The organism is Vreelandella boliviensis LC1 (genome assembly GCF_000236035.1).
GTDB lineage: Bacteria > Pseudomonadota > Gammaproteobacteria > Pseudomonadales > Halomonadaceae > Vreelandella > Vreelandella boliviensis.
Genome location: NZ_JH393259.1, coordinates 57,672 through 115,089, shown reverse-complemented (window position 1 = coordinate 115,089; position 57,418 = coordinate 57,672). Strand labels below are relative to the sequence as shown.

The 57,418-nt window shown below is 52.9% G+C and carries 55 protein-coding genes, 1 tRNA gene, 1 other RNA gene and 2 pseudogenes (1 of these 59 running past the window's edge); 42 read left to right on the top strand and 17 right to left on the bottom strand.

Annotation, left to right across the window (positions count from 1 at the left end):
* Positions 1-83 precede the first annotated feature (83 nt).
* The 4 genes from KUC_RS15030 (at position 84) to KUC_RS15015 (ending at position 3,945) form a co-directional block, all read left to right on the top strand.
* On the top strand, positions 84-569 hold the full coding sequence (locus tag KUC_RS15030) for an FxsA family protein (RefSeq protein ID WP_040481370.1): 486 nt from the start codon (positions 84-86) through the stop codon (positions 567-569).
* A gap of 374 nt (positions 570-943) precedes the next feature.
* On the top strand, positions 944-1,237 hold the full coding sequence (locus KUC_RS15025; RefSeq protein ID WP_007114076.1) for a co-chaperone GroES: 294 nt from the start codon (positions 944-946) through the stop codon (positions 1,235-1,237).
* 85 nt (positions 1,238-1,322) lie between these two features.
* A complete protein-coding gene (gene groL, locus KUC_RS15020) occupies positions 1,323-2,966 on the top strand; it encodes a chaperonin GroEL (RefSeq protein WP_007114075.1) in 1,644 nt (547 codons plus the stop codon).
* A gap of 247 nt (positions 2,967-3,213) precedes the next feature.
* Entirely contained in the window at positions 3,214-3,945 is a 732-nt protein-coding gene (locus KUC_RS15015; RefSeq protein ID WP_007114073.1) for an RNA methyltransferase, read from the top strand.
* An 81-nt stretch (positions 3,946-4,026) separates the two neighbouring features.
* Here the strand turns inward: KUC_RS15015 and KUC_RS15010 are convergent, their stop codons facing one another.
* Positions 4,027-5,376: a Na+/H+ antiporter family protein gene (locus tag KUC_RS15010; protein WP_007114072.1), complete on the bottom strand. Its 1,350-nt coding sequence runs from the start codon at positions 5,374-5,376 to the stop codon at positions 4,027-4,029.
* Positions 5,377-5,582: 206 nt separating this feature from the next.
* On the opposite strand from KUC_RS15010, the gene KUC_RS15005 reads away from it, so the two are divergent.
* The 4 genes from KUC_RS15005 to KUC_RS14990 all read left to right on the top strand — a co-directional run bounded on the left by KUC_RS15005 (position 5,583) and on the right by KUC_RS14990 (position 9,098).
* Positions 5,583-6,983: a GntP family permease gene (locus tag KUC_RS15005; protein WP_007114071.1), complete on the top strand. Its 1,401-nt coding sequence runs from the start codon at positions 5,583-5,585 to the stop codon at positions 6,981-6,983.
* A 204-nt stretch (positions 6,984-7,187) separates the two neighbouring features.
* Positions 7,188-7,955 (top strand): DUF1538 domain-containing protein, encoded by a 768-nt coding sequence (locus tag KUC_RS15000; RefSeq protein WP_007114070.1) that lies wholly within the window; start codon positions 7,188-7,190, stop codon positions 7,953-7,955.
* A complete protein-coding gene (gene umpB / locus KUC_RS14995; protein ID WP_007114069.1) occupies positions 7,952-8,728 on the top strand; it encodes a Na,Li,K/H(+) antiporter subunit UmpB in 777 nt (258 codons plus the stop codon). The genes KUC_RS15000 and umpB overlap by 4 nt, the downstream gene beginning before the upstream one ends.
* A 28-nt stretch (positions 8,729-8,756) precedes the next feature.
* Positions 8,757-9,098: a P-II family nitrogen regulator gene (locus tag KUC_RS14990; RefSeq protein WP_007114068.1), complete on the top strand. Its 342-nt coding sequence runs from the start codon at positions 8,757-8,759 to the stop codon at positions 9,096-9,098.
* Between the two features lie 31 nt (positions 9,099-9,129).
* On the opposite strand, the gene KUC_RS14985 is transcribed toward KUC_RS14990, so the two are convergent.
* Genes KUC_RS14985 through KUC_RS14975 form a run of 3 tightly spaced genes read right to left on the bottom strand, consistent with a single transcriptional unit; the run spans position 9,130 to position 11,825 of the window.
* Entirely contained in the window at positions 9,130-10,053 is a 924-nt protein-coding gene (locus KUC_RS14985; protein ID WP_040481195.1) for a metal ABC transporter permease, read from the bottom strand.
* Between the two features lie 17 nt (positions 10,054-10,070).
* Complete coding sequence (locus KUC_RS14980; RefSeq protein WP_007114066.1) at positions 10,071-10,898, bottom strand: metal ABC transporter ATP-binding protein; 828 nt, start codon at positions 10,896-10,898, stop codon at positions 10,071-10,073.
* A 6-nt stretch (positions 10,899-10,904) separates the two neighbouring features.
* On the bottom strand, positions 10,905-11,825 hold the full coding sequence (locus KUC_RS14975; RefSeq protein WP_007114065.1) for a metal ABC transporter substrate-binding protein: 921 nt from the start codon (positions 11,823-11,825) through the stop codon (positions 10,905-10,907).
* 160 nt (positions 11,826-11,985) lie between these two features.
* On the opposite strand from KUC_RS14975, the gene mntR reads away from it, so the two are divergent.
* Positions 11,986-12,462, top strand: a complete 477-nt coding sequence (gene mntR, locus KUC_RS14970; RefSeq protein ID WP_007114064.1) for a manganese-binding transcriptional regulator MntR — start codon at positions 11,986-11,988, stop codon at positions 12,460-12,462.
* Positions 12,463-12,579: 117 nt separating this feature from the next.
* Here the strand turns inward: mntR and KUC_RS14965 are convergent, their stop codons facing one another.
* From KUC_RS14965 to KUC_RS14955, 3 genes are all read right to left on the bottom strand, one after another.
* Positions 12,580-13,275 carry an RES family NAD+ phosphorylase gene (locus KUC_RS14965; protein WP_007114063.1) on the bottom strand — a complete coding sequence of 232 codons (696 nt, stop codon included), beginning with the start codon at positions 13,273-13,275 and terminating at the stop codon, positions 12,580-12,582.
* Positions 13,269-13,667: an antitoxin Xre-like helix-turn-helix domain-containing protein gene (locus tag KUC_RS14960; RefSeq protein ID WP_007114062.1), complete on the bottom strand. Its 399-nt coding sequence runs from the start codon at positions 13,665-13,667 to the stop codon at positions 13,269-13,271. Before KUC_RS14960 ends, KUC_RS14965 begins: the two co-directional genes overlap by 7 nt.
* Before the next feature lie 106 nt (positions 13,668-13,773).
* Positions 13,774-14,532 (bottom strand): DUF3750 domain-containing protein, encoded by a 759-nt coding sequence (locus KUC_RS14955; RefSeq protein WP_007114061.1) that lies wholly within the window; start codon positions 14,530-14,532, stop codon positions 13,774-13,776.
* A 400-nt stretch (positions 14,533-14,932) separates the two neighbouring features.
* On the opposite strand from KUC_RS14955, the gene KUC_RS14950 reads away from it, so the two are divergent.
* Positions 14,933-15,865 (top strand): TIGR01777 family oxidoreductase, encoded by a 933-nt coding sequence (locus KUC_RS14950; RefSeq protein ID WP_007114060.1) that lies wholly within the window; start codon positions 14,933-14,935, stop codon positions 15,863-15,865.
* A gap of 160 nt (positions 15,866-16,025) precedes the next feature.
* On the opposite strand, the gene KUC_RS14945 is transcribed toward KUC_RS14950, so the two are convergent.
* Positions 16,026-17,438: an ATP-binding protein gene (locus KUC_RS14945; protein WP_040481193.1), complete on the bottom strand. Its 1,413-nt coding sequence runs from the start codon at positions 17,436-17,438 to the stop codon at positions 16,026-16,028.
* Positions 17,435-18,097 (bottom strand): response regulator, encoded by a 663-nt coding sequence (locus KUC_RS14940; protein ID WP_007114058.1) that lies wholly within the window; start codon positions 18,095-18,097, stop codon positions 17,435-17,437. The genes KUC_RS14945 and KUC_RS14940 overlap by 4 nt, the downstream gene beginning before the upstream one ends.
* A 291-nt stretch (positions 18,098-18,388) precedes the next feature.
* Here KUC_RS14940 and KUC_RS14935 point away from each other — a divergent pair, with 291 nt between their 5' ends.
* The 5 genes from KUC_RS14935 to KUC_RS14915 all read left to right on the top strand — a co-directional run bounded on the left by KUC_RS14935 (position 18,389) and on the right by KUC_RS14915 (position 22,807).
* Positions 18,389-19,579 carry a glycosyltransferase family 9 protein gene (locus tag KUC_RS14935; protein WP_007114056.1) on the top strand — a complete coding sequence of 397 codons (1,191 nt, stop codon included), beginning with the start codon at positions 18,389-18,391 and terminating at the stop codon, positions 19,577-19,579.
* Positions 19,580-19,653: 74 nt separating this feature from the next.
* Positions 19,654-20,031, top strand: coding sequence for a diacylglycerol kinase (locus KUC_RS14930; protein ID WP_244264819.1), 378 nt, complete (start codon positions 19,654-19,656; stop codon positions 20,029-20,031).
* Entirely contained in the window at positions 20,013-20,699 is a 687-nt protein-coding gene (locus KUC_RS14925) for a phosphatase PAP2 family protein (protein ID WP_040481191.1), read from the top strand. Before KUC_RS14930 ends, KUC_RS14925 begins: the two co-directional genes overlap by 19 nt.
* Before the next feature lie 22 nt (positions 20,700-20,721).
* A complete protein-coding gene (locus KUC_RS14920) occupies positions 20,722-22,392 on the top strand; it encodes a phosphoethanolamine transferase (RefSeq protein WP_040481189.1) in 1,671 nt (556 codons plus the stop codon).
* Positions 22,393-22,462: 70 nt separating this feature from the next.
* Complete coding sequence (locus tag KUC_RS14915; protein ID WP_040481187.1) at positions 22,463-22,807, top strand: hypothetical protein; 345 nt, start codon at positions 22,463-22,465, stop codon at positions 22,805-22,807.
* Positions 22,808-22,945: 138 nt separating this feature from the next.
* On the opposite strand, the pseudogene KUC_RS14910 reads toward KUC_RS14915, so the two are convergent.
* Positions 22,946-23,227, bottom strand: a pseudogene (locus tag KUC_RS14910) (transposase); the annotation flags it as partial.
* A 208-nt stretch (positions 23,228-23,435) separates the two neighbouring features.
* On the opposite strand from KUC_RS14910, the gene atpD reads away from it, so the two are divergent.
* The 9 genes from atpD to KUC_RS14865 are packed head-to-tail and all read left to right on the top strand — an operon-like array spanning position 23,436 to position 30,003.
* Positions 23,436-24,902 (top strand): F0F1 ATP synthase subunit beta, encoded by a 1,467-nt coding sequence (atpD, locus tag KUC_RS14905; protein ID WP_007114052.1) that lies wholly within the window; start codon positions 23,436-23,438, stop codon positions 24,900-24,902.
* The gene (locus KUC_RS14900; RefSeq protein ID WP_007114051.1) at positions 24,899-25,309 is read left to right on the top strand and encodes a F0F1 ATP synthase subunit epsilon; all 411 of its coding nucleotides are present in this window, start codon (positions 24,899-24,901) and stop codon (positions 25,307-25,309) included. The genes atpD and KUC_RS14900 overlap by 4 nt, the downstream gene beginning before the upstream one ends.
* The gene (locus KUC_RS14895; RefSeq protein ID WP_083825785.1) at positions 25,306-25,614 is read left to right on the top strand and encodes an AtpZ/AtpI family protein; all 309 of its coding nucleotides are present in this window, start codon (positions 25,306-25,308) and stop codon (positions 25,612-25,614) included. The genes KUC_RS14900 and KUC_RS14895 overlap by 4 nt, the downstream gene beginning before the upstream one ends.
* On the top strand, positions 25,596-25,937 hold the full coding sequence (locus tag KUC_RS14890; RefSeq protein WP_167537996.1) for an ATP synthase subunit I: 342 nt from the start codon (positions 25,596-25,598) through the stop codon (positions 25,935-25,937). The genes KUC_RS14895 and KUC_RS14890 overlap by 19 nt, the downstream gene beginning before the upstream one ends.
* Positions 25,934-26,647, top strand: coding sequence for a F0F1 ATP synthase subunit A (locus KUC_RS14885; RefSeq protein WP_040481183.1), 714 nt, complete (start codon positions 25,934-25,936; stop codon positions 26,645-26,647). Before KUC_RS14890 ends, KUC_RS14885 begins: the two co-directional genes overlap by 4 nt.
* The gene (locus KUC_RS14880) at positions 26,647-26,892 is read left to right on the top strand and encodes a F0F1 ATP synthase subunit C (protein ID WP_007114046.1); all 246 of its coding nucleotides are present in this window, start codon (positions 26,647-26,649) and stop codon (positions 26,890-26,892) included. Before KUC_RS14885 ends, KUC_RS14880 begins: the two co-directional genes overlap by 1 nt.
* Positions 26,893-26,896: 4 nt before the next feature.
* The gene (atpF, locus tag KUC_RS14875) at positions 26,897-27,634 is read left to right on the top strand and encodes a F0F1 ATP synthase subunit B (RefSeq protein WP_007114045.1); all 738 of its coding nucleotides are present in this window, start codon (positions 26,897-26,899) and stop codon (positions 27,632-27,634) included.
* Positions 27,624-29,141, top strand: coding sequence for a F0F1 ATP synthase subunit alpha (locus KUC_RS14870; protein WP_007114044.1), 1,518 nt, complete (start codon positions 27,624-27,626; stop codon positions 29,139-29,141). The genes atpF and KUC_RS14870 overlap by 11 nt, the downstream gene beginning before the upstream one ends.
* A gap of 16 nt (positions 29,142-29,157) precedes the next feature.
* Positions 29,158-30,003 carry a F0F1 ATP synthase subunit gamma gene (locus KUC_RS14865; RefSeq protein WP_040481181.1) on the top strand — a complete coding sequence of 282 codons (846 nt, stop codon included), beginning with the start codon at positions 29,158-29,160 and terminating at the stop codon, positions 30,001-30,003.
* A gap of 45 nt (positions 30,004-30,048) precedes the next feature.
* On the opposite strand, the gene KUC_RS14860 is transcribed toward KUC_RS14865, so the two are convergent.
* Positions 30,049-30,777, bottom strand: coding sequence for a Crp/Fnr family transcriptional regulator (locus KUC_RS14860; protein WP_244264833.1), 729 nt, complete (start codon positions 30,775-30,777; stop codon positions 30,049-30,051).
* Positions 30,778-30,932: 155 nt separating this feature from the next.
* Between KUC_RS14860 and KUC_RS14855 the strand changes: the two genes are divergently transcribed.
* The 7 genes and pseudogenes from KUC_RS14855 to KUC_RS20105 all read left to right on the top strand — a co-directional run.
* On the top strand, positions 30,933-31,169 hold the full coding sequence (locus KUC_RS14855) for a hypothetical protein (protein ID WP_040481180.1): 237 nt from the start codon (positions 30,933-30,935) through the stop codon (positions 31,167-31,169).
* A 125-nt stretch (positions 31,170-31,294) separates the two neighbouring features.
* Entirely contained in the window at positions 31,295-33,079 is a 1,785-nt protein-coding gene (locus KUC_RS14850) for a PHA/PHB synthase family protein (protein ID WP_007114040.1), read from the top strand.
* 30 nt (positions 33,080-33,109) lie between these two features.
* Positions 33,110-34,540, top strand: coding sequence for a bifunctional enoyl-CoA hydratase/phosphate acetyltransferase (locus KUC_RS14845; protein ID WP_050804870.1), 1,431 nt, complete (start codon positions 33,110-33,112; stop codon positions 34,538-34,540).
* On the top strand, positions 34,537-35,751 hold the full coding sequence (locus KUC_RS14840) for an acetate/propionate family kinase (RefSeq protein ID WP_007114038.1): 1,215 nt from the start codon (positions 34,537-34,539) through the stop codon (positions 35,749-35,751). The genes KUC_RS14845 and KUC_RS14840 overlap by 4 nt, the downstream gene beginning before the upstream one ends.
* Positions 35,752-35,876: 125 nt before the next feature.
* Positions 35,877-36,890, top strand: coding sequence for a permease (locus tag KUC_RS14835; protein WP_007114037.1), 1,014 nt, complete (start codon positions 35,877-35,879; stop codon positions 36,888-36,890).
* 12 nt (positions 36,891-36,902) lie between these two features.
* A complete protein-coding gene (locus tag KUC_RS14830) occupies positions 36,903-37,139 on the top strand; it encodes a thioredoxin family protein (protein ID WP_007114036.1) in 237 nt (78 codons plus the stop codon).
* A gap of 71 nt (positions 37,140-37,210) precedes the next feature.
* Positions 37,211-37,513 (top strand): annotated as a pseudogene (locus tag KUC_RS20105) (cation diffusion facilitator family transporter); the annotation flags it as partial.
* A gap of 340 nt (positions 37,514-37,853) precedes the next feature.
* On the opposite strand, the gene ffs reads toward KUC_RS20105, so the two are convergent.
* From ffs to KUC_RS14815, 3 genes are all read right to left on the bottom strand, one after another.
* Positions 37,854-37,950: signal recognition particle sRNA small type (gene ffs, locus KUC_RS19455), an RNA gene on the bottom strand.
* A gap of 73 nt (positions 37,951-38,023) precedes the next feature.
* Positions 38,024-38,100: transfer RNA gene (locus tag KUC_RS14820), tRNA-Met, on the bottom strand.
* Between the two features lie 100 nt (positions 38,101-38,200).
* On the bottom strand, positions 38,201-39,136 hold the full coding sequence (locus KUC_RS14815) for a choline ABC transporter substrate-binding protein (RefSeq protein ID WP_040481359.1): 936 nt from the start codon (positions 39,134-39,136) through the stop codon (positions 38,201-38,203).
* A 169-nt stretch (positions 39,137-39,305) separates the two neighbouring features.
* Between KUC_RS14815 and betI the strand changes: the two genes are divergently transcribed.
* From betI to KUC_RS14760, 11 genes are all read left to right on the top strand, one after another.
* The gene (betI, locus tag KUC_RS14810; protein WP_176459015.1) at positions 39,306-39,926 is read left to right on the top strand and encodes a transcriptional regulator BetI; all 621 of its coding nucleotides are present in this window, start codon (positions 39,306-39,308) and stop codon (positions 39,924-39,926) included.
* Positions 39,927-39,953: 27 nt separating this feature from the next.
* Complete coding sequence (gene betB / locus KUC_RS14805) at positions 39,954-41,423, top strand: betaine-aldehyde dehydrogenase (RefSeq protein ID WP_007114032.1); 1,470 nt, start codon at positions 39,954-39,956, stop codon at positions 41,421-41,423.
* 9 nt (positions 41,424-41,432) lie between these two features.
* The gene (gene betA / locus KUC_RS14800; protein ID WP_007114031.1) at positions 41,433-43,106 is read left to right on the top strand and encodes a choline dehydrogenase; all 1,674 of its coding nucleotides are present in this window, start codon (positions 41,433-41,435) and stop codon (positions 43,104-43,106) included.
* 243 nt (positions 43,107-43,349) lie between these two features.
* The gene (locus KUC_RS14795; RefSeq protein ID WP_007114030.1) at positions 43,350-45,836 is read left to right on the top strand and encodes an acyl-CoA dehydrogenase; all 2,487 of its coding nucleotides are present in this window, start codon (positions 43,350-43,352) and stop codon (positions 45,834-45,836) included.
* A gap of 292 nt (positions 45,837-46,128) precedes the next feature.
* The gene (locus tag KUC_RS14790; protein ID WP_007114029.1) at positions 46,129-47,226 is read left to right on the top strand and encodes an ABC transporter ATP-binding protein; all 1,098 of its coding nucleotides are present in this window, start codon (positions 46,129-46,131) and stop codon (positions 47,224-47,226) included.
* Positions 47,219-48,334, top strand: a complete 1,116-nt coding sequence (locus KUC_RS14785; protein WP_007114028.1) for an ABC transporter ATP-binding protein — start codon at positions 47,219-47,221, stop codon at positions 48,332-48,334. Before KUC_RS14790 ends, KUC_RS14785 begins: the two co-directional genes overlap by 8 nt.
* A complete protein-coding gene (locus KUC_RS14780; RefSeq protein WP_007114027.1) occupies positions 48,327-49,214 on the top strand; it encodes a carbohydrate ABC transporter permease in 888 nt (295 codons plus the stop codon). Before KUC_RS14785 ends, KUC_RS14780 begins: the two co-directional genes overlap by 8 nt.
* Before the next feature lies 1 nt (position 49,215).
* Positions 49,216-50,112 (top strand): carbohydrate ABC transporter permease, encoded by an 897-nt coding sequence (locus KUC_RS14775; protein WP_007114026.1) that lies wholly within the window; start codon positions 49,216-49,218, stop codon positions 50,110-50,112.
* Positions 50,113-50,124: 12 nt separating this feature from the next.
* The gene (locus KUC_RS14770; protein WP_040481179.1) at positions 50,125-50,397 is read left to right on the top strand and encodes a DUF2160 domain-containing protein; all 273 of its coding nucleotides are present in this window, start codon (positions 50,125-50,127) and stop codon (positions 50,395-50,397) included.
* Positions 50,398-50,465: 68 nt separating this feature from the next.
* Positions 50,466-52,229 (top strand): ABC transporter substrate-binding protein, encoded by a 1,764-nt coding sequence (locus KUC_RS14765; RefSeq protein WP_007114024.1) that lies wholly within the window; start codon positions 50,466-50,468, stop codon positions 52,227-52,229.
* Positions 52,230-52,356: 127 nt separating this feature from the next.
* Positions 52,357-54,000, top strand: a complete 1,644-nt coding sequence (locus tag KUC_RS14760; RefSeq protein WP_007114023.1) for a glycerol-3-phosphate dehydrogenase/oxidase — start codon at positions 52,357-52,359, stop codon at positions 53,998-54,000.
* A gap of 104 nt (positions 54,001-54,104) precedes the next feature.
* Here the strand turns inward: KUC_RS14760 and glpK are convergent, their stop codons facing one another.
* The 3 genes from glpK to KUC_RS14745 all read right to left on the bottom strand — a co-directional run.
* A complete protein-coding gene (glpK, locus tag KUC_RS14755; RefSeq protein WP_007114022.1) occupies positions 54,105-55,589 on the bottom strand; it encodes a glycerol kinase GlpK in 1,485 nt (494 codons plus the stop codon).
* Positions 55,590-55,751: 162 nt separating this feature from the next.
* Positions 55,752-56,510, bottom strand: coding sequence for a DeoR/GlpR family transcriptional regulator (locus KUC_RS14750; protein ID WP_007114021.1), 759 nt, complete (start codon positions 56,508-56,510; stop codon positions 55,752-55,754).
* A 125-nt stretch (positions 56,511-56,635) separates the two neighbouring features.
* Positions 56,636-57,418, bottom strand: partial view of an SLC13 family permease gene (locus KUC_RS14745; protein WP_007114020.1) — the end only. Its footprint extends 1,176 nt past the window's final position; the window shows 783 of its 1,959 coding nt (coding positions 1,177-1,959); its start codon lies beyond the right edge, outside the window; it ends in the stop codon at positions 56,636-56,638.

The window sequence follows — 57,418 nt, the reverse complement described above, 5'->3', positions numbered from 1 at the left end:
ATGATGGCTGCTTGCTATTTATATTTATGTCACCATATTACGCAATTAAGACTGTTATCGAGCTGCTTTTTCTGGAGTTATCCATGCCTATACTTATTTTTATATCACTCTTCACTTTACTTGATTTTGTGGTTCTGTTTTCGATTGGCAGCCAGATTGGCCTACTCACGACCCTACTCTTAGTGCTCGGTACAGGTGTTGTAGGGCTACACCTGATTCGCAAAGAGGGTGTATCCACATTTGCACGGGCACGCCAGCGCATGGAGGCCGGAGAAATCCCCTCAAGAGAGCTATTAACCGGTGCTGCACTTATCTTCGGCGGCGCCTTATTAATGGCCCCAGGCTTTTTATCTGACGCTCTCGGCCTAGCGTGTTTGATTCCCAGCGCACGCCAGCTGATGTTCAAGGCCCTGACCTGGCTGGGGCTTAAAACGGTGGTCGGGCAGCAGCAAGGCCCAAGCACTTCAGCAGACGAATCTAATGAATATCAAAACAGTCAGTCGTCACAACAGGATGGCCCGATAGAGGGGGATTTTATTAGTAGAGATGAGCCCCCGCGCCGTCGCTAGGTTTTGCACGAAAACTGCCGGTGCTCGGCCATACGGCGTTAAAAAACATCTCAAAATGCTCATTTACACCCCGTAAACTCCGCTTTTTCATTGTTTTGCCTTTTCTAGCCTTCACTCGCCGACTTTTCGTACAAACCTAAGGCTCTACTTGGAAGAAAAGCAGCGGAAATGCAATTTTTTATTACCCGCCCCCTTGAAAGGTCATCCGCAGCCCCCACTTTTCATTCAGCATACAAATTCGGCAGTGATCTAAACGGTTGCTGCCATTAACAATGAAGACCGTGAGGTCTTCACTTCTCGCGGATCACTCCCTCGAGAACACTTTTAAACTAACCGCCCTCATCAGGGCTTCAACCATACTCAGGAGAACGTGAATGAATATCCGTCCTTTGCATGATCGTGTCATCGTCCGTCGCGTTGAAGAAGAGCAGAAAACCGCAGGCGGCATCGTGCTTCCGGGCAATGCACAAGAAAAGCCGACACGCGGTGAAGTACTCGCCGTCGGTAATGGTCGCATTCTGGAAAATGGCGATGTCCGTCCGCTAGACGTTAAGGTTGGCGATAACGTGATCTTTAAAGATGGCTATGGCGTCGAAAAGCAAAAAATCGACGGCGAAGAAGTCTTGATCATGAGCGAAGCCGATATTCTTGCCGTTGTTGAAGGCTAAGCATCGTTGCAGCTGGTACTTATTTAACCAGCACTTCGACTATTTACTTTCACGTTTTTGCATTCAATATTAGGAAGTTGCAGATATGTCAGCTAAACAAGTTAAGTTCTCCGATGATGCTCGTAAACGTATGGCACGCGGTGTCGACGTTCTTGCCAACGCGGTAAAAGTTACCCTCGGCCCGAAAGGCCGTAACGTAGTACTGGAAAAATCCTTCGGCTCCCCCACCGTGACTAAAGACGGTGTTTCTGTCGCCAAAGAGATCGAACTGAAAGACAAGTTCGAAAACATGGGCGCTCAGATGGTCAAAGAAGTCGCTTCACAGACTTCTGACGCCGCAGGTGACGGTACGACTACCGCTACTGTTCTGGCCCAGGCGATTATCGCAGAAGGTCTGAAAGGCGTAACAGCGGGCATGAACCCGATGGATCTTAAGCGCGGCATCGACCAAGCCGTGGCTGCTGCGGTTAAAGAAATCCAAGCCATGTCTGTACCCTGCACCGACACCAAGTCGATTGCCCAGGTAGGTACTATTTCTGCTAACGGTGACAAGCGCATCGGTGAAATCATCGCTGAAGCGATGGAAAAAGTCGGCAAAGAAGGCGTCATCACCGTTGATGAAGGCCGTGGTTTTGAAGACGAGCTGGAAGTCGTTGAAGGTATGCAGTTCGATCGCGGCTACCTGTCTCCTTACTTCGTTACCAACCAGGACACCATGACGGTTGAACTGGAAGATCCTTACATCCTGTTAGTGGATAAAAAGATCTCCAACATCCGTGAACTGCTGCCGGTATTAGAAGCTGTTGCTAAGCAAGGCAAACCGCTGGCTATCATCGCTGAAGATATCGAAGGCGAAGCTCTGGCAACCTTGGTTGTGAACAACATGCGCGGCATCGTTAAAGTAGCCGCTGCTAAAGCACCGGGCTTCGGCGACCGTCGTAAATCCATGCTGCAGGATATCGCTATCCTGACCAACGGCACGGTTATCTCTGAAGAAGTCGGCCTAACGCTTGAGCAGGCAAACCTAGACCACCTGGGTACCGCTAAGCGTATGACTATGTCTAAAGAGAACACCACCATCATCGACGGTGCTGGTGCAGAAGGTGATATCGAAGCACGCGTTAGCCAGATTCGCGCCCAGATCGAAGACACCTCTTCTGACTACGACAAAGAGAAGCTGCAAGAGCGTGTTGCCAAACTGGCAGGCGGTGTTGCCGTTATCCGTGTCGGTGCAGCTACCGAAGTGGAAATGAAAGAGAAGAAAGCCCGCGTTGAAGACGCCCTGCACTCTACTCGTGCAGCCGTTGAAGAAGGCGTAGTGCCTGGTGGCGGTACTGCACTGGTTCGCGTAATGGCAAAAGTACAAGGCCTGACCGGCGAAAACGAAGACCAGAACCACGGTATCAACATGGCGCTACGCGCTATGCAGTCACCGCTGCGTCAAATCGTTGCTAACGCTGGTGAAGAGCCTGCCGTTGTTATCAATCGTGTTAAAGATGAAACAGGTAACTTCGGCTACAACGCACAGACCGGCGAGTACGGCGATCTGTTCGAAATGGGTGTTCTAGATCCGGCGAAAGTAACCCGTACTGCACTGCAGTCTGCTGGTTCTGTTGCTGGTCTGATGGTCACCACTGAGTGCATGATTGCAGAAGATCCGGAAGAGAAAGACGCTGCACCTGATATGGGTGGCATGGGCGGAATGGGTGGTATGGGCGGCATGATGTAATGCGCCCCTGAGCCCTTTGCTCTTTTGACAGCTAGTGATTAGCTGTCACCAAGAACCCCGCCTTGTGCGGGGTTCTTGCGTTTTGAGGCGTGTACAGCCGTGGGGTTGTCGATACCGTTTTTGAAACTGTTTTTGAAGCTGATGTTGAAACTGATGCCACAACACTTGTCAGCCATTCCCGAGGCCGAACGTGCTACTATCTGCGCGATTTTTTACGCTATATTTTTTAACTACTGGGCACCAGCGCATGTTGCAGCATATCCGTATCGTACTCGTTCAGACCTTCCACCCCGGCAACATCGGCGCTGCGGCACGGGCCATGAAGACCATGGGCCTAACCGAGCTGGTGCTGGTTAATCCGCGTCTATTCCCCGATGAAGAAGCGACTCGGCTAGCAGCGGGCGCCACCGATGTGCTGGAGAGTGCGCGTGTGGTTAACTCGCTGGAGGAAGCCGTTAACGATTGCGTCCAGGTCGTCGGTGCCAGTGCGCGCTTACGCAGCCTGCCCTTGCCCCACTTTGACGAACCCGATGAGATGGCGGCAGACGTCATCCAGAACGCGCAAACGGCGCCGGTGGCGCTAGTGTTCGGGCGCGAGCGCTCCGGACTCACTAACGATGAAATTCGCTGCTGCACGCATCAGGTGAGTATTCCGGCTAATCCTGATTACGGCATCCTGAATTTATCCCAGGCTGTACAGATCCTGGCTTATGAAGTGCACCGCGCTTGGCGCAAAGGTGAGGATAGCGGCTTTGCTTATCAACGCCCGCTGGAGGCAACGCCGCCCAGCCGCGAACAGTTTTTACACTTTCAAGCACACCTGGGCCGTTTAATGCAGGAGAGCGGCTTTTTAACCCAGCCCCACGCCCGCACTGAAGAGCAACTTCAAGCCCTCTTCGCCCGCGCACAACCCAGCCGCAAAGAACTTTCGCTTTTGCGGGGGCTATTAAGCGCACTTGAAAGCCATCTGCCTAAATAGTGATCATTAAAACGAGGAAAGGGACAACCCACCGAAGTTGTCCCTTTTTATTTTTAAAGCAGTAGTTTCCGTACAGCGCCCTTAGAGCATCATCGCCGCTAGCCAGCCAAAGCCCACTAACGGAATGTTGTAGTGCAAAAACGTCGGCACGACGCTATCCCACATATGGTCGTGCTGACGGTCAACGTTAAGGCCTGAAGTGGGCCCCAAGGTTGAATCAGATGCTGGCGAACCCGCATCGCCCAGTGCTGCCGCCGTGCCCACCAATACAACGGTGGCCATAGGCGAAAAGCCAAACTGTACCGCCAAAGGCACAAAGATGGCGGCAATAATCGGAATCGTTGAGAACGACGAGCCGATACCCAGGGTAATAAATAGCCCTACCAGCAGCATTACCAGCGCTGCTAAGCCGCGATTATCGCCAAATAGCGCAAAGGCTCCCGATACCAGTGCATCAATTTCACCAGTGGTTTTCATTACTTCAGCAAAGCCCGCTGCTGAAATCATGATAAAACCGATCAGCGCCATCATGCGCATACCGCTGGTAAATAGATCGTCTGCTTCACGCCACTTGAATATTCCGCCCATTGAAAGCAAACCAATCCCTACCAAGCCACCCAGTATCATTGAGCCGCTATAAAGCTGCAGCCCGAGCGCTGCCACAATAGCTACCCCTGACATCACAAGCCCAAGCATATGCGGTTTGGCGGGCGTATGGCCTTCATTAACGTTGGCGTTAGCGATATCTTCGGCTTGGTATTCACGCGGGCGGCGGTAACTCCATAGCAGCGCAACGATTAGTCCTAGCGCCATGCCACCTACCGGTATTGCCATGGCCATTGGCACCATGCCACGGGTAATCTCTAAACCTAGTGGTTCACCAGCGCTATTTAAGTTGGCCAGGAGAATATCGTTTAGAAAGATTGCCCCAAACCCTACTGGCAGCAACATATAAGGCGCTGTTAAACCAAAGGTGAGCGCACATGCCACCGCCCGACGGTCCAGCTTCAAACGGTTCATCACGGTCAACAACGGCGGAATCAGCACCGGTATGAAGGCAATATGTACCGGGATAGCATTCTGAGAAGAGATAGCCACCAACAATACAGCTGTTAGCAACAGCATTTTGACCCGCGCCTGATGTGCGACAGTGGCCTCTTCTTTACCCAACAGCGTAATCAAACGATTAGCCAGCATATCCGGTAACCCAGAGCGGGAAATCGCCACCGCGAAGGCCCCCAGAGTGGCGTAGGCCAGTGCCACCTGGGCACCGCCGCCCACGCCTGTATTAAAGGCATCCAGCGTTTGTTCTAGTGACAACCCGCCCACTAAACCGCCGACCAAAGCACCCACCACTAAAGCAAATACCACAGAGACACGCGCCAGCGATAGCGCCACCATCACCAGCACCGCAAGAATTACTGCATTCATGAAGTTTCCTAGAGCAATTGAAAGGTCATTAACGGCGAAGGGGGCGGATTTTAGCAGATTAAATAGGTAAACCTAAGGCCACGGTTCATGCTTAACGCATTGCTACTTTAGTCGCGACACCATTGCTGCATCGCACCATACTACCTACCATCGCTCTTTCACTGAATTTCAGCGTCGGCTACTTTACTGTTTGCTTAGGAGCTCGTATGAGCATACTCGCGATTGTCATTTCACTGCTTTTATTAATGTTCCTCGCTTATCGCGGCATTTCGGTACTGCTGCTGGCTCCTCTTATGGCATGTTTAGCGGTGCTGCTCTCTGGCGATGCCGCATTTTTATTGCCGATCTACACAGATACCTTTATGAGCGCGCTGGGCAACTACGTGATCCAGTTCTTCCCGCTGTTTCTATTGGGTGCTTTGTTTGGGCAGTTAATGGCCGATTCCGGTGCTGCCCAATCGATTGCCAACGGGATTGTCAAAAAGCTGGGCACCCATCATGTCGTGCTTACCGTCGTCATGGCCTGCGCGGTGCTCACCTATGGCGGCGTATCGCTGTTTGTCGTTGCTTTTGCCATTTATCCGATCAGCCGCGAACTGTTTCGTAGCGCCAATTTGCCCAAACGGCTAATTCCTGCTTCCATTGCGCTTGGCTCTTTCACCTTCACCATGACAGCCCTACCGGGAACACCTTCGATACAGAACGCGATTCCCATTCCTTATTATGAAACCAATAGCTTTGCAGCACCTGGTCTCGGTATGATCGCCGGGCTGATTATGCTTGGGCTGGGGACTTTCTATCTTCAGTCACGGGTAAAAAAAGCGGCATCTAATGGTGAAGGATACGGCCAACATACTGAGCGCGAAGCAGCTGCCAATGAAGAACAAGAACAAGCACCCACCGCAAGCCTTCCTTTGTGGCTGGCACTGATACCAATCATAATGGTGATTGGTTTGAATGCACTGTTTACCTACGGCGTATTTCCCGCCCTTGATTTAACCTTTATCAGCGACGAGTTTGAAAATGTATCCCCATCGGGTCAGAGCGGGCTCTGGGCCATTCTGATCGCCCTACTCAGCGCATCTGCATGGCTGATTATTACCCGCTGGAAGCATTGGATGGATCTTAAAGAGAGCATCAATAAAGGCTGCTTGGGCTCACTACTTCCGATTTTCAACACTGCTTCAGAGGTAGGCTACGGTGCCGTCATTGCCAGTTTGGCAGGTTTTGCGATTATCCGCGATGCAGTGCTTACGGCATCCCCCGGCAATCCTCTGATTTCAGAAGCTATGGCGATGAGCGTGCTGGCTGGGATCACTGGCTCCTCTTCCGGCGGACTCTCCATTGCGCTAGAGACCCTAGGCAGCGAATACCTAGCCATGGCGCAAGAAGCAGGCATTAACCCTGAATTAATGCACCGTGTGGCAACGCTGGCGGCGGGTGGCATGGATACACTCCCCCACTCTGGTGCTGTGATCACTCTGCTCGCTATCTGCGGCCTTACCCATCGCCAATCTTATGGCAACGTTGCCATGGTAACCATTGCATTGCCGGTCATCGCGCTACTCAGCGTCATTACCTTAGGAACACTGTTTGGCAGCTTCTAAAATCGCACAACGCATGCGATAGTGAGCCAACTGACAGTCTGCCAATTTCGTCGCTATTCGCTGCTGCTATTAGGTAGTCGGCTTTGTTAACTCATCTCCATGCGCAGGATCAACTTTTTAGGTACTCTTTCACTCTACACTCTGGCATTAATGAGATAGTGCTTCAGCGCTACTGTTAATCCCCTCTGACTCGCGGAAGATTCAATGGATCTTGTGGTATCGCTTGCCCACCAATTTAAAGATAGCCTGCGCGACCTTGCGCCAGTGGTATTGGTGATGGCGTTTTTCCAGTTAGTGGTTATTCGTCAGCCACTACCCGACTCCCTCGCCTTGATCGATCTGGCTTTTGGCTTGGTGTTTGTTCTCGTGGGCCTGACACTCTTTATTAAAGGACTTGAGCTGGGACTATTCCCATTGGGCGAGAACCTAGCGCGAGCATTTGTAAAAAAAGGCTCGGTATCATGGCTACTGATGTTTGCTTTTGCACTGGGGCTTGGCTCTACCGTCGCCGAGCCTGCCTTGATCGCCATCGCTGCCCGAGCGGCTGAAGTTGTTGCCCTAGGCGGTCTAATCGATAACAGCGTTCGCGCACAAAATAGCTTTGCTTTTGCGCTGCGCATGGTGGTAGCTGCTTCTGTCGGCGTAGCGGTAGTGTTAGGAGTAGTACGTATTTTTAAGGGCTGGCCGCTGCATTTAATGATTATTGCCGGTTACATGCTGGTGCTGTTGTTAACACTGTTTGCCCCCGCCGAGATGATAGGCATCGCTTATGACTCTGGCGGTGTCACAACCTCTACCATCACGGTGCCGCTGGTGACGGCATTGGGCGTAGGTCTGGCGTCTTCTATAAAAGGCCGCAGCCCGATGCTCGACGGTTTTGGACTGATTGCATTGGCATCTGTGATGCCGATTATTTTTGTGCTGTTATTTGGCATTATTGGTATCCACCTGATACCAGGAGTCGTTCCATGACGCTTATCGCCACTTTTTGGGGGACTCTGCTGGATATCCTGCCTATTGCTGCCATCGTTTTCGGCTTCCAATACTTGGTCATTCGTAAGCCCGTAAAGCGTCTTCCGCAGGTCTTGATGGGTTTTTTCATGGTTTGGGTGGGGCTATCATTTTTTTTAGTCGGCCTGGAACAAGCACTGTTTCCAATGGGTGAATTAATGGCGACCCAACTCACCAACCATGAGTTTTTGCCAATCTTAGCCGAGGGTGCCCAGCGCCATTGGAGCGACTATTACTGGGTATATATTTTCGCCTTTGCTATTGGTGCCAGCACTACTATTGCCGAGCCATCGCTCATTGCGGTGTCATTGAAGGCAGGTGAGATTTCCGGTGGCACGATTGATCCATTGATGCTGCGCGTTGCGGTTGCACTTGGTATGGCCTTTGGAATTACGCTGGGCACTTGGCGTATTGTGATGGGCTGGCCGTTACAGTGGTTCGTATTCGCCGCTTACTTGCTGGTCATTGTGCAAACCCTGCGTTCGCCACGCTCCATCATTCCGCTGGCATTCGACTCGGGTGGCGTCACTACGTCGACCATTACCGTACCGATTATTGCCGCGCTGGGGTTAGGCCTTGCAACAGAAATCCCTGGGCGCAGCCCGGTAATGGATGGATTCGGCATGATCGCACTTGCCTGTTTATTCCCCATTATTACCGTGATGGGTTATGCCCAAATTGCTCAATGGCGAGCCACCCGGACGCGCTCCGCTAATGACTTAACACCCATGTAAAACAAGTAGTTAGGAAAAGGAAATCACGATGCGCTTTAAACTGATTGTTGCCATGGTGGAAGACGAATTAACCGATGCTATTCTTGAAGCAGCTCGCCATGCGGGTTCTACCGGCGCCACGGTGATCAATAATGCCCGCGGCGAAGGGCTTAAGAAAGCGCACGGCATTTTTGGCATGGAGATTACCGCACAGCGGGATATGCTGCTTTTCCTGGCAGAGGAGCACCGCAGCCGCCATATTCTCGAGGCGATTGCCCAGGTAGGCGAATTTGATGAAACCCCCGGCACAGGCATTGCCTTTCAGTTGGATGTCGAAGATGCCGTGGGAGTTAAGAGTCAGATTAAATCGCTTTCCGAATCATCGGATTAATCCTCACGCTAGGTCAATTAAGCGTTTAGCGCTAACCCATGCGCCAGCGACGCCACTGGCGCAGTAACAGACCATGCTTGGGTGAAAACAGCAGTGCGATAAAGAACCAGCTGGTGGCAACCAACACAATGGTGCCGCCAGAGGCAACGTCCAGCAACACCGATAGCCATAGTCCGATGATCGCAGAGCTAACCCCAACACCCACGGAAATCAGCATCATGGTTTTAAAACGGTCGGTCAGCAGGTGTGCCGTAGCACCTGGGGTGATCAGCATCGCCACCACTAAAATGATACCCACCGTTTCTAAACTCGCCACGATGGTCAGGGTTAGCAGCAAGATCAAACCGTAATGAATAACGCTGGAATTAAAACCCAGCGCCTGAGCCTGCTGGGGGTCAAAAGCGTATAGCAGCAGTGGCCGATAAGCGAGCCACACGACTAACAGGGCAATCACGCTGGCTACCAACGTCAACAGAAGCGCCGATTGCTGAACACCCAGCACGTTGCCAAACAGAATATGCATTAGATGTGTGCTTGAGGCGATCTTGCTGATAATCACAATGCCCAATGCAAAAGCGCCGGTAAACATCAAACCCATGGCCGCATCGGATTTAATCCGCGTGTGGCGCTCAATAGCGCCAATACCCACTGAGGTCAATGCACCGGTAATAAAAGCACCAATAAAGAATGGCCAACCAAGCAGGTAGGCAATTGCCACCCCCGGCAGTACCGCATGGGAAATCGCATCCCCCAGCAGTGACCAGCGCTTAAGCACCACGTAGCAGGATAAAATGCCGCAAATAGCCCCCACCAGCACCGAGGTTAACAAGGCGCGCTGCATAAAAGCGTACTGGAAGGCATCTGAAATGCTACCGGGTAATAGATTGACAATGACCATCAATGCAGCGATGAGCCAACTCACCAAGGTATCGCCAAACAGGCTCAGTGCCGTCATTAGTTCTGCCACTTTGCTTACCCCCGAGCTGCCATAAAGGAAGATGCTTCAGCGGCTCGCACATCGCTCGCCGCCTGTTCGATAGAACTCACTGCCAGCTCAGCCAATTTAGCATCACTAAGCATTTCATCAGGCGACCCTACACCACGGATAAAGCGGTTAATCAGCACCACATGGTCAACATGACGACGAGCACCGGGCATATCGTGAGTCACCATAATAACCGTTCGCCCTGCCTCTCGCTCCCGAGCAAGTACGTCTAAAATCAATCGTTCACTGGGCGGATCCACCCCCGCCAATGGCTCATCAAGGAGTAAAATATTGGCCTGCTGGGCGAGCGTACGGGCCAGTAATACACGCTTTTTCTGCCCGCCGGAGAGCGCGCCAATCGGTCGCTCCGCCAGTGATAGCATATCGACTGCCAGCAGCGCCTCACGCACAGCCTCGCCGTGGCGGGGATGGTACCAGCGGGAAGGCAACAAACGCCGCCATAACGGATCATTGCGCATATGCCCGTAGCGGCCCCCCATTACGGTCTCCCACACGGAAACAGGAAAATCCCATTCAATGGCTTCGCGCTGGGCCATATAGGCGATATGCCCCGCTTTACGGTGCGTCGCAATCGGCTCATCAAATGCCTGAACACTCCCACGCAGCTCTTTCATACTGCCGGTTAGTACATGAAAAAGCGTGGATTTTCCTGCTCCATTCGGCCCCACAATGGCAGTCCACTTCCCTGCTGGAAACTGCAGGTTAATGTCTTCCAAGACGGGCTGGCGCTGATAGGCTGCGTAGAGGCCTTGTATATTAATCGCTACGGGGACGTCGCCAAGAGTTGTTGCCATGATCGTTTACTCAATTGCCAATGTTTGGCGCAATAACTCAACGTTGTGGCGCATCATAGTGAAATAATCACCTGCATCACCACTGGGTTCACTGAGCGAGTCCACATATAGCGGCCCCGCTACTTTAACGCCCGTATCCCGCGCCAGACTGGTAACGTGGCGGTCAGAAATAGTACTTTCCCAAAACAGCGCCGCTGGCTGGAGTTCATTAATCATATCCACCACGCGCATGAGCTGACGGGGCGAGCCCTCGGTTTCGGCATTGTTACCCCAGATACCATCGTGCTCAAAGTTATATGCGTCTGAGAAATATAAAAAGGCGGCTTCGCTGCTAAGTAGAACACGGTGCTCATCAGGTATTACTTCTAAGCGCTCCTGGAGTTCAACATGCAACGCATGCAGTTCTTCTTTCACCGCCTCTGCACGCTGCTGGAACTCTTCAGCCCGCTGGGGAAGTAAGTGCTCTAGCTCATTAGCAACGACCTGAACATAGGCTGACACTGCACGTGGATCCATCCATAGATGGGGGTCAATATCACCTTCCATATCACCGGTAATGATGTTTTGAGTGGGGTATTCAGAGGCTTCAGCGACCGCCACCAGCGGCGTGCCGTCGACAACCGTTGCCTCAACCTGGGGCATCCACTGCTCTAACTGGTAACCGTTGTAAAACACTACGTCTGCTGTTTCTAACGCAGCGAAATTACTGGGGGTTAATTCCCATTCGTGCACCTCAGCGCCAATCGGCGTTAATACCGAGACGTTGGCATCCTCACCTACCACGCTGGTAACAATATCGCCAAGCACGGAAAAAGTGACTGCCACATTTAGGGGAGACGTCGCACTCTCTTGCGCCTCTGCACTGGCCAGTGCAGCGCTCAACAATAGCGGTAGGCTCAAAGCCATACCCAGGTTGCGCTTACTCATTGTCTCTCCTTTATTGTGCATAACCGATAAGTAGACTGTAGCTCAATAAAAAAGCATTGTGCAAACAGTTTAGCCTTGGCTAACAATATTGTTTAAAAATACGCTACTATCCCAATGACTATCCAATGATTGTTCCCACTGCTTCCGATATAATTTGCCAATGACTGATTCTAATCCGAACGCCTCATTGACCGCCCCAAGCATTCCTGGTGATGCTTTGCCGCCCGTCGAGCAGCATGCGCAGCAGTATGCAACGGTGCGCAATGCCCACGAAACCGAACTGATTGAAGACTACGTGGAGCTAATTGGCGACCTATTGGCACACCGCGGCGAAGCGCGCGCGGCAGACATTGCCAACCGTATGGCGGTCAGCCAGGCAACGGTTTCAAAAATGATTCGGCGTTTAAATGAGCTGGAGTTGGTCACTAGCAAGCCCTATCGCTCGCTGTTTCTAACCGAAGCGGGCCAAAAAATGGCGGAAACGTCACGCGCCCGCCACGATATCGTGCTGCACTTTTTACGCGCCCTTGGGGTGAGAGATGCTACTGCGCGTATTGACGCTGAAGGCATGGAGCACCATGTGAGCGACGAAACCCTCGCCATCATGCAGCGCTTTACTGAGCAGCGGCAAAACTAATAGGGCCTGTTGACGTTTCACTCAGGCCGCGCTGGAGCCCGTTTTTATTCGCGGCAAGGCAGGAGGAGAGATGTTTGGTTATTCCAAATGAACGACGACTAACTAACCTCCTGCTCGTCATCGGTGGGAAAAACGCAGATGATTCACCTGGGTAATGGTGCCGTTCCAGATCATTTCCAGATGAGTGGTTTGGATAATGTCAGCCACACAGCTGGGTGTCATCAGCGCCCAACACTTTGCATTAAACTTGCGAACAGAGTGGTAGCGAAGCCCACCCCTACACCGGCGTATGTCGGCACCAAACGGCTGCGAGGCCGAGTAATCATCGGGCGTGTAAATAGCGTGCGCAATGGGTAAAACGAGCGCATCGTAAAAGCCGCCCTGATCGAAAATGGCTTTTAAACCACGAAAGACAAACCGCTCATAGTGCAATCCTGGCACATTTTGCCAATACACCTGCTGGTGATGCCTTACTTCGGCAATCGCCGTTTCAAGCGTATCGGCAAAATAGAGCACGCCAAAACTGCCATCGCTAAAGCGTGAACCCTGCGGATTCACATGGGTAAAAGGCGCTACGGCATAAGAGCAGCCACGAATTCCAAAAGGAATCTGTTCGTGTGGTAGAAGCGCTAAATTTCCCACTTCATTTTGTAAACGCGGATTGGTTAGTGCCTGAAGTGCGTGGAGAGCGGCAAACTCTTCAGCGCTTGCCACATCATCGAATAGGTCAATCGGCGGAAACTTACTATTGACTAAGCGATAACCGGTGACGTTTTCAGAGGGCAGTATCTGCAAATCAGCGGCCTTTACCACTGGCTTCCCCGCAGGCTATCGATACGCTTAAAGGTTTCATAGAGCGCTGCAAAATCACCGGAGCCGATAATTTCAAGCGGCGTGCGGCCATTAAAGTAGGGATTGTGATTCACTAAATTGACGAACCCATAAAGATTCTCAGGGTTATCAAATATCATCCGCAATGCAGCGTGGATGTTGAGTAAGTAGCTGATCCGAGTCAGCTGGTCGCTATCTAATTTGATCTCGACAAGATCCTCCCGCCGGGCACGCGCGTAAGTGCTATGCGAAACGCGCAGAATCGCTTCACCCTGCTCGCCAGAAGCCCGCCACTTATCCAGAATGCGCACAGCCGCTTTCAAGCCTGCCGCCGCCGCCGCCCTGCTTTGGGAAATGTCGTGTGCCGTTTGCATAGCCACCCTCTTAGCCTTCATCTGACATTTCAAACACGCCATCTCCAGATACTAGTTGAATAAAAAAGTATCTGCAAATACATTGACACAGCTTTTACTCTTATGATCAACCTCCCAATACTTTTGCGGGCATACCCAACCGCCCTATGCCCGGCAGTTTCAAAGCGGGTCGTATAACGTCGATACCAAAGCTCAACCCAAGAAGATTGAATTCAATACCCTCCTCCAGCGCCACCATTAAGCCCACCACCCCACCCAATGACAGTTGATAACCGGTACCGCTGGGCGCAGCCGCAAAAACACCATTGAAAATATAGTCCTTGCCAATAGCAGTGACCGGGAGTGTCACTTCAAAATCTGGTACTTCGCGTATGACCCAAGCGATAAAACTATTACTGTTCGGCCCAGGCCATACACGATATAGCTCGGCTTGGGGGTAGTCAGCGGCTGCGGTCTCAATCTGCGGTATCAACTGCGCAGCGGCATCGCCTCGGTAATCCGCCAGCAGCGTAGGCGAGTTACCAAACCAGGCTCGATCAGGCGTATCTATTGAAGACACCACTGTGGGACGTCGCCAGCTCAATACTTGATGGAGCCGGTAGCTATCGGCGTTTTCCGCCTTGGTCGCAATCCAGATATGTTCGCCAAACGCCCCGCGCCAGTTATAAGCACGCGCGGAATAGACCTGAACCACGGCTTCAATACTCACCGCAGGATCAGGTGCTATACCCGCTGAAGACCGATCTAGCGATGACCAATGGCCGTCAGTCACCACCTGATTACTCGCCAATATCCAAACAGGCCCGGCCAACAGCAGCGCTAAAAGTGCCACAAGACTGAGCAGCCAACGCAGTAACGTTTTCATCGCTTTATCCGTAACTGAAAATTATCTACTTAGTACCGCGACAACTTACTTGGTCATTGGCCGCATTCTAGTGTTACCCACGGCTTTTGGAGAATTGGCTGTAGCGGAAGCCCCATACCGCGCAGAACCGTCCGATGATCACCATATTCAAGCTGTTTTTCAAGGAATTAGAATGTCTACCGATTGGCTATCACAAGCTCTGCTTCCTTGAGTATTGGCCGGTGTGATGATGACAATGGGCCTCAATCTGACCAAAATAGACCTTGTCTAAACTTGTCGCCATACTCGTCGTCTCGTGATCGCCACAAGCCTACAAATATTGGTACTGACGCTGCTGGCCTGAATTGATCTAGGCCAGATCACTCTATACGCTCACTCAAAGGCACAAGATTAATGGCATATGAACCAAAATAAGGTAGTCATTACCGGAGCGACGGGGTTAATTGGCAGTCGCCTCGTGGAAAAGCTTACAGAACGTGGCACCCCCGTTACAGTACTAAGCCGACACCCAAGGGCTGCCAGTACCTGCTTCCCTACCGCGCGGTTTCCATTTGTCTCGGTGGTAGGTTATGACCCTTTTGATCCGAAAACTATCACCCCGGCGCTCTTCGACGCTTCAGCTGTCGTGCATTTGGCGGGGGAGCCTATCGCAGCTCGCTGGACACCAGAGGTGCGTACAGCTATCCGCAACAGCCGCGAAGTAGGCACTCGTGCGCTTGTCACGGCAATCGCTGGGATGAGTGATCGGCCAGCTACGTTAATCTCGGCCTCTGCCTGCCGCTATTATGGGGTGAGCGCCAGCGCACGCTTTGCCGAAGAAAGCCCTCCTGGGCCATCGGGCGACTTTCTAACTGACACCACACACCTGTGGGAAGGCCAGGCTCAGCGCGCATCAGAACACGATGTCCGGGTGGTCATTTTGCGTTTTGGCATCACGCTAGCGGTGACTGAAAACGGACGCGCTGTCCTCAAACAACTGCATCCGTTTCTGGGTGGGCGTATCGGTTCAGGACAACAATGGGTCAGTTGGATTCATCGCGAAGATGCCGTTGCCATACTTTTGCGTGCGCTTGATACGCCCGAGATGCGGGGAGCCTACAACGCTACGTCCCCCTACCCCATGCGAATGTCTCAAGTAACTGACGCTTTTGCCCGCGCCTCGCATAGTTTCTTTCGCGTGCCGGTTCCCTCTATGGTGATTCGGCAACTTCTCGGCGACGGTGCAACAATCATTCTCGACGGTCAGAGGGTGTATCCCGACCGGTTGCTCGCAGAAGGATTTCACTTTCGCTTTCCGCAAATCGGCCCAGCGGTCTACAACATACTCACCTGAGTCGCGGCTCGCGTTAAGCCGTTTAAAAGTGCATGCAGCTCGATTGCATGCACTGGCCAGAACAAAACCATTAGAACAACCCCACACCCTGGCAAGATGCCAGGGTGAGAGGGTGAGAGGGAGGCAATGCGAACGACGCGTTTCGTCGCTACACCAATAATTAACAATCTTGCTGCTGTTTTTGCCCCCACGTCACGCTGGCCACTAGCCCATGGGGCGCACGATTATTAAGCGTAAGGCGTGCATTTTGGCGCTGAGCCAACTCCGAGACAATCGATAACCCCAGCCCGCTGCCGGTGGTACCCTGGCCTGACGCGCGTCTAAAGCGCTCAGTAACTTTATCCAAAAGTGCCTCGGGGAGCCCGGGGCCAGTGTCTCTCACGGTTAGTTGAGGCAAACCCTCCCAAAGCACCAACTCTACCTCCACTTGCCCCCCTTCTGGCGTATAGCGCAAGGCGTTATCCAGTAGGTTACGAAAGAGAATACCCACCTCGACTTCGTCGGCACGAACCTCCAGCCGGGTTAATCCCGTTAGCCTTAAGTGCTGATCTCGCGCTTCAGCGAGTGGCCATAGCTCGGCTACCAATTCAGCAATAATCGGATAGAGGTCGATAGTGGCCGGTGAGGTTGTGGTGACTTGATCCAAACGCGCCAAAATAAGCAGCTGTTCTACCACCCGCTGAAGCCGCTCGACCCCGACATAGGCTTTTTGTAATGATTGCTCGCCCCCTGCCTGCGCATTATCTAAGTGGATTCTCAGCGCTGCCAAGGGCGTGCGTAATTCATGGGCCGCATCTGCAGTGAAGCGCCTCTCGCGCTCTAAGGTTTCTTTCAACCGGGCGATGAAGTCGTTTAGCGATTGGCGTAATCCATTAAGCTCTTGAGGAACCGGATTATCGATTTTACGCAGATCGTGGGCGGAGCGCCCTTGTACCTGGCTGGAAAGCGCTTGGATGGGCGCAATACCCCGCCGGATAATACGGCTCATCAGCCAAAGGAGGAGTGGCAACAAAAAGAGCATCGGCAATAAATTGTTCCAGGTGATGCGCTCCACCACTTTATCATGAAACGAACCTCGCAGCCCCATGCGGATCCAGGTATCGCTGGCAATGTCGAACATGCTGAACACCCGCCAACGATGACCATCGTATCGCTCCCAGCGAAAACCCTCTTCAAAAGGTGCGGGAAAAGGTCCGGACTCACTCCATTTGCCGCCTAATAGCCTGGGGGAGCCATCTGCATTCCAAAAACCCAGTACTAATTTAAGCTCTTCTTCGTGGTAAAGCTTGGGACCTGATTCAGCGCTATTCACGGGCACTGCGTTACCGTGGCGATATAGCTGTGCCGGATGGTCTGGAAGGCCCATGCGCGAAGCCAGGCGAGCATAGTCGTCCATGGTCGCGTTGGGGTCGAGTTGGCCAGCCACAATCCGGCTATGCAGACTGAGCTGAGTATCGAGAATTTCTTCTAGCTCGTGATCGGTAATTAAGTAAGCCGCGGTAACCGCAACGCCCCCGGCAACCACCATGCTTATGGCTAGCGTGCGAAGCAGATAATGCCGTATCGATCTCATTGCGCTTGGCTATCCAGCCGGTAGCCAATCCCGCGCACATTAATGATCAGATGCTTTTCAAGCTTTTTACGCAAATGATGAATGTGAACTTCCACCGCATTGGACTCTACCTCGTCGCCCCAGCCATAAAGCAAATTTTCTAAACGAGGGCGAGATAGCACCCTGTCGGGATGCCTAGCTAGTTCTAACAATAAGGCATACTCCCGTCGGCCCAACTTTACGTCTTTGCCCCGCCAACTCACCGTATGACGAGCCTCATCAATACTCAGCGCTCCCAGCGTCAATATCTTCGAGGCGCGCCCCTCAGCGCGTCGCATTACCACACGCAAACGGGCGAGTAGCTCCTGCAAATTAAAAGGCTTGAGTACATAGTCATCTGCCCCCGCATCTAAACCGCCAATACGGTCTTCCATCGCATCGCGGGCCGTCAAAATCAGAATAGGCAGAGCGGATTGCTGACGCAGTAAATGCAGTACCTGCATACCGTCCATATCGGGCAGTCCAAGATCCAAAATAATCACACTGAACGTTTCGCTACTGACAGCGGTGATTGCTTCACGACCCAACATAAACCAGTCGACCGTGTACCCCTCGCGTTCCAGCGCCGTCTTAATGCCATCCCCCAGCAAGGGGTCATCTTCTATCAGCAGTGCACGCATGCTGCTCCCTCCATCAACAAACCGCTATCTTCGCTACCAAAACTTAAGCTTTTCTTAAATACGGCAACTTATACCCCACAAAGCATACGCATCTGAATTCAACCAGTAAGCCAGCCACCCTATTTTTGCAAACCTCTTACGCAGTTTAACTCTTCTTTAAGTTATTTAGGCTCAAGCTGCCTCTTTCGCCATGGAAAAAGCCAAAGCAGCGCTTTCAAGGCGATCATTTGAAACTGCCCTGTCGCTGCGATGGGCAGATTATTGTCTATTAACTGAACGGAGCGCCAGAGCATGCACTTACTAACGCTTATTAGAACAAACACATATTTAAAAATAATGGCCCGTTTTTTAGAAAAAAGAATGAAGCGGTATTTACTGGGAGGCATACGATATATCCTAAAAGCGCCTGCACCAGAAACCACTGACAGCCTTGTGGGCATAGAAAAAATTCTAATTATTCGTCCTAATTTTCGTCTGGGCAACGCGCTAATAAGTACCCCTGTCATCGATGCTTTTCGTGAACGTTTTCCTTCCGCGCGCATAGACTATTTAGCGACCGATAAAACATGGCCACTGTTGCAGCAACGGCCTGTTGATCATTTCTATCTATTGTCGAGAGCCGCGATCCTTCGTCCTTGGCAGTGTGTGACATTATGTCGACGCCTACGGGCTCAACGTTATGACCTAGCGGTACAAGTGAGCGGAGGATCAACGAGCGGCTATATAGTGACCCGGTTAATAGGGGCGCGGTATAGCATGGGTTCACGTAAAGGTCACCAGCGCTGGTACAGCATTGAGGCGGAAGGTAAGTCATCACATGCCTACGATGCCATTGTTAATTTGACACGTCCGCTCGGAGTGGCCTGCCGTAATCGGCCATTGCTCCAGCTAACGGAGCAGGAACGCTATCAGGCAATGACGAAGATCCAGCAGCTAGTCAGCCTTCATAGCGATCTCTCATCAGATCCTGGCTTTATTGCGATCTTTGTAGGTGGGCATCAAGACAAACGTTGGCCGTTGGCATTTTGGCTAATGCTCATTGATGCCATGGAAGCCCGCAAAATACGCTATGTCGTATTTCTTGGACCGGAGGAGTTTAGGCTTCTAGCACCGATTGAGCAGCGTTTGATGTCATCACTATATGGCAGCTTATGCCCACCGCTTCCCATCCGTCACTTTGCCGCTGTTCTCGAGCGGGCGCGGTTACTCGTGACACCCGATTCAGGGCCTATGCACTTAGCGGCAGCACTCGATGTCGCCACCATTTCCCTGGTACGCCAGAAAAAATCACTCGCCTTCGTACCACGAGAGGCCAATGACACCATTCTGTGGCGCCCGGAGGTCAGCACGGTAATAGAAGCCATACGCGCTAATCTTGACGGACAAAACCCAACAACTCCCGTTCAACCGGCTTCGGTAACAAACCAACCAACACAGTGGGTGACACCACCGAATGCTGACCATTTATATTCTAGTTACTGAATTAAAGCGCATAATTTTTCGTTAAGTTTTGCACTTTATAGTGACCCTACTATTACGTTATCGAGTGTACCGACTTGTCTATCTCAAATACGTCAAAACCTAATGGTACGGGTGTTAAACGCATCTTCCGCGCTTCTATAAATGCAGTATCGGGTTTAAAAGCCTGCTGGATAAATGAATCAGCCTTTAGACAAGAGGTGATGCTCTGTCTTATCCTCTACCCATTTTTATTTTTTGTTAATGTCACTTCCGTAGAAAAAGCGTTGCTGTTTTCTTCACTCACCCTTGTAGTGATAGTGGAACTCATCAACTCCGCTATCGAAAACACCATTGACCGTATCGGACTAGAACATAACGAACTTAGCGGGCGTGCGAAAGACATGGGAGCTGCCGCCGTCATGATGACCATTTTTATGATGATGGGTGTGTGGTTATGCGTACTGCTCGGCTAAATGTTCTCAAACCCTTGGTATCCGCTTGGCTTTTATTTCTGATCGCCATGTCAGTTTTCAGTATTTTAAATATTGATTTTACGTTAGCCGACTTTTTATATCGCCTTCAGGGTAATACCTGGGCATGGGAAGAGACCTTTATTACTCAGGATATTATTCACAAAGGCGGTAAATGGCTAAGCCTGGCTATGGGGTTAGGCACTCTCTTCCTATTGATAATTAGCATCATAGTGACTCGTCTTAAAGATTATCGCACACCGCTTTTATATCTTTTTTCCGCAACACTACTTTCGGCGTTACTTGTAGCAACTATTAAACACCTGGTGAGCATGGAATGCCCTTGGGATTTAATTCGCTATGGAGGAGATCGAGGCTTTATTGGCCTGCTCGACATACGCCCTTCCTCAATGCCAGCGTCCGCTTGCTTTCCAGCCGGGCATGCCAGCGCAGGATATACGTGGATAGCCCTTTACTTCTTTTTTGCCGCAACACGGCCCCATTGGCGATCGGCAGGGCTTGTGCTGGGTTTAGGGCTTGGCGTTACGTTTGGGTTCACTCAACAGTTGCGCGGGGCGCACTTTCTGACTCACGACCTCTGGACCGTGATGATTTGCTGGACCGTTAGCTTTGTCCTTTCAAGATACTTATTACACCCCCGCGTTCATTAATCAATTCACAGAGAGCCTTTCGATGACTCCTTTGCTGTCCTTGCCTTCAAAAATTGTTGACACCGCTTGGCACTATCGCCCCACATTAAGCACGGAGCAGCTTGTCTTATGGGTCGTGGTCATATTCAGTGTTTTTTACAATCTACCTTTTTGGCAGCAAGCCCTTGCTGGCTATGACCTTTTTGCCGTCAAGACGTGGCTGACCTTTGCCAATATGTTGTTGGTAATGATCAGTCTTAACTTTTTGGTCTTCGTTAGCCTTGCTTTTCGACCGCTGGTAAAGCCCTTATTAACCTTACTGTTTCTGATTGCCGCCTTTGTCAGCTACTTTACCAGTTATTACGGCACTTATTTTGACACTTCCATGTTAGAAAATGTGCTTCAAACGGACACTAACGAAGCACAGGAACTTCTCACCGCTAGTTTACTGATTCATTTGGCCATCTTTTTCGGCTTGCCTACCCTCATGATTTGGCGAGTTAAAATCACGCCTTCAACATGGAAGAAGGCAATACTGCGTCGCTCGGCTTATTGCCTCGCCGGTACAGCTATATTGCTGTTAGCGATCTTCTTATCTTATCAAGAAGTGTCGTCACTGATGCGCAACAATAAACAGCTTCGCTACTTGGTGACCCCCGGTAATTATATTGTTTCGATGGCGCAGGCGCTTTCCAGCCAACACGCTAACGAGAATACGGCGCGATCCCCAGTAGGAGAGGATGCCTACACCAGTTCACAAGAGGGTGACAAACCCACACTGCTCGTCATCGTGGTGGGCGAAACGGTGCGGGCGGCGAATTGGGGATTAAATGGTTATGAGCGCCAAACCACGCCCAAACTTGCCCAGCAGCCTGACGTTATCAATTTTTCGGACGTCTCTTCATGCGGTACAAGCACGGCGGTCTCATTACCCTGCATGTTTTCATTACCAGGGCGTGCCGATTACGCTAAATCCTATGCTCAGCAACATGAGTCCTTGCTGAACGTATTAGCCCACGCAGGGTTAGAGGTCACCTGGCTTGATAACCAGTCAGGGTGTAAAGGCGTCTGCGAGGGAGTGACTACAAAAGTGCTCTCGCCAAAAGACTATGCGCCTTTGTGCCCAGATGGACGATGCATGGACGAAGCACTGGCTCAAGCCTTAACCACGCAAATTAGCAGTACCTCAACTGATCAGGTGGTCGTGCTGCATCAGCTAGGCAACCACGGGCCCAGCTATTACCAACGTTACCCTGCCGCCTACGAACGGTTTGTGCCCGCCTGCACCACCGCTGATTTAGCCAAGTGTTCAAGAGAGGCCATCACCAACAGCTACGACAATGCCATTCTATATACCGACACCGTATTGAATCAGGTGATTGAGACGCTAAAGCGCCAGGATGAATACGTAACCGCGATGATCTATCTCTCGGATCATGGTGAATCGCTGGGCGAAAAAGGGCTTTATCTGCACGGCATTCCCTATGCTATTGCCCCCGACGAACAGACGCATGTGCCTATGGTGTGGTGGCTATCCAACGCATTTTCACAGCAGCAAGGGCTCGATACGGCCTGCTTACGCCAAATCTCTGATCAAGCCGCCTCGCACGATAACTTATTTCACAGCGTGTTGGGCTTGCTTGGCGTAGCAACGGATGTTTACCAGCAGGCAGAAGATATTAGCCAAGCGTGCCGACAACCCTCCAGCAGTTAAACGCGTAAGTGATTGTTAAGTATTCGGTGGCAAGATAGGTTAAACCTCATAACGATTCGGGTGCATCGAAATGTTCATATCGCTCTTATCAATCAAAAAGGCAGCGCCTGATGATTGGATAGCTAGTGATGATACTGTTCTCATTGACGGGCAATGGTTTTATTTTCGGCTATACGTATTTTTAACTATCTTGTTAACCGTTCTCCTGGTGCTATTTGGGGTAGAGTCCATTGAAATCATTATCGCTATTTTTAGCATCGGGGTCAGCAGTACCTCTCAGCTATTGAGGTTAAGCAGTGCAAGCACAACTATGGGTAGCCTTCTTCATCCTTTAGCGAATGAGGTTTTAGATACGCTGGACGCGATAGGTATGGCAGGCGTTGGGACTGTGGTTGTTTTGTTTCTTCTGGCTTAATACCTACCCTTAACTCATGGTGCATCTAGTAAATGTCTTCAAGATATCGCCCCTGCGACGTCACCCCTTTTTCAGTAGCAACCGGGTTTAGAGTCAGAAGTTACTTTATCGTTTTTGACAGCCAGTTGCTTGGCATAATCGGCGTGCAGGGGCGCTCACCACTTTTTTTCTCAGCGCCTCGCGAGTGACCTCCATCTCCAGTAACGATCCGGCGAGCAGCTTCTTTAATCGTGTATTTTCAGTCTCGAGTTCTTTAAGTCGCTTGGCATCCGGTACGCTCATGCCGCCGAACTTGCTACGCCAAAGGTAATAGCTGGCTTCCGAAAAACCATGCCGACGGCAGAGTTCCTTGATGGGGAGCCCCGCTTCGGCTTCACGCAGGAAACCGATGATCTGTTCTTCACTGAAACGCTTCTTCATGTCCAATCTCCTTACCCATAGGATCGGACTCTAAAGTGTAGCGCTACTCAATCAGGGGGTGACGTCGCGTTCTTTTATAAATCGCATTGGTTGGTTATGCATAACGCTAACACAGATCAGGGCGGTGTTTTCCAAACAGCCTTAGCATTCAACAGAGCTATAAAACTGTCTCTAAATAGCCCCGTGGGATCACTTAAGGAATCTCGTCATGCCTCTCGATAGCGTTGAACCAGTAGGCATTAATGCTTGCGGCGTTGTGCATGCGGTGAGAGGCGCGGTGGTTGATGTTATTTTCGAAGATGGCGTCATGCCGCCCATTAATGCCGCCTTGACGGTTGCGTGGGATCAACCCACTTTGCTCCTGCTAGAGGTGCATAGCCACCTTGATAGGAAAACGCTGCGCGCTGTTGCATTTCAATCGACCGCGGGGTTATCCCGTGGCGTATTGGTTCATGCAACAGGTAGCCCTGTCACGGTGCCTGTCGGTGTTGCAGTGTTGGGACGACTACTGGATGTTATCGGCCAACCACAAGATGATAGTATTTCGTTACCCGACGACACGCCCCGCCGATCCATCCATGCGCTTCCCCCTTCACTAAGAACACAATCCACTAGCACAGAGATATTTGAGACAGGCATCAAGGTCATTGACCTGTTGACGCCGATGGCCCAGGGCGGAAAAGCGGCAATGTTTGGCGGTGCAGGGGTCGGCAAAACCGTGCTGGTAATGGAATTAATTCGCGCCATGGTCGAGAAATACCAAGGTATTTCAGTGTTTGCAGGGATTGGGGAGCGCTCACGCGAGGGGCACGAACTGCTGACCGAAATGCAGGCATCAGGCGTCTTGGAACGAACAGTACTGGTCTATGGCCAGATGAATGAGCCCCCCGGGGCCCGTTGGCGGGCACCGTTAACAGCGCTCACCATTGCAGAATATTTTCGTGATCAGAAGCACCAAAACGTGCTTCTGTTGATGGACAATGTGTTTCGTTTTGTCCAAGCAGGTGCCGAAGTATCGAGTTTATTGGGCAGGCTGCCTTCCCGCGTTGGCTATCAACCTACACTGGCCACTGAAGTCGCCCAACTTCAGGAACGTATCGCCTCAGTAGCAGGCGCTGCCGTTACCGCCATTCAGGCAGTCTATGTGCCTGCTGACGATTTTACAGACCCAGCGGTGACGACCATCTCCAGTCATATGGATTGTGTCATTGTGCTATCACGCGCCCAGGCAGCGCAGGGGTTCTACCCTGCGATTGATCCGCTTGCCTCCTCGTCTATGCTGCTTGACCCCTCTGTGGTAGGCGTCGAACACTATCAAACCGCCGAGGCTGTCAGGCAGGCATTGGCAAGATTCAAGGAGCTTGGCGATATCATTTCCTTACTGGGCATTGAGGAGTTAGGCGCGGCGGATCGGCTGATGGTCAAACGCGCCCGGAGACTACAACGCTTTCTTAGCCAACCGTTTATGGTCACCGAAGCCTTTACCGGCACGCCGGGCGCAAGGGTTTCCCTCAAAGAGACGCTCGCCGGATGCCGAGCCATTTTAGAGGGCGTCACCGATGAATGGTCCGAAAGCTCGCTATATATGGTAGGCACGCTAGAACAGGCGCGTGCCAAGGAGGCGCAGGCGATAGCTAGTGACGCCGAGCTATCCCTTGGTGAGGGTGCTATATGAAACTGAAAATCATCACCCCGCTGGCGATTATCGTTGAAGAGGAGATCGATAGCCTGCGTGCAGAGGATGCAAGCGGTAGCTTCGGAATTCTGAAAAGCCATGCCCCCTTCTTAACGTCACTTAGCCTCTCGATCCTCAGTTGGCGGGTATCCACCACCGAACAATTCTGTGCTGTTCGTGGCGGTGTGCTAACGGTCGCTAAGGGAGGCGCCATTGAGATCACGACACGCGAAGCGGTCATCGGCAATGACCTTGCCACACTGGGTGCCGACGTCTTGGCACGTTTCGAGGCGGAGGCGGAAGAGGAAAAGGTCGAGCATGTTGAGAGCATGCGCCTGCAGGTCAACGCCATACGACAAATGATCAGTCGGCTTCATCGTGGCGCCAATTCAGGAGAATTCCGGTGAGCGCCAATCATTCTAGAAACCCTAACGATGTTTCGCCAAACGATGATCCCTTGGTCAGTGAAGCCCGGCGCCGGCACCAACGTCATGAACGTTGGCTGCGCGAAGGCGACATGTCCGTTGGCCGTCGTCTTGCTCAAATCGGGGTGCTCGGCTGGATATTTATCGTGCCTACCCTGGCTGGCCTATTTTTTGGCCGTTGGCTGGATACCCAACTGACCACCGGCATCTTCTGGACCACACCGCTGATGCTGCTGGGCATATGCCTTGGCGCCTGGACAGCCTGGAAATGGATGAATGCACGATGATCAACGCGCTTTCTTTGCCGACCCCTTTGCCACACTCGTTGCCACTCTTTTTACCACTCACTATCCCGTTGTGTTTTCTGGGCGGACTGGCGCTTGGCTATGTCTACTTTCGCGCTCTGCAGAAGACGATTGACCTTTTTGTGAGCGTTAGCCAGGGGCCTCCTTTCATGGGCATGGCGCTAACGCTGGGGCGCTTAACGCTACTTGCCCTAGGCCTTTACTTTGCCGTGCTGATGGGCGGCTTAACGCTGTTAGCCATGCTGGCAGGCATTGTGTCAGCCAAGGCGCTCATGTTTCGCAAAATAAGGCACGCCAGCCCATGAAATCCCCTCTTCAAGCCAATGTTCTGTTTCAACTCGGGCCAGTTCCCATCACCGAAGCCGTCATCACAACGTGGGCAATTATGGTGGTCCTCATCCTTGGGTCGTTGTTGCTCACCCGGCACCTCGCTACGCGACCCGGTAAACGCCAAGCCATGCTTGAGCTTATCGTCGTCACTTTAGATACCCAAATACGCGAGACCACGGGCGCCGCGCCAGCGTCCTACCGAGGATTCATCGGTACCCTTTTCCTGTTCATCCTAGTCGCCAACTGGTCGTCACTTATACCGGGGCTAACCCCACCAACCGCCCAGCTCGAAACCGATGCGGCGTTGGCGCTACTGGTTTTTTTATCGATCATCTGGTTCGGCATCAGCAAAGGTGGCGTGCGGGGTTATTTTAAATCTTTCGCCGCACCCAACCTCATTATGATTCCGCTGAATATTCTGGAAAGCGTCACCCGGATCTTTTCAATGTTTGTGCGTTTGTTTGGCAACGTGATGAGCGGTGTTTTTGTGATCGGCATCGTTGCCTCATTAGCCGGCCTACTGGTGCCTATTCCATTAATGGCGCTCGATCTGCTGACCGGACTGGTACAAGCCTACATCTTTGCCGTGCTGGCGATGGTGTTCATCACAGCGACAGTCGAAGAAAGCCAACCCACAGTGAAAGACTCAACACCCGTATCGCCACTTTTAGAGAGGGAATCTTGATGGACTATCTCAGCATGATCAGTATTTTCGGTGCTGCTTTCGCCGTGGCGTTTGGCGCCATCGGACCTGCACTTGCAGAAGGGCGCGCCGTCGCAGCCGCTATGGATGCTATCGCGCGCCAGCCTGAAGCCGCTAATACCATCTCACGGACACTGTTCGTCGGTTTGGCGATGATTGAAACGACAGCCATTTACTGTCTGGTCATCTCGCTGCTACTGCTGTTCGCCAACCCGTTACTTGGGTAATAGCATGAGCATTGATTTCTGGAGCCTGGGGTTACAGGCCGTTAACGTCATCATTCTGATCTGGCTGCTGTCACGGTTTTTTTGGCGGCCGGTCGCCGCCGCGATTAGCAAACGTCAGGACGCGGTGGGCACTCTGCTAAGCGACGCTCAAACAGCTAAGACCAACGCCGACACCCTCCTTGCGGAAGTGACGACTGCCCGTGAAGGCATCGCAGCAGAGCGCGAGACTATGCTGACCGAGGCCGCGAAAACGGCGGAAATTGCCGCCAACCTAACGCTGACGAATGCTCAAAAACAAGCGCAGACACTCATTGATACCGCCCAGCTTGAAAGCGTTCGGGAGGCCGACGCGCTGCGCGCCGAACTCACGGCACAGGCTACTCAGCTCGCCGTTAACATTGCGCAGAAATTACTCAGCCGCCTGGACACCGCTGTTGTTCAAAGTGCGTTTGTGGGCTTGCTGGTTGAAGCGATAGGAGCGCTTTCCGCAGATGATCGACAGTCATTACGGGCGGCAGACCAAGGCATAGAAATGGTCAGCACACTAGACATTAACGAACAGGACAAGGCAACGCTGACACAAGCGCTCGGTCAAGCACTTGGCAGTTTGCCAGCGCTGACCTTTGTTTCTGACTCCGAACTGATTGCGGGCCTTGAGATTAAAACCCCGCACTTCGCGCTTCACAACAGCTGGCAGTCGGATCTCACGACGATCGCCAAGGCACTTAACCATGCCGAATAGCCCGCTGGATTGGCTTCAAGCCTCGCAAAGCGTAGTTAGCTCCACATCCATCGGCCCGCAAACTGCGCGTACGGGGCGTGTTGAGGAAATCAGCGACGGCGTGGCGATGATTTCTGGGTTGCGCGATGTTCGCCTTGATGAGGTACTCAGGTTCGAAGGGGGTCAACTCGGGTTTGCTCGGGTTCTTGACCCTGACTTGATAGGCTGCGTTTTGTTAGATTCAGCCACCGATGTTAACTCAGGAGATGCCGTATTCAGCACGGGAGACGTTATCAGTGTACCCGTGGGCGAAGCGCTGTTGGGTAGAGTGATTGATCCGCTGGGCCGCCCTTTAGATGGCAAGGGGCCGATAGAGGCAACGACTTACCTGCCCATTGAACGCCCGGCACCGTCGATTATTGAGCGCGATCTAGTCACCGAACCCGTTCAAACCGGCATTTTGGTCGTAGACACGCTATTCGCCCTAGGCCGAGGCCAACGTGAGTTAATTGTGGGGGACCACGCTACCGGCAAAACCACGCTGGCCACCGACGCCCTGATTGCTCAGAAGTCGAGCGATTTGATTTGCGTGTATGTCGCGGTAGGACAAAAGACCTCCAGCGTTCGCCGGGTGATTGATGCACTGCAAACTCAGGGAGACTTCACGCGCTGCATCGTCCTAGTGGCAGGATCGGCCAGCTCTCCAGGACTGCAATGGATCGCGCCCTATGCCGGGGTCACGGTGGCAGAGTATTTTCGTGATAAGGGGCAGCATGCGCTAATCGTCATTGACGATCTTTCTAAACATGCGGCCACCCACCGCGAAATCGCCCTGCTAACGCGACAGGCGCCTGGGCGCGAAGCGTATCCGGGCGATGTTTTTTATATACATGCAAGGTTATTGGAACGGGCCGCTAAGCTGTCGAAAGCTCGCGGAGGCGGCTCGTTGACCGCACTACCGATTGCCGAGACGGATGCAGGCAATCTTTCGGCCTTCATACCGACCAATCTGATTTCCATCACCGATGGACAGATTGTACTCAGCGCAGACATGTTCCATCAGGGCCAAAAACCGGCGGTGGATGCGGGACTCAGCGTCAGCCGTGTGGGTGGAAAAACGCAAGCTAAACCACTGCGCGAGGCAGCCAGTACTTTGCGTCTCGACTATGCGCAATTTTTAGAACTGGAGGTTTTCACCCGTTTTGGAGGGATGCCCGATGGCCGAGTGCGCGAACAATTAACCCGTGGAGCACGGATTAGAGCCATTCTCCGCCAACCGCAGCATGTACCGTATCGTTTAGTTGATGAGATTGCACTCATGCTAGCAGTGCAATCCGGGCTTTTAGACCCATTACCGTTAGACGCTATAGCGACCTTTTGCGCGGGCCTGGCAGGCGTACTAGATCAGGATGCCCCAGAGGTTTTACGCCTTATTACTGACACGGGCGACGTGGATAGTGCTGCACGCGACACGCTAATTGCAGCGATAACTCGCTTTGCTGAATCGTTAATAAAAAATCCTGCATAAAAGGTGCTAAGACGCGATGACAGAACGACTAGCAGATATTAGTGCCAGGATAGAAGGCATCCGCCAACTAGGGGCCGTAATGAATGCGATGAAAGGCATCGCGGCCTCACGTGCCCAAGTTGCACGGACACAAATGCAGGCCGTCGATAGCTATGCCGCCACCATTGCCACAGCGATCTCCAGCGCCATTGGCACCACCTCTACTTCCGTCAAAAAAACCACAAAAAACTCTCACTGCGAACGAGGTTTGTTGGTGTTTTGTGCTGAACAGGGGTTCGCTGGCGCGTTCAGTGAACGGGTGCTGGATAGTATTGTGACAACAGACACCACCCAGCCTTTATTTATTATCGGCACACGCGGATGCTCAATTGCAGCGGCCCGTGGGTTAGTGGCACGCTGGAGCCATGCGATGCCTGCGCGGACACTGGGCATACCCAAGCTGGCAGATGACATCACCAAAGCGATCTATCATGAAATGGCTCTGGGCAATATTGATGGCTTGGATGTTCTCTTTACTACCTGGACGGCTGGACGCAGCGCGGTCATTCAACAGGCTATTCTTCCCATTGACCCCACAGCTTTCCCACCGGAAACTGATCACCGCTTCCTAATACAAATCCCCATCGACACGTTGATCAGCGATCTGAGCACGGATTATTTCCATGCCATAGTGTGTAAGGCGGCGCTTCATGCCTTTAGCGCAGAAAATGAAGCACGCATGGCCGCCATGTCAGCAGCGGGAAGTCAGATTGAGCAAGAGCTAGAGGCGTTTCAAGCCACATTACGCCGCGTTAGGCAGGAAACCATTACCGCAGAAATCATTGAACTGGGAACCGGATTCGCCACTGTTAATGGCCATTGACAGCCACTACGCAGCCATAAACGTGTCGACGTGGCGCTTGGTTAATTACTTAAGCAGCGGCCCCGTTTGATCCAGATAGGTTGGATCAAAGTCGACCAGTGTGGCAAGACCTTGATAATTATCGAAGGTCACCACGCCATTACGAAATGTAAGCAGCCCATTTTCTCGCAGCTGCCTAAGCACTCGGTTCACATGCACCGCTGTCAGGCCTAACGCATCGGCCAAGTGGTATTGCGTTAACGGGCAGGTGTACCCACTTTTATCTCCCATACCCACCAGCGTTAGCCGTGAGCCTAACTCCAGCAGAAAATGCGCCATGCGCTCTACCGCGCTGCGTCTCCCGATATTAACCAAGTGCTCCACCACCATAGCCTCGTCACGAGACGCCGCCCATAAGACAGCCGTCGCCAAACGCAGGTTCTGCGCAAACACATTCAGTAAATCTCTCACCAGCACTTCAGACACTTCAATATCAGTAACTGATTCAATGCTGCGATCAGACGTATGCAGTAATGCACTGCGAAGACCCAGAAAATCCCCAGGAATTTGGAAATCGACAATTTGGCGTGACCCATCAGGCAGTATTTTATAGGAGCAGACCCAGCCCGCCGCCAGAATGTAGGCTATCTGGTCTGATTGCCCCTGATGCACCAGATCTCTACCCGCCACTAACGCCTTGCGACGCCTGTGCAACCCCGATAGAAGCGACAGATCTGACGTCGATAACGCCACGAATGCCCCCAGTTTTTTTGCCAAAGGCGTATCTTCAATCACCGTCAAATTTTCTTCCCATTTAGTTATGAATAAAACCTCATTACAGGCTGCTTTGTGTTAGCCCAGCATAGCGGGCTTTATGTAACTCTGCTGACATTCGCGAACAAGACGGTGACCCATCATCGTTTCTCATTTCTCTCCAAAGAGCAGCCAACATGCCAAAACAAAATGAATACCAAGGAATGGCCGCATTATCCATTTGCGAGTCAATGCTGCTTGCCATAAATGACCAAAAGCTTTTATCGGAGAGCGCCATTATCGGCATTCTACAAGACGCTGCCAGCGCACATGAGCATGCGGCGAGTCTCGATTGCGACCCTAGTGCGCACTTGGCGGTAGCAGCCTTGATTAATGGCATCATCAGTGGCGGTAACTCGGTTCGACGACCATAAGGGGCGCAGTGTAAGAAGCTATTTTAAAGGCACCACTAACTTTGATCAGCACCGGACATCCATGTGGGCATTAAACTCTCGGCAGGAAATGGATGGAATATTCACGCCATCCTAAAGGGGGAACAATGTTAAAGCGTCCGGCAACCACCTGTACCGATGAAGTAGCTGCAGATACCAACCGTTCTGGTGCGAAAGCCAGCCCACCTTCTTTGTATAAAACCATAGATCAATTTACCCACAGCGCCGTTGCGAAAACGACGGGGGGCCTTGCTCCCTCCGTGCTTGGAGAAGCCTGGTTGGACTGGGCCGTGCATATGGCTGCTTCGCCGGGTAAACAATGGCAACTAATGGAATCGGCAATGCGCAATGCACAGGCGCTTTGGTTACAGTCGATCCCTGGCAATGAAGCAACATGCGCTAACAATAAGCCGGAAGACAAGCGCTTTGCCAGTCACGGCTGGCAGCAGTATCCGTTTAATCTCTGGTCGCAGGCACATTGTCAGCACTGGCAATGGTGGCAAGAAGCCATGACCGGCGTTCATGGCGTTGCCCCGTCGCATGAAGATCTCATGGCATTTGTGGCTGGCCTTTTGGTTGATACATCGGCGCCCTCTAATTTCCCCTTCACCAACCCCGACGTTATCGCCGCAATGCAAGCAGAGCAGGGCCAGAATTTTGTTCGGGGTGCCAAGAACCTTGCCAACGATCTCCACCAAAAAGCCAGCCCATCAGAACCTGCGAGCCCTCAGCTCTTTAAGGTTGGGCAAAATCTGGCCATAACGCCGGGCAAGGTGGTTTTTCGGAACCATTTGATTGAATTAATACAATATACGCCCAGCACTGAACGTGTCCGCCCCGAACCCATTCTCATCGTGCCTGCCTGGATCATGAAGTACTACATTCTTGATTTATCACCTACAAACTCACTCGTTCAGTTTCTGGTGGGCCAGGGCTTTACCGTGTTTATCGTGTCTTGGAAGAATCCTAGCGTTGAGGATCGCGACCTAGGCATGGAGGAGTATCGACAGCTCGGCGTAATGGAGGCTATTGATGCTATCCAGGCGATTACCCAAGCGCCCAAACTTCATGCAGTGGGTTACTGCCTGGGTGGGACACTGCTTGCCATTGCCGCGGCGGCCATGGCACGCGACGGCGATGATCGTTGCGCAACGGTCTCCTTGCTCGCCGCTCAAATTGATTTCACCGAGGCGGGGCCGTTACGCTTGTTCATCAACGACTCCCAGGTCACGATGATTGAAGACATGATGTCGCAGACGGGGTATTTGTCATCGGATCAAATGGCCGGTGCTTTTGCCTTATTACGTGCTAAAGACCTGATCTGGGCGCCTGCCATTGACCGTTATTTGCTGGGCGTGCAGGGCCACTCCTTCGACCTGATGACATGGAATGCTGACGCGACACGAATGCCTTACCGAATGCACTCAGAATATTTACGCAGGCTTTTTCTGAATAATGACTTGGCCGATGGGCGCTATCAGGTGGGTAACAAAGCTATTGCGGTCACCGACATTCGTGCCCCTATCTTCGCCGTTGGCACTGAGGATGATCATGTCGCCCCCTGGCGATCGGTCTACAAATTGCACCTGTTCGTTGATGTGGATGTGACCTTCGTTCTGACCAGTGGCGGACACAATGCAGGAATTGTGTCGGAACCTGGTCACCAACACCGACATTTTCGCATTGCCAACACTCCTGCTGACGCGTATTACCGCTCACCTGCGGACTGGTGTGCCGAGACTACCTCGCAAGAAGGATCTTGGTGGCCTGGGTTCACAAATTGGCTGGCACAACATTCAAGCGATCCCACCACGCCTCCCCACATGGGCACCCGCTCTGGCCAATATGCCGTGCTGTGCGATGCGCCTGGCACCTATGTGAAGCAAACATGAGCACTCTCGCCTATGTGGATGGAGGCTACCATGTCCGAGCTTGAGCACGTGGTAGAGGCAGCGTCGACTATTGCCTATATAGAGAACAAAACCTACGACGAGATTGCCATCGGGGATAGCGCTGAACTGACCCGTACATTGAGAACGCAGGACATCGAGCTATTCGCCGTTATGTCAGGCGACGTTAATCCTGCACATGTTGATACTGAATACGCGAAAACCGATATGTTTCATGGCGTCATTGCCCATGGCATGTGGGGCGGTGCACTGATCTCGGCGGTACTTGGCACTCAATTACCTGGCCCCGGCACCGTCTTCCTCTCCCAGAGTCTTAAGTTTATGGCCCCTGTCGGACTTGGCGATACGGTTATTGTGAGAGTTGAAGTTACCGAAAAACACGCAAAGGGCCGTTTAACTCTCGCCTGCACGTGCTTCAATGAGCGCAACATATTGGTGATCAGTGGCAACGCAGAGGTGATCGCTCCGCACGAAAAAGTGCGGCGCCCAAGAGTCGTCTTACCCGACGTTCACTTACACGTTCAAGGTGCTCAATACGCCAAGTTAATCGCCGCGACGCACAACCTCGCGGCTATCCGCACCGCTGTCGTTCACCCCTGCGATGAGCTTTCCATCATTGGCGCCCTTGATGCCGCGCGACAGGGTATGATCGTCCCAATTCTGGTGGGGCCAACGGCCAAGATCCAGGCAGTTGCCAAGGCCGCTGGGCAAAGCCTCGATGGCATCGAAATTGTCGATGCGCCGCATAGCCATGCCGCGGCGGATGCAGCCGTGGCACTGGTGCGTTCCGCTCGTGTGGAAGCGCTTATGAAAGGGTCACTGCATACCGACGAATTAATGAACGCTGTAGTGAACTCGGACACGGGCCTGCGCACCGAACGTCGAATGAGCCACGTTTACGTGCTTGATGTGCCACCCTACCCCAAGCCACTTTTCATCACCGATGCCGCTATCAATATCGATCCCGACCTCGCCACCAAACGCGACATCGTCCAAAACGCAATCGATCTTGCTCACTCACTGGGCATCCATCAGCCAAAGGTAGCGATATTATCAGCAGTAGAGACCGTCAACCCGCATATGATCTCGACGCTTGATGCCGCAGCACTGTGTAAAATGGCTGAACGGGGCCAGATCACCGGCGGCTTGATTGATGGGCCGTTGGCCTTCGACAATGCCATTTCTGCCGCGGCTGCAAAGACAAAGGGCATCGTTTCTAACGTTGCTGGCGACGCCGACATATTGGTTGCTCCCGACCTCGAAGCCGCTAATATGATGGCCAAACAGCTCATCTATCTGGCCGGTGCCGACGCGGCGGGCATTGTGTTGGGTGCGCGCGTGCCGATTATTCTGACCAGCCGAGCGGATAGCCCGATGGCTCGCCTGGCCTCATGTGCATTGGCCCAATGCTTTATTAGCAACAGAGCGAATAAAGCACTATGACAGATGCAATCTTGGTCTTAAACGTAGGTTCATCGAGCCTTAAGTTTGCCCTCTATGCGGATGAAGCAACCCCTTCAGTAGCCCTATTGCGGGGTAAAATTGCGGGCATTGGCAGCCATCCCATTTTTTCAGCACGTGATGATCACAATCTTGCCCTGCAGCAAACCGAAGGGATGCGTTTAACCACTGGAAGCACGCTTGACGACATTATTCCCGCGCTCCTTGATTGGCTAAAACGCCACCGGGGTGGTGTTAATATCATCGCAGCGGGTCACCGAGTGGTGCATGGCGGGCGTAACCATACCGGCCCTGCAAAGGTGACTGAAGCACTGCTTGACGAGCTAGCGACACTCGTTCCGCTAGCTCCCCTTCATCAACCGCACAATTTGCAGGCGATACGTGCAGTTTGCTCTTTTCTCCCTACCCTGCCTCAAGTCGCCTGCTTCGATACCAGTTTTCACCGAACCCAAGACCGGCTTGCCCAGCTATTTGCGCTTCCTCGCACCCTGACGGATGCGGGTATTATTCGTTATGGTTTTCACGGTCTCTCTTACGACTACATCGCTAGCAGATTACCGCATTACCTTGGCGCTAAGGCGGATGCCCGCGTTGTCATGGCTCACCTGGGCAATGGCGCCAGTATGTGCGCCATGAAGGCCCGGCAGAGTGTAGCGACCAGCATGGGATTCACGGCGCTTGATGGCCTGATGATGGGGCAACGCTGCGGCTCGATAGACCCCGGCGTGCTGCTATATCTTCTCGATGGTTTGGATATGACAACACAGGAGCTTAAGCACTTACTCTACGAAGAGTCAGGGCTTTTGGGCGTGTCGGGCATTAGTAATGATATGGCAATACTGCAGTCAAGCCCTGCTCCCGAAGCTCTGGAAGCCATTGAGCTTTTTTGTTACCGCGCAGCGTGTGAACTTGCAGCTCTTTGCACAACAATAGGCGGTCTCGACGCTATTGTTTTCACGGCTGGAATCGGAGAAAACTCTGCGCTCGTCCGTCGTCTTATCTGTGATCATCTAGCCTGGATGGGAGTAGCCTTGGATGGTCATGCGAACGAGCGTAATGAACACCAGATTAGCTCAACAACATCGACGGTAGATGTCATGGTTATTCCCACCAATGAGGAGATGACTATTGCATGCGCCACACACAGGGTAACAACTCAGCAGGTAAAGCGTTGCCGGTCTCAAGTTCAGTAATAGTACTGTTTTTTTTAATCAGAGTAGTTTAGGAAAAGCTAAAAAAACATGCTTATCCCTGCATCCTTTTGCTGGGTGATACGTCTTCCTAGCAAGCAACGCACACGACAAAAGGCGCTACTTGCATGTTGGATATCTTTACAAGGTTAGCCGACTGGCTCATCTATGGCTTAGCAGGCCTGGATCCGGCCAGTAAATGGGACTCATCCCTGCATTTTTTCATTGAAGACACTACCAAGATCTTTGCGCTACTGGTGGTAATGATCTTCGTGATCGCCCTTGCACGCGCCTATCTCGACCTTGAGCGTGTGCGTGATTATATCCAGAACAAGAATCGCTTCTGTGGCTACGGGCTTGGCGCAAGCTTCGGCGCCATCACCCCGTTTTGTTCTTGCTCCAGTATCCCGTTGTTTCTCGGCTTCACTAGCGCGGGCATCCCGCTAGGCATCACGATGGCTTTCCTGTTCACCTCGCCAATTATCAATGAAGTCGCGGTAATCATGCTGTGGAGCCTGTTGGGTTGGGAATTCACCCTGGTTTACGTGGTCATCGGCATGGCGGTAGGTATCGGCGGCGGCATGATACTCGATGCGCTCAAGGGCGAACGTTGGCTCAAGGACTTTACGGCTAAAGCCTACCAGCAGGCCAGCAATACGCCGCAAAGCGACGTGCCAGCCCCCAAGGCGCCTTCCCTCTCCATGAAGGAACGCCATGTATTTGCCCGTAACGAACTCAAGGAGATCGTTGCGCGAATCTGGAAATGGATAATCATCGGCGTGGGCCTGGGTGCTGCACTGCATGGTTTTGTCCCCGATGGCTGGTTCGCCGACAACCTCGGCAGCGGCCAATGGTGGAATGTACCCGTTGCCGTGTTCGCCGGGCTGCCGCTCTACTCCAATGCCACTGGGGTGATCCCCATCATGGAAAGCCTAATCCTCAAAGGGCTACCAGTAGGCACCACACTAGCTTTCTGTATGAGCACCGTTGCGGCCAGTTTTCCTGAATTCATTATGCTCAAGCAGGTCATGCAGTGGCGGCTGCTGGGCACAATTTTCGTCATCCTGCTGACCAATTTCATGATCGTAGGCTGGCTGATTAACCTGCTGAGCCCCTGGCTGTTCAGTGGATTCGCAAGATAAAGGAGATTCACCATGAAAAAGGTCGAAGTGTTGGGTACCGGCTGCAAAAAGTGCGTGACCACCGCCGAGCAACTAGAGGCCGTGGCCGGCGAACTAGGTATTGAAGTTGCCGTCGAGAAGGTCACCGACCCGGCGGCCATCATGGGTTATAAGGTCATGGCAACGCCGGGTATCGCTATTGATGGCAAGCTTGTGCATAGCGGCGGCGTGCCCGATCGGCACAAAATAGAATCGCTGTTGACGGCCTGACATACAAGAGCAAGGGTCAGTTGGCCTTGTGCCTGCCGCTGCCCGCTTAAAACCGACCCCCTCGACACACTTATGGCTGGCGGCGTGGGTCGATCTTGGCCAGCTTCACCAATGCCATTCTGCTGTTGGTGGCTATGGGCATACTGGCCTGGGAGGCCATCCAACGTCTGCAGACACCCACATCAATAGAAGCCGACACGGTGATGGTGGTAGCAGGCATCGGCATTGTCATCAACGCCGTGACCGCTTGGCTCTTTCTTGCCGGGAGTAAGCATGACTTAAATATTCGTGGCGCCTTTCTGCATATGGCCGCCGATGCCGTTGTCTCGTTGGGGGTGGTAGTGGCTGGAGGGCTCTATCTCTGCCAGGGCTGAACCTGGATCGATCCGGTGGTGAGCCTGCTGATCGCTCTGGGGATCGTAGTAGGTACCTGATCGCTGTTCCACCGCTCGCTACACCTGCTGTTCGATGACGCCCCCGATGGGGTCGACAGTGAGGCTATTCGGAGCGACCTTTTAGCGCTATCCGGGGTGTTTGACGTTCACGTAACAGGAATAGATAAAAAGTAGAATTTTCATTCTTAACACGATAGAGAAGCTACTTGGGACAGTAAGTAGGGCTAACCTTTCCGGGAGATTATTACAAAGATAGATGATGTCACGTAGACTAAATTTTAAGTCTAATTAAGGCAGGGAGGAATCAAAATGGAGGCGGCCCCAAAAGCCACATCCCGGCACACGCAGCCACCACTACCGTTGCTCCCTTCCGGGCCTGGCGGGGTTCGCAGTTTAGCGTTGCGGGAGGACCTAAGGGGCCACCATAACGGCACACTTTTTTATGTATTTTACTTCTTACAGACAGTAGTAAGTGTGCTGAGGCTGATGTGGTGGCTACGCCCTGATTTGAACAGGGGACCCCATCATTATGAGTGATGTGCTCTAACCAGCTGAGCTACGTAGCCTTTTCCTCATCAACGGGCGCAGATTATGCCTACCTTAATGACGAAAGGCAAGCCGGATTCCGGCTTGCCTTTCCAGTCAACAAAGCGTATCGAAATCGCCTTACAGAATAGCGGCGCGTACGGCCTCTAAACCAGGCTCGCCGTCGCGTGTTGTAACACCGTCTAACCACTCTTCCAGCACACTGTCATTGGCCTTCAAGTAGTCACGCGCAGCATCACGAGGATCTTCACCATCATCCATGATCGCGCTCATTAGTTGATTTTCCATCTCCAACGTAAAGGTCATATTGCGCAGCAAAGTACCTACATTCGGGCATTCATCCACAAACCCTGCCCGGGTATTGGTGTGCACGGTAGCGCCACCTAAATCTGGGCCGAAATAGTCATCGGCATCAGAAAGATAGGCCATATCGAAGTTAGAGTTCATGGGGTGCGGCTCCCAGCCTAAAAACACCATCCACTGCTCGTTGGGCACCCGAGCACGTAGCTCTGCCAACATCCCCGCCTCACTGGAATCGACCACTTGCCAATCGCCTAACCCGTAGGCATCGTCATCAATCATCTGCTCGATAAGTTCATTACCGTCGTTACCCGCTTCGATGCCGTGCACACTGCTATCAAACTGGTCGGCATGCTCCGCCAAGTCATTAACCGACGTCACGCCCGCGTCATAAACGTATTGGGGAACCGCCAGGGTATACTTGGCCCCTTCCAAGTTGGTCGCCAAGCGCTCTACTTCACCGCGCTCAATATAGGGATCACTAATAGAGGCCATCGAGGGCATCCAGTTACCCAGGAAGACATCGAAATCATTGTTGCGCATACCGGCATAGGCAATCGGCACGGAAACTGTGTCAACTCTTGGCTCGTAGCCAAGACCCTCAAGCACTTCACTGGCTAAAGCAGTGGTCGCGGTGATATCGGTCCAACCGACTTCAGCAAAGCGCACGCTGCTGCACTCATCGGCATAAGCCACCGTTGGCAAGCCCGCTGCCAGCAATAAAGCACCTGCGTAGCGTGAAGAAATTTTGCTCATCATCATTGTCCCCCTATAAATCTATTACAAACATCGGCGTCTTTTTATTGATTGAACGTTCAATAAAAAAATGCCATCATGGTTAGGTAATCATGTCTACGCCGGGGTTTCAAGCATCGACCTCTGTTAGGCATTCAACGAATTAGGAGAATCTCTTTAGGAGAACGTCGTGCCAAAGGTGGGAATGGAACCGATACGCCGTCAGCAGCTAATTAACGCGACCATGGCAGCCATTGATGAAGTCGGCCTAGCCGAAACCACTGTGATGCGCATTGCGCGTCATGCAGGCGTTTCAGCAGGCATTATCAGCCACTACTTTGGCGGTAAAGATGGCCTGTTGGAAGCGACCATGCGGCAAATCCTGACCGACCTAACCACGGCTGTTGCGGTACGCCGCCATGCATTAGAAGACAACTCTCCCCGCGCCCATATCGGTGCCATTATTGAAGGCAACTTTGATCGCACGCAGGTCACCGGCCCCGCCGCCAAGACTTGGTTAGCGTTCTGGGCCAGCAGCATGCACAAACCGATGCTGCAGCGGTTGCAAAACGTCAACGACCGCCGTCTTTATAGCAATTTATGCCACCAGTTCCGGCGTGTGATGCCCCGCTTAGAGGCCCGTAACGCCGCCCGAGGTTTGGCCGCCATGATTGATGGGCTGTGGCTGCGTGGCGCACTAACGCCAGAAGGCCTTGATGCTGAAGAAGCGCGCTTTCTTGCCCACACCCATCTCGACCAGCTTTTTGCTCACTATGGATGCCAACAACCCGCATCCAATACTTTCAGCTAATTTTTTATCTTATTTAAGGAGACCTACATGGCCGCTCAAGACGTACAGCCACTTTATATTGATGGTCGCCAGGTAGACGCCACTTCAAGCGAAACGTTTACCGTTACCAACCCGTTTGATGGCAGCCTGCTGGCCACTATCGGCCAAGCAACCAAAGCCGATGTCGATTCAGCCGTCGCAGCGGCCCAACGTGGCCAGCGCGAGTGGGCTGCGATGACCGGTATGCAGCGTTCACGTATCATGCTGCGCGCCGTTGCGCTATTAAGAGAGCGCAATGACGAACTCGCCGAACTGGAAACCCGCAACACCGGCAAACCGATCAGCGAAACCGCTAGTGTCGATATCGTCACCGGCGCGGATGCGTTGGAGTACTACGCAGGTTTAGCACCCGCTATTGAAGGCAGTCAGATTCCGTTGCGCGATAGCTCGTTTGTGTACACCCGCCGTGAGCCTCTGGGTGTTATCGGCGCGATTGGTGCTTGGAACTACCCGATTCAAATTGCCTGTTGGAAAGCTGCCCCGGCGCTGGCTGCGGGTAACGCCATTGTTTTCAAACCTAGCGAAGTCACCCCGCTCACCGTGATGAAACTGGCGGAGATCTTCACCGAGGCAGGCCTGCCCAACGGCGTCTTTAACGTGGTTCAGGGCGATGGCCGCGTGGGCGCAATGCTCACCGAGCACCCCGGCATCGCTAAGGTGTCATTCACCGGCGAAGCGGGCACGGGCAAGAAAGTCATGGCCGCCGCCGCTAGCTCGACATTAAAAGACGTCACCATGGAATTGGGCGGCAAATCACCGCTGCTGGTATTCGCCGATGCCGATCTCAATCGCGCTGCCGACGCCGCCATGATGGCCAACTTCTACTCCAGCGGCCAAATCTGCACCAACGGCACGCGGGTATTTGTTGAACGCAGTGTTAAAGATGCCTTTGAAGCCAAGTTGGTGGAGCGCGTTAAGCGCATCAAAGCAGGCGATCCGATGGATCCAAGCGTTAACTTTGGCCCGCTGGTCAGCTTTGAACACCAGGAAAAAGTGCTCTCTTATATTGCTCTGGGTAAAGAGCAAGGTGCTCGCTTGTTAGTCGGTGGCGAAGACTGGAACGGTGGCAACTTTGCAGATGGCGCCTGGGCCGCGCCCACGGTGTTCACCGACTGCACCGACGATATGCGTATCGTGCGTGAAGAGATCTTTGGCCCAGTGATGTCGGTACTCGCCTTTGATGATGAAGAAGAGGTGATTCGCCGCGCCAATGACACCACCTACGGCCTGGCCGCGGGTGTCTTCAGTGAAAGCTTGAACCGCGCCCACCGCGTGATTCACCAGCTGGAAGCGGGTATTTGCTGGATCAACACCTGGGGCGAGTCACCCTCTGAGATGCCGGTAGGCGGCTACAAAGAGTCTGGCATTGGTCGTGAAAACGGTATCGAGACGCTTAATCACTATACCCAAACCAAGTCCGTACAGATTGAAATGGGGCCTTTTGAGTCAGTGTTTTAAGGAGTTTATATGTCTCAACCACGCGAATTTGATTACATCATTATCGGCGCAGGCTCGGCGGGCAATGTGCTCGCTACCCGCCTTACCGAAGACAGCAGTGTCAGCGTACTGCTGCTAGAAGCGGGTGGGCCGGATTATCGCTTCGATTTCCGCACCCAAATGCCCGCCGCTCTGGCGTTTCCGCTACAGGGTAAGCGCTACAACTGGGCATTTGAAACCGACCCTGAACCGCATATGGACGGCCGCCGTATGGAGTGTGGCCGCGGCAAAGGTCTTGGCGGCTCATCGCTGATTAACGGTATGTGCTATATCCGCGGCAACGCCCTTGATTACGACAACTGGGCTAAGCAGCCCGGCCTTGAAGATTGGGACTACCTAAGCTGCCTGCCCTACTTCAAGAAGTGCGAAACCCGCGACATCGGTGCCAACAGCTACCACGGTGGCGACGGCCCAGTCAGCGTGACCACACCTAAAGACACTAATAACCCGCTTTATCGCATCTTTATTGAGGCGGGCAAACAGGCGGGCTACCCGGAAACCGACGACGTTAACGGCTACCAGCAAGAAGGCTTCGGCCCCATGGACCGCTTCGTCACGCCCAAAGGCCGCCGCGCATCCACAGCTCGGGGCTACCTGGATACCGCCAAACAGCGCCATAACCTCACCATCGAAACACATGCCGTCACCGACGTTATTGAGTTTGAAGGCAAGCGTGCGGTGGGTGTTCGCTATGAACAGAAAGGCGAAAAACAGCAGACCTATGCCCGTCGTGAAGTGCTGCTGTGCGGTGGCGCCATCGCCTCTCCGCAGATTCTACAGCGCTCCGGTATCGGCAACCCAGAACTACTCAAAGAACTCGATATCGAGACGGTTCACGCCCTGCCCGGCGTGGGTGAAAACCTCCAGGATCACCTGGAAATGTACATTCAGTACGAGTGCAAAGAGCCGATTTCGCTCTACCCCGCGCTAAAATGGTACAACCAGCCCAAAATTGGCGCCGAGTGGCTTTTCAATGGCACCGGCGTGGGCGCCAGCAACCAGTTTGAATCCTGTGGCTTTATTCGTAGCCGCGACGAAGAGGAGTGGCCTAACTTGCAGTACCACTTCCTCCCTATTGCGATTAGCTACAACGGCAAAAGCGCGGTGCAAGCCCACGGCTTCCAGGCCCACGTTGGCTCCATGCGTTCAGAAAGCCGCGGGCGTATTCGACTCAACTCGAAAGACCCTCACGCCGCGCCCAGCATTCTGTTCAACTACATGGCCAAAGAGAAAGATTGGCAAGAGTTCCGCGACGCCATTCGCCTCACCCGCGATATCATCTCCCAGCCAGCGTTTGATAAATACCGAGGCCGTGAAATAGCCCCCGGCCCAAGCGTCCAAACAGATGCAGAGCTCGATGCCTTCGTCAAACAGCACGCCGAAACCGCCTACCACCCCTGTGGTAGCTGCCGGATGGGCAACGACGAAATGGCGGTCACCGATGGTCAGGGCCGCGTCCATGGGATTGAAGGCCTGCGTGTGGTCGATGCCTCACTCTTCCCGGTGATTCCCACCGGCAATTTGAACGCGCCCACCATTATGCTGGCCGAAAAAATCGCCGACCGTATTAAAGGTCACCAGCCGCTCCCTCGTGCCAGCGTTGACTACTATTTAGCTAACGGAGCACCGGCCAAACGCGCCTGAACATTTAGTCTGTTTATCACTCAAAACGCTATGGCTTGTCGCCATGGCGTTTTTTTTGGCTACGTTAAAAGCACAAGCTAACCCAAACGTGCCTAAAAACTTGCGTGTGGTGGCCCCCATCTGCCAATATTCAAACAAGTGTTCGACTCAATATCTCAACAACGATGTTACTCGCGTTTTATTAACACGTTTTATTAACAACAGTCGGCCTGCAACAGTGGCCTGCAAAAAGAGAGATAACCTATGCTCACCCTACTTCTTATCGTGCTCGCCATTGCAGGCTTGCTCGTGGTCATGCGTCGCGAAGCAGGCGCCCCCGCGGCGCTGGCGGTACTTGGCGTATTAGGCCTTGTTGGCCTACTGTTTGACGCGGAAGTCATTGGCATACTGCTGCTGATAGGCGCTGCCGCGGTAGCCGTAGCCGGTCTGCCCGCGCTACGTCGCAAGTGGCTAACACCCCGTCTGTTCGCCACCTTTAAAAAAGTCGCCCCCAAAGTTTCCGCTACCGAGCGCACCGCACTCGAAGCAGGCAGCGTCTCTTGGGACGGAGAGCTATTTTCAGGCAAGCCCCAGTGGGACAAGCTGCTCGCCTTTAAAGACGATGGCCTGCGCGACGATGAAAAAGCCTTCTTAGCCAATCAGTGTGCTAAAGCCGCTGGCATGTGCAACGCCTGGGATATCGCCCAAGAGCGTGCCGACCTGCCCCAGCAGCTTTGGGACTACCTGAAAAAAGAAGGCTTCTTCGGCATGATTATTCCGAAGGAGTATGGCGGCCTGGGCTTCTCAGCCAAAGCGCAGTCCATGGTGCTGCAGAAGCTCTCTGCCAATGAAACCCTGATGGTGACCGTGGGCGTACCCAACTCCCTCGGCCCTGGCGAGCTACTGCTTAAATACGGTACTCAAGAGCAGAAAGATCACTACCTGCCGCGCTTATCCGATGGCCGTGAGATTCCCTGCTTTGGCCTCACCGGCCCCCGCGCTGGCTCTGACGCTACCTCGCTGCCAGATACTGGCGTAGTCTGCAAACAGACTATCAATGGCGAAGAAGTGATTGGCCTACGCCTTAACTTCGAAAAACGCTGGATCACCCTGGCCCCAATCGCCACCGTGGTGGGCTTGGCATTCCGTCTATTTGACCCGGAAAAGCTGCTGGGCGACGAAGCAGATCGCGGTATTACCCTGGCGTTGATCCCACGCGATACCGATGGCATGGAAATCGGCCGCCGTCACCACCCCATCGGCAGCCCCTTTATGAACGGCCCGATCATTGGTAAAGATGTCTTTGTACCGCTGGACACGATTATTGGTGGCCCGGACATGATCGGCCAGGGCTGGCGGATGCTGGTGGAGTGTCTGTCGATTGGCCGCTGTATCACCCTCCCATCAGGTGCTACCGGTACTGCACGCTACGCGTTGGGCTGGAGTGGCGGTTTCACCCGCGTTCGTCGCCAGTTCAATGTGCCGGTGGCCGAGATGGAAGGTGTGCAAGAGCCCCTCGCTCGCATGGCCGCACTGGCCTATATCTCCCAAGCCACCGTGTATCAAACCGCCAATATGATCGATCACGGCGAAAAACCCGCTGTGCCCTCGGCCATCCTGAAAAGCCAGCTAACCGAGTTCCAACGCGTGTTGCTCAGCGACGCCATGGATGTTCACGGCGGCAAAGCGGTGACCCTTGGCCCACGTAACTACCTGGGTATCGGCTACAGCGCCAACCCGGTGGCGATCACCGTGGAAGGCGCCAACATCATGACCCGTAACCTGATGATCTTTGGTCAGGGCGCAATCCGTTGCCACCCTTACGTGCTTGACGAGCTGGCGGCGAAAGATGCCAACGATATGCAGGCGTTTGATAAAGCGTTCTTCGGCCACGCTGGCTTAATCTTTGGCAACGCGGCGCGGGCCTTTACTTTGGGCTTTGGCATCGGCAAAGCCAGCGTGCCCTTCGATGGTCCCGCTGCAGTTTATGCCCAGGATATTGCCCGCCTCTCCGCTGGCTTTGGCCTGTGTGCCGACGCCGCTATGGCGAGCTTGGGTTCAGCGCTGAAAAAACGTGAAATGATCTCTGCGCGACTGGGGGATGTGCTATCTAACCTCTACCTCACTTCGATGGTGCTCAAACAGTGGCAAGCAGGCAGCAAGGTAGAAGGCGAAGAGGCGCTGCTGCACTACAGCTGTCGCTACTTGCTCCAGCGTGCTGAGCAGGCATTTGTAGAAATTTTCGATAACCTACCCAACCGCGCCCTGGGCAAAACGCTCAACGCCGTAGTGATGCCCACCGGTCGCCGCTGGAATAAACCCCACGATGACCTGGCGCGCGATATCGCTAAGCGTGTTTCTACGCACAGCGCCCTGCGTACCAAGCTGCTGGAAAACACTTGGGATGCGGACGACGGTGAACAGCGCAATCCGCTGGCACGCTACAACGCCCTGCTGGTCGATTATGACCGTGCCGAGAAAATCTATCGCACGGTGAACAAGGCCTATGCCAAAGGCGAGCTACCGCAAACGGCGCTGCACCCTGAAGCACGGGTTGAGGCCAGCTTAGAAAAAGGTTTGATCAGCGCCGAGGATGCCGAGTTTATGCGCACCTTTGAGGCTGAAGTTCTGGAAATGCTCACCGTGGACGATTTCGCCTACGATGCCTTTGCCAAGAACAAATCCACACTGATCGATCACAACGCAAAACCTGCGCCAGCGCCAAAGCAGGCAGCAACAAACGTTAAGTAATACCGCCTTTTCAAAGCGTTAGCTGTAAAGACAACCGACTCCTGCGCGCCAGGAGTCGGTTTTTTTTGTGTTTACAATTTAAATTTTCACTTTCTACGCCTAAAAGCGTAGTCCATTGCCCTAAAAATGCGTTGCAGGTTCACAAACGATCAACTAGCCTTTCGTAAACGAAAGCGATTAGCCTTAGTTAGTCGCATTTTTATAATAATCTTCAATGACAACCACTAATAATTATTCCTAACAACACTTTCCAATAACACTTTCCAATAACAACGACGCTAGCGAGATCGGCATGTCCTTACATTTGCAAAATATCGATCACATCGTTAACGGTGTGCCGCATATCAGCGGAATAGACCTAGCCCTTGAGCCAGGCTCATTTAACGTATTGCTGGGTCGAACGCTGGCCGGTAAAACCACCTTAATGCGCTTGATGGCGGGGCTTGAGCCACCCACCCGCGGCAAAGTGATGATGGATGGCAAAGACGTCACGAACGTCTCGGTGCGTAAACGCAATGTCTCCATGGTGTACCAGCAGTTTATTAACTATCCCAGTCTTACCGTTTACGACAATATTGCCTCGCCACTCAAACTGGCCAAACAGCCTAAAAGCGAAATCGATAAGCGGGTTGGCGAAATCGCTGAAATGCTGCATATCGAGCAGCTGCTCAATCGTTACCCCCAGGAGCTTTCCGGCGGCCAACAGCAACGCACTGCCATGGGGCGAGCACTGGTTAAAGACGCCGATTTGATTCTGTTTGATGAGCCGCTGGTCAACCTGGACTATAAACTTCGCGAAGAGCTGCGTGATGAGCTTCGCGAATTGTTTAAAGCGCGTAACTGCATTGCGGTATATGCCACCACCGAGCCCAATGAAGCACTGGCGCTGGGCGGTAATACGGCGGTACTCCATGAGGGCAGGCTGCTCCAGTATGGCCCTACCGAGCAGGTCTATCGCGAACCCAACGGTCGCTTCAGTGCAGAAATGTTCTCCGAGCCGCCGATCAATATCGTTCCCGGCCAGTTGACCGATACCGAGATCACCTTTGATCAAACGCTGCACTTTCCCTGTGACGACAAGCTAAAGCGCCTTGAACCGGGTGATTACGACTTTGGCGTGCGGGCTTCGCACCTTACACTGCAACCCCAGCAGGCCGATGACCTAGCGCTGGATGTGCATGTGGATGTGGCAGAAATCAGTGGTTCAGAAACCTTCCTGCATGTTCATCACGAACGCTTTCCTCTCGTTCTGCACTTAGCGGGTATTCACCAGTTTAGTATTAATCAACCACTGAAAGTGTACTTCCCGACCCATCAACTTTACGCCTTCGACAAGCAGGGCCATACGGTACATATCCCTGTACGTCAGGGAGGAGCTGCCCATGGCTGAGATCACTTTAAAGGGCTTGGCGCACTCCTATGAAAAAAAGCCGACAGGCGCGGCGGATTACGCCATCCGCCAGATGGATCACGTATGGCACCAGGGCGGCGCCTATGCGCTATTGGGCCCTTCGGGTTGCGGTAAATCGACCCTACTGAACATTATCTCGGGCCTGCTTGAACCGTCAGAGGGTGACGTACTGTTTGACGGCCAGCGGGTCAATGAGCTGCCCCCTGAAGAGCGCAATATTGCCCAGGTGTTTCAGTTCCCGGTGATCTACGACACCATGACGGTGTTCGACAACCTCGCTTTTCCGCTGCGCAATATGAATACCCCCGAGTACCGGGTGAAACCCAAGGTACTCGAAGTCGCTGACATTCTTGAATTAACCCCGCTGCTCGATCGCAAAGCCAAAAATTTAACCGCCGATGAGAAACAGAAAGTTTCCATGGGTCGTGGGTTGGTGCGCGACGACGTCACGGCCATCCTGTTTGATGAACCGCTGACCGTGATCGACCCGCAGCTCAAATGGAAACTACGCCGCAAGCTCAAAGAGATTCACGAGCGCTTTAACATCACCATGATCTACGTGACTCACGATCAGCTAGAGGCCTCTACCTTTGCGGATAAAATTGCGGTGATGTATGAGGGACAGGTGGTTCAATTCGGAACCCCGCGCGAGCTGTTTGAGCGCCCCGCACATACCTTTGTGGGTTACTTTATTGGCAGCCCCGGCATGAACTTTATGGCTGTGAACCACCGCGACGGTCAAGTGATGTTCGGCTCACAGCCGCTGCCGGTTAGCGATCAGATGAAACACGCAGTCGCCAATGCCAGTTCTACCAATGCTAGCTCTAACAACATTAAGCTGGGTATCCGCCCCGAGTTTATCGCCATTGCCTCAAGCGAAATGGCTGATAGCGTGCCCATTCTAGTGACCAGCGTGCAGGATCTGGGCACCTACTCCCTGCTGACCTTCAAGCTCAACGAGCAAACCTTTAAAGCCCGCCTGCCCGAAGGCCATCCGCCGGTAGGTGAAACGGCGTTTGCGCACTTCGACGCTGCCCATGTGGCGCTGTATATCGATGAATACCTAGTGGAGGCTGGCCATGAATAACAAAGTACCCAATAACAGAGCCTGGCTACTGGTGCTTCCCATGCTGGTATTGGTGGCATTCTCCGCCATCATTCCGCTAATGACCGTGGTCAACTACTCGGTACAAGACGTGCTCGGCCCCAACGCACGCTTTTTTACCGGTACTGAGTGGTTTCAAAGCATGCTCAACGACGATGCACTGCAGGCGGCGTTTCTTCGCCAAATATCGTTCTCGCTGATTATCCTCGCCATCCAGATTCCACTCGGGATTGGCATTGCACTCATTATGCCCAAACGCGGCTGGCAGGCCTCAGCGGTACTGATCTTAATCACCCTGCCACTGCTGATTCCCTGGAACGTGGTCGGTAGCATCTGGCAAATCTTTACCCGAGGTGATATCGGTCTAATGGGCTGGGGCCTGCGCGAATTAGGTATTAACTACAATATTACCCGCAACGCCGGCGATGCCTGGGCAACAATCATTTTGATGGACGTGTGGCACTGGACCCCGCTGGTGGCAATGCTGTGCTACAGCGGCCTGCGCTCAATTCCCGAAGCTTACTATCAGGCGGCACGTATCGACCGTGCTTCAAAATGGGCAATCTTCCGCTATATCCAGCTACCTAAACTGACCAACGTGCTGGTCATTGCCGTGCTGTTGCGCTTTATGCACTCATTCATGATCTATGCCGAGCCTTTTGTACTGACGGGCGGCGGGCCTGGCAGCGCCACCACCTTCTTAAGCCAATCCCTGACCACCATGGCGGTCGGCCAACAAGATTTAGGTCCTTCTGCAGCGTTCTCGCTTATCTACTTCCTGGTCATTCTGCTGGTGAGCTGGGTGTTCTACACCACCATTATGAATATGCAGAAAGACAAACCGCCGCACGGAGGTGCCTAACATGAGCTATCAACTCGAAAACACCCAGCGCGGTGAAAAGTACAACACGATTTTTAGCAAGGTTTCACCGGCCAAGCGGCGTAACCGCACTGCCCGTGCGCACTGGCGCTCGCGTATCTTGCTTGGCCTTTATCTGGCGCTGATGATTCTGCCCATTTACTGGCTGATCAATATGTCGCTTCAGACCAATAGCGAAATCCTCGGCTCCATGACGCTATGGCCCCAGAACCTGACCTTTGATAACTACATCGGCATCTTTACCAATTCGAGCTGGTACATGGGCTACGTTAACTCGATGCTCTACGTGTCGATGAATATGCTCATCACCATTTGCGTCGCGTTACCGGCGGCCTATGCCTTTAGCCGCTACACCTTTATTGGCGATAAGCATCTGTTTTTCTGGCTGCTGACCAACCTAATGGCGCCACCGGCGGTATTTCTGCTGCCCTACTTCCAGCTCTACTACTCGGTGGGCCTATTCGACACCCACATTGCCGTCGCGTTGGCTCACTGCCTATTCAATATCCCCCTGGCTATCTGGATTTTAGAAGGCTTTATGAGCAGCGTACCTAAAGAGATCGACGAAACCGCCTATATCGACGGCTATAGCTTCCCGCGCTTTTTCATCAAGATTTTTATCCCCATGATCCGTTCCGGTATCGGCGTCACGCTGTTCTTCTTGTTTATGTTCTCCTGGGTGGAACTACTGCTGGCACGTACCCTGACCGCCACCGATGCCCAGCCAATCGGCATGATCATGACGCGTACGTCCACAGCCTCCGGGATTGACTGGGGCACCCTGGCCGCTGCGGGGGTACTCACCATTATTCCCGGCATACTGGTGGTCTACTTCGTTCGCAACCATATCGCCAAGGGCTTCGCCCTGGGCCGTACCTGAGGAGATCCCACTATGTCTTGGATGGTATGGACAGTGCCCACCGCCATATTCTTTTCATCAATTGCGGCCATGCTGGCAGGTATGACGGTATGGGAGATTTTGTCACCCACAATCGAGCGCAAAGGGTTCTTACCCATTGCCACCACTCGCGGTGATCGGCTGTTTATCAGCCTGCTCTCAGCGGCGTTTATCCACTTGGGCGTGATTGGCTTCACTTCACTGTCCATTTGGATTGCACTAGCGGTATCAGCCGTATGGCTGCTTGTTTTAATGCGCTGGGGCTAGCCGCCAGCGCTAATCGGTATCAGGGACGGCCTAGCCATTAGGGAAGAACACAACAAAACGAGGTCAACATGCAAAAGCACGACAATAAATCCAAACTCACTAAATTCAGACTGACCACCCTTGCTGCAGGCTTGCTACTGGCATCGGGAACGCTGTCAGCGCAGGAAGAGGATACCCGCGCTATCGCTGAGCGGTTAGTCGATGAGCACTTCCAAAACTCGACGTTGAGCCGTGAAGAGCAGATCGAAGAGCTGATGTGGTTTGCCAAAGCCGCCGAGCCTTTCCGCGGCATGGATATCCAAACCGTGGCAGAGGGCCTCACTACGCACGTTTATGAAAGTGAAGTGTTAGCAGAAGCTTTCAGCGAACTTACCGGTATCAACCTAACCCACAACATCATCGGCGAAGGCGATGTGGTGGACACCATGCAGAACCAGATGCAGTCGGGTAACAGTATCTACGACGGCTTCGTCAACGATACCGACGCCATCGGCACGCATATTCGCTATGGCACCACCATCAACCTTTCAGAAGCGATGGAGAATGAATGGGCCGACTACACCCTGCCCACGCTCGATCTAGATGACTTTATTGGCCTGCAGTACGGCACCGGGCCGGATGGCAGTCTCTATCAACTGCCCACCCAGCAGTTTGCCAACCTCTACTGGTTCCGCCATGACTGGTTCCAACGCGAAGACTTACAGGAGCAATTCCGGGAGATTTACGGTTACGACTTAGGTGTACCCACCAACTGGACAGCCTACCAGGATATTGCTGAGTTCTTCACCGAGCACGTCGGTGAAATTGATGGCACTACCGTTTATGGCCACATGGATTACGGCCGCCGCGACCCATCATTGGGCTGGCGCTTCCACGACTCCTGGCTTTCTATGGCGGGTATGGGCAGCCCCGGCGTCCCTTCTGGTAACCCGGTGGATGACTGGGGTATCCGGGTTAACGAAGACAGCCAGCCGGTAGGCGCAAGCGTCAGCCGTGGTGGTGCCACTAACTCGCCCGCTTCGGTATTTGCAATGCAAAAAGCCGTCGATTGGCTACGTGACTTTGCCCCGCCTGAAGCACAAGGCATGACCTTTGGTGAAGCCGGCCCCGTGCCTGCTCAAGGCCATATCGCTCAGCAAATCTTCTGGTACACCGCCTTCACTGCGGACATGACCGACCCTGCGGTCGCAGTGACTGACGACGAAGGCAATCCGCTATGGCGTATGGCACCTTCTCCTACCGGCCCTTACTGGGAAGAGGGAATGAAAGTGGGTTATCAGGACGTGGGGGCATGGACGTTCTTTGACTCAACCCCTGAAGATCGTCGCACCGCAGCATGGCTGTTCGGTCAATTCACTGTGTCTAAAACGGTGTCGCTGGAAAAACTCATGCACGGTTTAACGCCGATTCGCGAATCTGACATCTTCTCCGAGCAGATGACCGAAATGGCGCCGAAGCTGGGCGGCTTAGTTGAGTTTTACCGCAGCCCCAACGAGTCGAACTGGACACCTACCGGTACCAACGTACCTGACTACCCACGCATGGCACCGCTATGGTGGCAAAACCTGGCGCCGGTAATGAGTGGTGAAGTTACGCCTCAGGAAGGTCTAGATAAACTGGCGGCGGATATGGACAGCACCATGCATCGCCTGGCCCGCGCCAACGTCTTCGACAGCTATGCGCCATTGCTCAACGAGGAACAGGATCCACAATATTGGCTGGATCAAGAGGGCTCGCCCAAAGCCAAGCTGGATAATGAAATGCCGCAGGGCACCACCGTTCCTTACGATGAAATGATGAAAGCCTGGATGGAAGCCGGTACGCGCCAATAATCACCACGCGTAACGCTTGCAGGGCGGGCAACCGCCCGCCCTGTCAAGGGTTTCATTGGCGGCAGGCCATAGCACAACAGAAAACACCCACAGCAACCGGGCTATTTATTGGTTAATTGGATCCGCTATGAAACTGCGAAATCGAAACATTGAAAAATTACCTCACGAGACCTTTGATGCCCTGATTATCGGGGGCGGTATTAATGGCGCAGCCACGGCGGCAGCGCTGGCTGGCAAAGGCGCTAAAGTCGCGCTGATTGACCGCGGCGACTTCGCTGGCAGTACCAGCATGCACTCTTCCAACTTAGTATGGGGAGGCATTAAGTATATGGAAAGCAAGGATTTTGCACTGGTTCGCAAGCTGTGCAAAAGCCGCAACCACTTGATTAAAAGTTACCCTTCTACAGTGCAGGAGATTCGCTTCCTGACCACTATTTCAAAAGGTTTCCGTCATTCACCACGCTACTTGTGGGCGGGCACCTGGCTTTACTGGCTGATGGGCAACGGCTTTACTAAATTGCCGCGCCTGCTCTCGCCTAGCAACATTAAGCAGCAAGAGCCGATTATTGATATCGAGGACTCCATTGGCGGCTTCGAGTACTCCGACGCTTACCTCCACGATAATGACGCCCGTTTTGTATTTAACTTTGTGCGTCATGCGCTTAACTATGGCGCCATCGCTGCTAATTATGTCGAATCACTCGGCGCCGAGCGCGAGGGCAACCTATGGGTGACTAAAGCCCGCAACGTAATGGATGGCAGCACTTTCGATATCCGTGCCAAGGTGTTGATCAACGCCGCAGGACCCTGGGTGGACCAGCACAACGAGCTGACCGGCCAAAAAACCACCCATCATCACCTCTACTCCAAGGGCATTCACCTCATCGTTCCGCAGCTAACCGACTCACAGCGGGTGCTGGCGTTTTTTGCCGACGATGGAAGGCTGTTTTTTGTCATTCCTATGGGCAACCGCACCTGTATCGGCACCACCGATACCCATATGGCGCACCCTGAGGTAGACGTTACCGCTGACGATATCGCCTTTGTGCTGGAAAATATCAATAAGCGCCTAACCTTAGATAAACCGCTAACACATGACGACATTATCTCGACACGCTGCGGCGTACGGCCATTAGCCATCAAAGATGACCAGGGCAGTGACCGCGACTTTCTTCAGCTTTCCCGCAAGCACGTGGTGGATACCAATACCGAAAGCGCCCATATCAGCATCTTTGGCGGCAAGCTTACCGACTGTTTGAACGTTGGCGATGAGATTGCCGAAGAAATTAGCCGCCTGGGAGTTTCTCTGTCAGATCCCGACTTTCAGTGGTACGGAGAACCACCTAAGCCCGTGAAACAGCAGTTTATGGATCAAGCCAAACGTATGAATTTGGATGCCATGACCGCCTCCACTTCATCGGAGCTGCTCTCCACTCGGCTCTGGCGGCGCTACGCCGATCAAGCCATTCAGATGCTTGAGAAAATCCGTCAGGATCCCGCTCAGGGCGAAATTTTAATTGAAGGCACTGAGTATATCCGCTGTGAGATAGAGCATGCTCGTGATCATGAGATGATCACCCAGCTTGAGGATTTTCTGCGCCGCCGTGCCAAAGTTTCACTGGTGGTACATCACGAGCAGTTACGTCAGTCCACAGGCTTAAAAGAGGCATGTCGGGTGCTATTTGGCGATGATGCAGACGAGCATTTTAACCACTATTTTGAACAAAACCGCGATACTGCGCTGCCACCTGCTGCTTCATCTGTGGTTTAACATATCGAGTGATTACACATAAATAAAAAAGCCCCCTCATCTCAATGAGGGGGCTTTTGAGTGTTAAACAAAATAGTCATTAAGAGTCGGCTACTAATCCTTATCTAGCTAGAGCGCACGCGTGAAACTGCATCCAACCAACCCTGATAGAGCTGCTCGCGAGTGGTCTCCTCCATCGCGGGCATAAAGCTCTTTTCGCAGCGCCACAGCCGCTCGATCTCTTCGAGTGTTTGATACCAGCCGAGACGCAGCCCGGCCAAGTAAGCTGCCCCCAGCGCGGTGGTTTCCAGAATGGTGGGACGATCTACCTGCACACCCAACATATCGGCAAGAAACTGCATAAGCCAACTGTTCTTCACCATGCCACCGTCGACACGTAAAGTGCCCGGCGAGGCTTCCATGTCATCATTCATACAATGCTGCAGGTCGCGGGTTTGATAGCACACCGCTTGCAGGCCAGCGGCGACTATTTCGGCGATGCCGGTATCGCGGGTTAACCCAAAAATAGCGCCGCGAGCTTTAGGATCCCAGTGTGGGGCACCTAAGCCGGTAAAGGCGGGTACCAGATAAACACTGTGGCCGCTGCGGGTTTCCTGGGCCAAGGCTTCGGTGTCTGATGCGTCAGCAAACAGGTTCAAGCCGTCGCGCAACCACTGAACCGTCGCCCCGGCCACGAAAATGCTGCCCTCCATAGCGTAGGTCGGCTTGCCGTTAAGCCGGTATCCAATGGTGGTCAGCAGACGATTACGCGACAACGACGGCGTTTCACCGGTATTCACAATCATAAAACAGCCGGTGCCGTAGGTGCTTTTACCCATCCCCGGTTGAAAGCACGCCTGCCCCACTAAAGCAGCCTGCTGATCCCCCGCGACCCCAGCAATGGGCAGCGCAGCGCCCAGCCAGTGCGCTTCGGTGGTGCCAAAATCATCGCTGGAGTCTTTCACCTCCGGCATAAGATTGGCGGGGATATTGAATAGCGTCAGCAACTCTTCATCCCACTCTTGGGTATGGATATTAAACAGCGCCGTACGAGAAGCGTTGGTGGCATCGGTAACGTGCTGCTGGCCACCGGTTAACCGCCAGATTAAAAAGCTATCTACCGTTCCGAACGCCAGCTCGCCCTGCTCAGCGCGTTCCCGAGCACCCTCAACGTTATCCAGTATCCATGCAAGCTTCGTAGCTGAAAAGTAGGGGTCAATCAACAGGCCCGTTTTAGCTTGAACGACATCGGTGTGACCTTTATCACGCAGCGATTGGCACACATCAGAGGTGCGACGATCCTGCCAAACGATGGCGTTATAGAGTGGTTTAGCCGTTTTCCGATCCCACAGAATAGTGGTTTCCCGCTGGTTGGTAATGCCTATTCCCGCTATTTGGTCGGCGGTAATCTCTGCGTTGTGCATCACATCTCGGCAGGTCGCCACCACTGTGTTCCAAATATCTTCTGGGTTGTGCTCAATCCATCCGTCGTGGGGGAAGTGCTGCGCGAATTCCTGTTGGGCAACAGCGGCCACTTGGCCTTGGCGGTCAAACAGAATGGCGCGGGAGCTGGTGGTACCTTGATCAATGGCGAGTATAAAAGAGGACATATCGAGTTCACTTTGTTGTATTGTCTTTCGATTTTGTATACTTGCTTTCGTTTTATTATTATCAAAGGCTACTCTAGCCGCCTAAAATGCTCAAGGATGAAACTGACTCGTTAAGCGATCTCATTAAGCAGTCTCTTCAAGCAGTCTCTTCAAGCAGTCTCTTCAGGCAATGTACAGCGCCACATCGTGTTGCGTCAGCAAGCGCTGAATTGTTTCCGGCGGTTTGCGGTCGGTAAATAGCGCATCCAGCTGTTCCAGATTGCCTTGCCGCACGACCGGGTTACGATGAAATTTAGAGTAGTCTGCCGCCAAATAAATCCGCCGCGAATTGGCAATAATTGCTTGAGCAACACGCACTTCCTGGTAGTCAAATTCCAGTAGCGAACCATCTTCATCGATACCGCTGATACCGATAATGCCGTAGTCCACCTTAAACTGATTTATAAAGTCGATAGTGGCTTCACCGATAATGCCGCCATCGCGGGAGCGCACCTGCCCACCGGCAATAATCACGGTGAAATCCTCTTTATGCTGCAGGATGGCGGCAACGTTAAGATTATTGGTAATAATCTCAAGGCCCTGGTGCTCTAGCAGCGCTTGAGCAATCACTTCATTGCTGGTGCCAATGTTAATAAACAGTGAAGAGTGATTAGGAATATGCTGAGCTAAACAGCGGGCAATCCGCTCCTTTTCTTCCAGATGGAGCGTCTTGCGTGTGCTGTAGGCGGTATTCACCGTACTGGACTCGATCCCCACCCCGCCATGCACTCGCCGAACCCGACCTTCATCAGCAAGGGTATTCAAATCACGCCGGATGGTTTGCGGTGTCACAGCGAAATGATCGGTGAGCTGCTCGATACTCATATAGCCATGCTGACGAACCAGCTCGACAATGGCATCCTGACGAAATTGTTGATTCATAAGCCCGGCCTGTTCGATTTTTATTGATATCTGAACATAATCTAGCAAAATTTTCGAAATCTAATAGCTTTCATCAAGCAATTCGGCTAACCCCGAACCGACAGACCGAGCGGTGATATCTCTTATTATAGAGGCCATACCAATAAAATCATGGGGATAGCAACCACCAGCACGACCAATGAAAGCGGCAGGCCCAGCTTCCAATAATCGCCAAAGCGGTAGCCGCCAGGCCCTAGCACCAGCGTATTGGATTGGTGCCCAATAGGGGTTAAAAATGCACAGGAAGCGCTAACAGCCACCACCATCAAGAACGGATCGAGTGAGACATCAAAGCCATTGGCTAAGCTCACCGCAATAGGCGCCATCAGCAACGCAGCGGCCGCATTGTTGACCACATTAGAGAGCAGCATAGAGAGTAAAAACAGGACAATCATAGTAACGACCACCGGCCAGTCGCTGCCAAAGCCCAACAGCGCGTTGGCAATCAAATCCGCACCGCCACTGGTTTCTAATGCCTCACCAACGGGTATCATCGCTGCTAGCAGCACTATGACGGGGCCATCAATAGCTTGATACCCCTCGCGTAACGGTAATACGCCAATCAGTAGCGAAATCAGTGCAGCAGTACTCATGGCCACAGCGGCCGGGAGTAGATCAAACAGCATGGCTACGATCGCCAAAGCAAAGATGGCAATGGATATAGCCAGCTTGCGAGGTTGGCCCAGGTGCAACTCGCGACTCGCTAGTGGCAGACACCCCAGCGAGGCTAAGCTATCTGAAAGTTCATTTTCACTGCCCTGGAGCAGCAAAACGTCGCCGTTTTTAAAACGAATATCCCGCAACCGCTGTTTCAGGCGTCCTCCATCACGGGCAACCGCTACCAGATGGAGACCAAACTGATGGTTCAA

Bases quoted from the DNA above. Each gene is read 5' to 3' on its own strand.
- betA (WP_007114031.1), top strand. From the start codon at position 41,433: ATGTCTCAACCACGCGAATTTGATTACATCATTATCGGCGCAGGCTCG.
- umpB (WP_007114069.1), top strand. From the start codon at position 7,952: ATGACGCTTATCGCCACTTTTTGGGGGACTCTGCTGGATATCCTGCCT.
- KUC_RS14975 (WP_007114065.1), bottom strand. From the start codon at position 11,825: ATGAGTAAGCGCAACCTGGGTATGGCTTTGAGCCTACCGCTATTGTTG.
- KUC_RS14915 (WP_040481187.1), top strand. From the start codon at position 22,463: ATGTTCATATCGCTCTTATCAATCAAAAAGGCAGCGCCTGATGATTGG.
- KUC_RS15030 (WP_040481370.1), top strand. From the start codon at position 84: ATGCCTATACTTATTTTTATATCACTCTTCACTTTACTTGATTTTGTG.
- KUC_RS14890 (WP_167537996.1), top strand. From the start codon at position 25,596: ATGGATGAATGCACGATGATCAACGCGCTTTCTTTGCCGACCCCTTTG.
- KUC_RS14855 (WP_040481180.1), top strand. From the start codon at position 30,933: ATGCCAAAACAAAATGAATACCAAGGAATGGCCGCATTATCCATTTGC.
- KUC_RS14990 (WP_007114068.1), top strand. From the start codon at position 8,757: ATGCGCTTTAAACTGATTGTTGCCATGGTGGAAGACGAATTAACCGAT.
- KUC_RS14750 (WP_007114021.1), bottom strand. From the start codon at position 56,510: ATGAATCAACAATTTCGTCAGGATGCCATTGTCGAGCTGGTTCGTCAG.
- KUC_RS14935 (WP_007114056.1), top strand. From the start codon at position 18,389: ATGCACTTACTAACGCTTATTAGAACAAACACATATTTAAAAATAATG.
- KUC_RS15010 (WP_007114072.1), bottom strand. From the start codon at position 5,376: ATGAATGCAGTAATTCTTGCGGTGCTGGTGATGGTGGCGCTATCGCTG.
- KUC_RS14880 (WP_007114046.1), top strand. From the start codon at position 26,647: ATGGACTATCTCAGCATGATCAGTATTTTCGGTGCTGCTTTCGCCGTG.
- KUC_RS14985 (WP_040481195.1), bottom strand. From the start codon at position 10,053: ATGACGGCACTGAGCCTGTTTGGCGATACCTTGGTGAGTTGGCTCATC.
- KUC_RS14780 (WP_007114027.1), top strand. From the start codon at position 48,327: ATGAATAACAAAGTACCCAATAACAGAGCCTGGCTACTGGTGCTTCCC.
- KUC_RS14835 (WP_007114037.1), top strand. From the start codon at position 35,877: ATGTTGGATATCTTTACAAGGTTAGCCGACTGGCTCATCTATGGCTTA.
- atpD (WP_007114052.1), top strand. From the start codon at position 23,436: ATGCCTCTCGATAGCGTTGAACCAGTAGGCATTAATGCTTGCGGCGTT.
- KUC_RS14950 (WP_007114060.1), top strand. From the start codon at position 14,933: ATGAACCAAAATAAGGTAGTCATTACCGGAGCGACGGGGTTAATTGGC.
- KUC_RS14760 (WP_007114023.1), top strand. From the start codon at position 52,357: ATGAAACTGCGAAATCGAAACATTGAAAAATTACCTCACGAGACCTTT.
- KUC_RS14815 (WP_040481359.1), bottom strand. From the start codon at position 39,136: ATGAGCAAAATTTCTTCACGCTACGCAGGTGCTTTATTGCTGGCAGCG.
- KUC_RS15025 (WP_007114076.1), top strand. From the start codon at position 944: ATGAATATCCGTCCTTTGCATGATCGTGTCATCGTCCGTCGCGTTGAA.
- glpK (WP_007114022.1), bottom strand. From the start codon at position 55,589: ATGTCCTCTTTTATACTCGCCATTGATCAAGGTACCACCAGCTCCCGC.
- mntR (WP_007114064.1), top strand. From the start codon at position 11,986: ATGACTGATTCTAATCCGAACGCCTCATTGACCGCCCCAAGCATTCCT.
- KUC_RS14765 (WP_007114024.1), top strand. From the start codon at position 50,466: ATGCAAAAGCACGACAATAAATCCAAACTCACTAAATTCAGACTGACC.
- KUC_RS14770 (WP_040481179.1), top strand. From the start codon at position 50,125: ATGTCTTGGATGGTATGGACAGTGCCCACCGCCATATTCTTTTCATCA.
- atpF (WP_007114045.1), top strand. From the start codon at position 26,897: ATGAGCATTGATTTCTGGAGCCTGGGGTTACAGGCCGTTAACGTCATC.
- KUC_RS14865 (WP_040481181.1), top strand. From the start codon at position 29,158: ATGACAGAACGACTAGCAGATATTAGTGCCAGGATAGAAGGCATCCGC.
- KUC_RS14960 (WP_007114062.1), bottom strand. From the start codon at position 13,667: ATGCAAACGGCACACGACATTTCCCAAAGCAGGGCGGCGGCGGCGGCA.
- KUC_RS14790 (WP_007114029.1), top strand. From the start codon at position 46,129: ATGTCCTTACATTTGCAAAATATCGATCACATCGTTAACGGTGTGCCG.
- betB (WP_007114032.1), top strand. From the start codon at position 39,954: ATGGCCGCTCAAGACGTACAGCCACTTTATATTGATGGTCGCCAGGTA.
- KUC_RS14885 (WP_040481183.1), top strand. From the start codon at position 25,934: ATGAAATCCCCTCTTCAAGCCAATGTTCTGTTTCAACTCGGGCCAGTT.
- KUC_RS14945 (WP_040481193.1), bottom strand. From the start codon at position 17,438: ATGAGATCGATACGGCATTATCTGCTTCGCACGCTAGCCATAAGCATG.
- KUC_RS15000 (WP_007114070.1), top strand. From the start codon at position 7,188: ATGGATCTTGTGGTATCGCTTGCCCACCAATTTAAAGATAGCCTGCGC.
- KUC_RS14840 (WP_007114038.1), top strand. From the start codon at position 34,537: ATGACAGATGCAATCTTGGTCTTAAACGTAGGTTCATCGAGCCTTAAG.
- KUC_RS14980 (WP_007114066.1), bottom strand. From the start codon at position 10,898: ATGGCAACAACTCTTGGCGACGTCCCCGTAGCGATTAATATACAAGGC.
- KUC_RS14900 (WP_007114051.1), top strand. From the start codon at position 24,899: ATGAAACTGAAAATCATCACCCCGCTGGCGATTATCGTTGAAGAGGAG.
- KUC_RS14870 (WP_007114044.1), top strand. From the start codon at position 27,624: ATGCCGAATAGCCCGCTGGATTGGCTTCAAGCCTCGCAAAGCGTAGTT.
- KUC_RS14795 (WP_007114030.1), top strand. From the start codon at position 43,350: ATGCTCACCCTACTTCTTATCGTGCTCGCCATTGCAGGCTTGCTCGTG.
- KUC_RS14940 (WP_007114058.1), bottom strand. From the start codon at position 18,097: ATGCGTGCACTGCTGATAGAAGATGACCCCTTGCTGGGGGATGGCATT.
- KUC_RS14850 (WP_007114040.1), top strand. From the start codon at position 31,295: ATGTTAAAGCGTCCGGCAACCACCTGTACCGATGAAGTAGCTGCAGAT.
- KUC_RS15015 (WP_007114073.1), top strand. From the start codon at position 3,214: ATGTTGCAGCATATCCGTATCGTACTCGTTCAGACCTTCCACCCCGGC.
- KUC_RS15005 (WP_007114071.1), top strand. From the start codon at position 5,583: ATGAGCATACTCGCGATTGTCATTTCACTGCTTTTATTAATGTTCCTC.
- KUC_RS14775 (WP_007114026.1), top strand. From the start codon at position 49,216: ATGAGCTATCAACTCGAAAACACCCAGCGCGGTGAAAAGTACAACACG.
- KUC_RS14920 (WP_040481189.1), top strand. From the start codon at position 20,722: ATGACTCCTTTGCTGTCCTTGCCTTCAAAAATTGTTGACACCGCTTGG.
- KUC_RS14955 (WP_007114061.1), bottom strand. From the start codon at position 14,532: ATGAAAACGTTACTGCGTTGGCTGCTCAGTCTTGTGGCACTTTTAGCG.
- KUC_RS14925 (WP_040481191.1), top strand. From the start codon at position 20,013: ATGCGTACTGCTCGGCTAAATGTTCTCAAACCCTTGGTATCCGCTTGG.
- KUC_RS14845 (WP_050804870.1), top strand. From the start codon at position 33,110: ATGTCCGAGCTTGAGCACGTGGTAGAGGCAGCGTCGACTATTGCCTAT.
- KUC_RS14830 (WP_007114036.1), top strand. From the start codon at position 36,903: ATGAAAAAGGTCGAAGTGTTGGGTACCGGCTGCAAAAAGTGCGTGACC.
- groL (WP_007114075.1), top strand. From the start codon at position 1,323: ATGTCAGCTAAACAAGTTAAGTTCTCCGATGATGCTCGTAAACGTATG.
- KUC_RS14785 (WP_007114028.1), top strand. From the start codon at position 47,219: ATGGCTGAGATCACTTTAAAGGGCTTGGCGCACTCCTATGAAAAAAAG.